Genomic DNA, 56,286 nt, shown 5'->3' with positions numbered 1-56,286 from the left:
AGCACGGCCTTCGCGGTCTCGACGACGTGCTCGACGGTGAAGCCGAAGTACTTGAACAGCACGCCGGCCGGCGCCGATTCGCCGAACGTGTCGATCCCGACGACGCCGCCTTCGAGGCCGACGTACTTGTGCCAGAAGCTCGTCACGCCCGCTTCGATCGCGACGCGGCGCACGCCGTGCGGCAGCACGCGTTCGCGGTATTCGGCGTCCTGGCGGTCGAACACGTTGGTCGACGGCATCGACACGACGCGCGCCGCGATGCCCTGCTGCGCGAGCGGCTCGACGGCCTTCATCGCGAGCTCGACTTCCGAACCCGTCGCGATCAGGATGATCTTGCGCGCGACGATTTCTTCGTCCCAGTCCTTCAGGACATAGCCGCCCTTCTCGATGTTGGCGATCTGCGCGTCGGTACGCGGGTTGAACGCGAGGTTCTGGCGGCTGAAGATCAGGCTCGACGGACGATCCGCGGCAACCGCGTGCGTCCAGGCAACGGCCGTCTCGACCGTGTCGGCCGGACGCCACACGTCGTGGTTCGGGATCAGGCGCAGGCTCGACACGTGCTCGATCGACTGGTGCGTCGGGCCGTCTTCGCCAAGGCCGATCGAATCGTGCGTGAACACGAAGATCGACGGCACCTTCATCAGCGCGGCCACGCGCAGCGCGTTGCGGCTGTAGTCGGAGAACGTCAGGAACGTGCCGCCGAACGGCTTGTGGCCGCCGTGCAGCGCGAGGCCGTTGATCGCGGCGCTCATGCCGAATTCGCGCACGCCGTAGTTGATGTGGTTGCCCAGCACGACGCCCGCGCCTTCCGGATTCGCGCGGACCGCCTTCGAGGCCTTCCAGTTGGTCAGGTTCGAGCCGGTCAGGTCGGCCGAGCCGCCGAGCAGCTCGGGCAGCGCGGCGGCCAGCCCTTCGATCGCCTGCTGCGACGCCTTGCGGGTCGCGACCGTCTCGGCGCGTTCGTTCGCGCCGGCGATGATCGCCGCAGCCTTCCGGGCCCAGTCGGCCGGCAGCTGGTTGGCCATCCGGCGCTCGAATTCGGCGGCTTCTGCCGGGAACTTCGCGCGATATTGCGCGAACGTCGCGTCCCAGTCGCTCTCGGCACGCTTGCCGGATTCCTTCGCGTCCCATGCCGCATAGACTTCCTGCGGAATCACGAACGGCTCCCACTTCCAGCCGAGCGCTTCGCGCGTCTTCGCGATTTCTTCCGCGCCGAGCGCCGCGCCGTGCACGTCGTGGCCGCCGGCCTTGGTCGCCGCGCCCTTGCCGATCACCGTCTTGCAGCAGATCAGCGTCGGCTTGTCCGACAGCTTCGCGTTCGCGATGGCCGCGTCGACCGCGTCGACGTCATGGCCGTTCACGTTCGGGATCACGTTCCAGCCGTACGCTTCGAAGCGCTTCGGCGTGTCGTCGTGGAACCAGTTCACGACGTCGCCGTCGATCGAGATGCCGTTGTCGTCGTACAGCGCGATCAGCTTGTTCAGCTTCAGCGTGCCCGCGAGCGAGCAGGCTTCGTGCGAGATGCCTTCCATCAGGCAGCCGTCGCCGAGGAACACGTACGTGTGGTGATCGACGATCTTCGCGCCGTCGCGGTTGAACTCGTCGGCCATCAGCGCTTCGCCGAGCGCCATGCCGACCGCGTTCGCGAGGCCCTGGCCGAGCGGGCCGGTGGTCGTCTCGACACCCGGCGTGATCCCGTATTCCGGGTGGCCCGGCGTCTTCGAGTGCAGCTGGCGAAAGTTCTTCAGCTCTTCGATCGGCAGGTCGTAGCCGGTCAGGTGCAGCAGCGAGTACAGCAGCATCGAGCCATGGCCGTTCGACAGCACGAAGCGGTCGCGGTCTGCCCAGTGCGGGTTCGTCGGGTTGTGCTTCAGATGGCGCGACCAAAGCGCGACGCCGATTTCGGCCATGCCCATCGGCATGCCGGGGTGGCCGGAGTTCGCTTGCTGGACGGCGTCCATCGCGAGCGCACGGATCGCGTTGGCCATCAAGGTGGTGGAGGCGGGAGACGAAGTCGTCATGTCGAGTCCGGAGAACGAGTCGAGGAAACGGGGGCACGGCGGCATCCGGAAGCTCGAGCGTCAATCGTTCCCGGCGCGCGGTGCGGCGCCTGACGGACGCGAAGCGGACGGAGCCTACGGACGGGGCTGCAAAGCGCGTCATTTTAACAGATGGGCCGACATTTCCCTTGTCGACGCGCGGTGTTCCGGCACGGTTTTCCGCCAAACCGCGCGCCTCCTATAATTCAGACGTCAGAACCGACTGCCCCTAGCGGCCCGCCCGTGAGCACCACGCTACTCTTCCACCCTACGCCCGACGTCACCTACGGCTTCCCGAATGCTCGGCGGCTCGCGCGCGTCGCGTCCCCGCACCAGCAGATCGAAGTCTGGGAAACCGCGCAGCTCGGCCGCCTGTTTACGCTCGACGGCCGGCCGATGACGTCGGTCGGCGACGAGTACGTCTATCACGAGTGCATGACGCACCCGGCCGCGCTTGCGCATCCGTCGCCGAAGAAGGCGCTCGTGCTCGGCGGCGGCGACGGCGGCGCGGCGCGCCAGTTGCTCAAGCACGCGTGCATCGAGCGGATCGTGATCGCCGAACTCGACGACGAGGTGGTCGGGATGGCACGTCGTTATCTCGACGACGTACACCAGGGCGCGCTCGACGACCCGCGCGTCGAGGTCGTGATCGGCGACGCCGCGCATTTCGTCGAGTCGACCGTCGAGCATTTCGATCTCGTCGTGTTCGACCTCACGCCGCCCGATTCGCCGGCGGCCGGCCTCTATACGCGTGCGTTCTACGCGCGGCTCAAGCGGATCCTCACGCCGTGCGGCGCGATCTCGATGCATCTCGGCTCGCCGGTGTTCCACGCGGCGCGCATCGCCGCGCTGCTCGACGACCTGCGCGCGAGCTTCGCGGTCGTCGATCCGTTGTCCGCGCACGTGCCGCTATACGGTTCGCAGTGGCTGATGGCGATCGCGAGCGACACGCTCGATGCGGCCGCGCTGTTCGCGCACGACATCGACGAACGGCTCGCCGCGCGCCACGTCCAGGGCTTGCGCTACTACGACGCGCGGCTGCATGCGTCCCTCTTTGCCCTGCCGCACGCGCTGCGCGATACACTGGGTGCTCGCCGCTGAGCGTCCGGGCGGCCGCATCGCTCCGTTTTTCCTTCGAGGCTTCGCATGGTTCGCCGTGCGAAACGCGGGACCGGAACGACCCGGATGCGCGCCAGCACGCTGACAGACCGCGAAGCACGCGATCAGGGCAGGCGCCGAAGCGCCAACACTGTTCGACAGGAGATTTTCATGACCGATCCACGTCCGGCCGACGTGCCTTGGTTGACGCCGTATCTGGCCGTGCGCAACGCGCGCGCGGCCATCGATTTCTTCAAGGCCGCCTTCGGCTTCGAACTGCGCGACATGCACGACGAGGACGGCGCGATCATGCACGTCGAGATGGCCTACCGCGGCCAGTTGATCGTGATGTTCGCGCCCGAAGGCGCATTCGGCTCGATCGCGCTCACGCCGAAAAGCGCGCACGCCACCGCGCCGCAGTCGTTCTATCTGTATGTCGACGATGTCGACGCAACCTGGCAGCGCGCGCTCGACGCGGGCGCGAAATCGCTGAGCGCGCCGCAGGACCAGTTCTGGGGCGACCGGTTCGCGCAGATCGAGGATCTCGACGGCTACCGCTGGGCGCTCGCGCGCCATCTCGACGCATGAACGAAACCACCACACGCATGAACGAAGCCACCACCACCGCGGCCGTGCCGCGCTTTTTCGTCGACGCGGCACTGCGCGCCGACGCCACGCTCACGCTGCCGGCCGACGTCGCGCGCCACGCACAGGTGCTGCGCCTGCAGCCCGGCGACGTGCTCGCGCTGTTCGACGGCACGGGCGGCCAGTACCGCGCACGGCTCGTCGAGATCGACAAGCGCGGCGCGCTCGCGCAGATCGACGCGTTCGAGCCGGCCGAGGCCGAGCCGCCGTACCGCGTGACGCTCGCACAAGGGATCGCCGGCGGCGACAAGATGGACTGGGTGATCGAAAAGGCCGTCGAGCTCGGCGTCGCGGCGGTCGTGCCGCTGTCGACCGCGCGCGGCGTCGTGAAGCTCGCCGGCGAACGCGCGGACAAGCGCGTCGCACACTGGCGCGGCGTCGTGCGCGCGTCGTGCGAACAGTGCGGGCGCAACCGCGTGCCCGACGTCGCGCCGGTAATCGGCTTCAACGCATGGCTCGATGCGCTGCCGGCCGCGCCGGCCGATGGGGAACTGCGGCTGCTGCTGTCGCCGCGCGCGAGCATCCCGTTCGCATCGCTGCCCGACGCGCCGCCCGCGGCGGCCGTCACGCTGCTGATCGGGCCCGAAGGCGGGTTGTCGCCCGACGAGGAAAACGCAGCGCGCGCGCGCGGGTTCACCGCACTGTCGCTTGGGCCCCGCGTGCTGCGCACCGAGACAGCCGGCGCGGCCGTGCTCGCGGCGCTGGCGGCGCGCTGGGGCGGATGGTGACGAGATGGGCGTGCCGCCGTGAGGTGGCACGACACTTCCCGGCCCACCCGTCACCCTGCCGCGGCGCGATATCCGGCCGGCGTCACGGCAGGAATGCGGCGCGTTTCCACGCTGCGGCTTATCGCGGCTTGTCGCTCGACGATCCGTGCGGCATCGAATCGGACAATGCATCGAGAACCGGACTCAGCACGTCTTGCGGGCTTCCGGTCGCCCAGCCTCCGTCCAGGCTGTAGAGGTCGATCTTGCCCGCCACCGGGCGCGTCACCGGTGCCGCGTCCAGGACCTGCGCCATGCCGGAGAAGATCGCCTTGAATGCAGCAATCCGTGCCGCGTCGTTCTTCAGGCGACCGTTGCCAAGCTTCGCCTGCAGCGCCTTCCCGCCAGGCCCGGCATCCGGGACGCGACACGCGAACTCGACCGTCGCGACCGTCTGGCCCTCGATGGCCGAGTTCGGTTGCCGCGACGACCCGGTCGCCTTGCATTCCGAGCGGTTGAGCGCGCGCTGATACGCGGCGGCCATGCTCTCGACCGACGGACGCAATGCTGCACTCACCTTCGGCGGCATCGGCGCCAGCATCCCGTCGGCCATGTCCTTGCGCATCGACTCGCCAAGCGTCGACAGGACGCCGACGTTGAGCGCGTCTTTCCCGTCATAACTCGGGCGTACCGCGTCGTTGAACTCGCGGGCCTTCGAAGCGTCGCCGTTGACGAACGCGCCGATATAAAGGTCGACGGTCCGTTCGGGCGTAAGCGGCGCGGCATGCACGGCGCCCGCCGCAACCAGCAGGGACAGCACGGCGGCACGCGCAAACGGGATACGCGCGCCGGCGCGTGCGGAACGGGAAATATTCATGGGAAGACAGCCCTCTCTCGACGATTTGTTTTTCGCACCCGACGCGACGGCTGCCGCAACCAGGCCGATCGAGATTGTCTCGAAAAAAGGTGTCCGATGAAAGGCCGCTGGCAGGGAGCGACGTGCCGCCGGCCCATACGCATCGTGCATGCGCAAAAAAGCCCGCTCGAAGCGGGCTTTTCGCCGGGCCGGCCGCTTCGCGCTTACGCGAACGAGTAGAACACGCGGAACGCGACCTTGCGCTCGGCCCAGAACTCGGCGGCCTCGCGGAACACGTCGAGCAGCGTCTCGCGCCCTTCCTTGTCGAATTTCTGCGCGATCGGCAGCCCTTCGAGGACGATCACGAAACCAGGCTGCGCGCCGGCCTTCGCGACGAGGTCGGTCAGGCAGTCGTACAGCGCGTCGTAGTTCTTCCCGAAATGCTTCGGGAACAGGAACGACGTCGCGATCGTTTCCATCACTTCCTGCTTCGACTGCGCGGCGCCGCAATACGCGTACAGGAAGTGCTGGCCGAGCCGACCTGCTTCGTCGGCGAGATCCTGCACGCGGAACGCGCGGATCGACTGCACGAGATTGGGTCGCACGGTCGTGAAAAGGCTCATAGGCTCCTCGTTCGATGAAAGCCCGGGCTCGGCTTCCTGTTGCTCCGGCGCGCCGACGGCCTGTGCCGCCGCGTTCAGTTGAATCACGCGCTGAAACAGGTTGCCGTCGCCGGCCGCGAACAGTTCCGCCGCCGCCGTGTCGTGCGCGTAGATGGAGTCGCTCATGCCATTCGTCCCGAAGTCATTCAACAATACGTTTAAAACTGTTGTAGTGGTCGCCCGTGTAATAACAGTTGTCGATCCGGCGCAATGGCCCGCCACAGACGATCCGGCGCGCGCCGCGATTGCGGGCACGCGGCGTCGGCACCGTGTACTCATGGTAGTAGCCGCGCTTCGCCTTCGGCAGGATCCGCTCGCGGTTGCCGAACACGACGCCGTCTTTCTCGTACGGATAGGGGCCGCCGGCGCCGATCAGTCCCAGCGTGGTCACGGCCTCGCGCGGAAGACGGGCGGTCGGGATCGTATCGAGCCCGCTGGCGGCCACGTCGGCCGAAACGGCCTCCCGTGCGTAAGCGGCGGAAACCAGACTGCCCGTCGGCGTGCCGACGATACCCATCGCGAACATCGCGAAGACGGACGCGAGCGCGCCGTTGCGGAGCCACTTGCGTGCCATGAACCAGGGTTCCCGCTGTTAAATCAAGTAGTTGACGACCAACAAAGGCGTTAGCGTAGCGTTATTGGCCGCGCGAATCAATGTCCGTTTGGGAATCGAAAGCCCGACAACCCGCGGATTTGCGTATTTCTTACCGAATTCACTCTACATTTATCTTACATAGGATAAAATACGTCCGGCATCTCTCGTCTGGCAAGACCTGCCTCCTTGCCACGCTCGCTACCCGGAGTGGAGAGAGATGCTGCTGTTGCTTGAGGGAAGCGCGTTTGCGCCCTGCCCGGCGGCGTGCCCATTGCGGGCACGCCTCTTTTTGCTTTTGTTTACAATTTCGCCCGACGCGCCACACCGGTTCGACCGGCCTGGCGCGTTCGTTTTTGCTCAGCGCGTGGCGTTCACGTCGGCGACCAGCAGTGCCGCCATGTTGACGATGCGGCGAACGGTCGCCGATTCGGTCAGCACATGCACCGGCTGGGCAGCGCCCAGCAGGATCGGCCCGATCGCGATGTTGTTGCCGGCAGCCGTCTTCAGCAGGTTGTAAGCGATGTTCGCGGCGTCGATGTTCGGCAGGATCAGCAGGTTCGCGTCGCCTTCCAGCGTCGATTCCGGCAGGATTTCCTTGCGCAGCGCGGCGTCGAGCGCGACGTCGCCGTGCATCTCGCCGTCGACCTTCAGCTCCGGTGCGGTTTCGTGCAGGATCGCGAGCGTATCGCGCATCTTCTGCGCCGAAGGTGCGTTGCTCGTGCCGAAATTGGAGTGCGACAGCAGCGCGACCTTCGGCTCGATGCCGAAGCGGCGCACTTCTTCCGCGGCCATGATCGTGATCTCGGCCAGTTGCTCCGGGGTCGGATCAACGTTCACGTGCGTGTCGACCAGGAAGATCTGGCGGCCCGGCAGCACGAGGCCGTTCATCGCCGCATAGACGCTGCAGCCGGGGCGCTTGCCGATCACCTGATCGATGAAGTGCAGGTGGCGGTGCGTGGTGCTGATCGTGCCGCAGATCATCCCGTCCGCCTCGCCGCGCTTCACCAGCATCGCGCCGATCAGCGTCGTGCGGCGGCGCATCTCGACGCGCGCGAGCTGCTCGCTGATGCCCTTGCGCGCCATCAGCTTGTGGTACGACTGCCAGAAGTCGCGGTAGCGCTCGTCGTGCTCGGTGTTGACGACCGTGAAGTCGACGCCCGGGTTCAGGCGCAGGCCGTAGCGCTGGATACGGTGCTCGATCACCGACGGACGGCCGATCAGGATCGGTTTCGCGAGTTTTTCGTCGACGATGATCTGAACGGCGCGCAACACGCGCTCTTCTTCGCCTTCCGCGAACACCACGCGCTTCTTCTCTTCAGGCGCCGCGCGCGCGATCTGGAAGATCGGCTTCATCGTCGTGCCGCTGTGATACACGAACTGCTGCAGATGGACGCGGTACGCCTCCATGTCCTCGATCGGGCGCGTCGCGACGCCGCCATCCATCGCGGCCTGCGCGACGGCCGGTGCGATCTTCACGATCAGGCGCGGATCGAACGGCTTCGGAATCAGGTATTCGGGCCCGAACGACAGGTCCTGGATGCCGTACGCGGTCGCGACGATGTCGCTCTGCTCGTGCTGCGCGAGCTCGGCGATCGCGTTGACTGCCGCGATTTCCATTTCTCGCGTGATCGTCGTCGCGCCGACGTCGAGCGCGCCGCGGAAGATGAACGGGAAGCACAGGACGTTGTTGACCTGGTTCGGGTAGTCGGTGCGGCCGGTCGCGAGAATCGCGTCGGGGCGCACTTCGAGCGCGAGCTCCGGCAGGATTTCAGGCGTCGGGTTCGCGAGCGCGAGGATCAGCGGGCGCTCGGCCATGCCCTTCACCATCTCCTGCTTCAGCACGCCCGCGGCCGACAGGCCGAGGAAGATGTCCGCGCCGTCGATCACTTCGGCCAGCGTCCGTGCTTCGGTTTCGCGTGCGAAACGCTCCTTGTCCGGGTCCATCAGCTCGGTGCGGCCCTTGTAGACCACGCCGGCCAGGTCGGTCACCGTGATGTTCTCGAGCGGCAGGCCGATGTCGACCAGCAGGTCGAGACACGCGAGCGCGGCCGCGCCCGCGCCGGACGCGACGAGCTTCACCTTCTTGATGTCCTTGCCGACGACCTTCAGGCCGTTCGTGACGGCCGCGGCCACGACGATCGCGGTGCCGTGCTGGTCGTCGTGGAACACCGGGATCTTCATCCGCTTGCGCGCTTCGCGCTCGACGATGAAGCAGTCCGGCGCCTTGATATCTTCCAGGTTGATCCCGCCGAAGGTCGGCTCCAGCGCGGCGATCACGTCGACGAGCTTGTGCGGGTCCGACTCGTTCAGCTCGATGTCGAACACGTCGATGCCGGCGAACTTCTTGAACAGCACGGCCTTGCCTTCCATCACCGGCTTCGACGCGAGCGGGCCGATGTTGCCGAGACCGAGCACCGCCGTGCCGTTCGTGACGACGCCGACCAGGTTGCTGCGCGCGGTGAAACGCGCGGCGTTGAGCGGGTTCTCGACGATCTCCTCGCACGCATACGCCACGCCCGGCGAATACGCGAGCGCGAGGTCGCGCTGGTTGATCATCTGCTTGGTCGGGGCGATCGCGATCTTCCCCGGAGTCGGGAATTCGTGATAATCGAGCGCGGCTTCGCGGAGCTTGGCTTTGGAAGAAGCTTGGGTGGACATGTGTCTCGTGACGTGCGGATTAGAATAACTGTTCGACGGCATTGTAGCGCCAATCGAAGGCCGCCAGACCGGCGATTCGGGTGCAACAGCCGCGACAAAAATGTACCGAACGGTGCAGGAACGCCGCCGTTCGCCTCGTACAATGCCGTTCCCTGAACCGTATCGGATCCACCCGCCGTGCCAGCCGCCCTCTCCGAGTTTTCGCTGATCGATCGCTTCTTCGCGCGCCGCGCGGCACAGGGCGCACGCGCGTCGACGCTCGGCATCGGCGACGATTGCGCGCTGATCGCGCCTCGATCCGGGAAATTGCTGGCCATTTCGACGGACATGCTGGTCGAAGGCCGCCACTTCTTCCCCGACGTCGCCCCCGACGCGCTCGGCCACAAGACGCTCGCGGTCAACCTGTCCGACCTCGCGGCGATGGGCGCCGAGCCGCGCGCATTCACGCTCGCGTGCGCGCTGCCGCGTGCCGACGCGGCGTGGCTCGAGGCGTTCAGCAACGGGCTGTTCGCGCTCGCCGAGCGGTTCGGCTGCGAGCTGATCGGCGGCGACACGACGAGCGGGCCGCTGAACCTGTGCGTGACCGTATTCGGCGAAGTTGCGCCCGACGCGGCGCTGCGGCGCGATGCCGCGCGCGACGGCGACGACGTCTGGGTATCCGGCACGCTCGGCGACGCGCGCGCCGGCCTCGGCGTCGCACGCGGCGAATGGGCGGCCGGCGCGAACGAGGCCGCCGCGTTCCGGCGCGCGCTCGAGCGCCCCGAGCCGCGCATCGCGCTCGGCCTCGCGCTCGCGGGCGTCGCGCACGCGGCGCTCGACATCTCGGACGGCCTCGCCGGCGACCTGCAGCACATCCTGACGCGCTCGAACGTGCGCGCCGAGATCGACGCCGATGCGGTGCCGCGCTCGGCCGCGCTCGCGACGCTGCCGCCCGACGTGCAGCGCCGCTGCACGCTGGCGGGCGGCGACGACTACGAGCTGTGCTTCACGGCCCCGGCCGCGGCCCGCGCGGCGGTCGAAGCGGCCGGCGCGACGGCCGGCGTGCCGGTCACGCGAATCGGTACAATACGCGCGTTGTCCGCGCCGTCGGAGCGGCCCGCGATCGCGTGGCGCGACGCCGCCGGCGCGCCCCTGGCTCTCACGTTGCACGGCTTCGACCACTTCCATGCAGACTGACCCGATGCCCGAGCACGCCGCGGCCGAACCCGGCGCCGCACCGAACCAGCACGCGCCGAAGCGCGCGAGCGCGCGCTTCATGCTGTCGCACCCGGCGCACCTCGTGTCGTTCGGCTTCGGCAGCGGGCTCGCGCCGATCATGCCCGGCACGTTCGGTTCGCTGTTCGGCTGGCTCACGTTCGTCGTGCTGAGCCGCTACCTGACGGTGCCCGAATGGTGGGCGCTGATCGCGGCCGGCTTCGTGGCGGGCACGTGGATCACCGGTTTCACCGCGAGGAAGATGGGCACGTCCGATCCTGGCGCCGTCGTCTGGGACGAGATCGTCGCGATCTGGCTCGTGATGCTGTTCGTCACGCCCGCGACCTTCGTCGGCCAGTTGTGGGCGTTCGTCGCGTTCCGCTTCTTCGACATGCTCAAGCCGCCGCCGATCCGCTATTTCGACCGCCGCCTGAAAGGCGGGCTCGGCATCATGGCCGACGACCTGGTCGCCGCGTTCATGACGCTGCTCGTGATCGCCCTGTGGCGCTCCGTCGTCGGCTGACCGATTTCCCGACTCCCGTTTCCCGACGCATGCCAACCGATTCCGTCGTCCACCAGCTTGCGATCCGCGCAGGCAACAAGCTGCGTGACGAGCACCTGACGCTCGCCACCGCCGAATCCTGCACCGGCGGCATGATCGCCGCGGCGATCACCGACATCTCCGGCAGCAGCCAGTGGTTCGAGCGCGGCTTCGTCACGTATTCGAACCAGGCCAAGATCGACATGATCGGCGTGCCGCCCGACCTGATCGACAAGCACGGCGCCGTCAGCGAGCCCGTCGCGCGCGCGATGGCCGAAGGCGCGCTGCGCAACAGCCGCGCGCAGGTCGCGCTGTCCGTCACGGGCATCGCGGGCCCGGCGGGCGGCAGCGAGAAAAAGCCGGTCGGCACCGTGTCGTTCGGCTGGAGCAACCGGCTCCATACCGACGTCGAGACGCTCGTGTTCAAGGGCGACCGCGAACAGATCCGCACGCAGGCGGCCGTGCATGCGCTGCGCGGGCTCTTGAAGCTGCTCGACGAGCGCGAAGGCTGACCCCGGGCAGGCAGAAGAAACGGGAAAGTTGCGCGGGAACGCGGCACGGACCCGCCTGCGCGGGCCGGCCGGAAAGTCGGCCGCCCGAACGGGCGGCCGGAGCGTTTCAGCGATGCGCGTTGATCGTATCGCGGGTCTTCTGCGCGGCGAGCGCCGCGGCTTCGGCGAAATCCTCGCCGTTGCTCGCGTACAGGATCGCGCGCGACGAGTTGATCATCATGCCCGTACCGTCGGCCGTGCGGCCGGCGTTGACGGTCGCCTGCACGTCGCCGCCCTGCGCGCCGATGCCGGGGATCAGCAGCGGCATGTCGCCGACGATCCCGCGCACGATCTCGATTTCCTTCGGGAACGTCGCGCCGACCACGAGGCCGAGCTGGCCGTTCTTCGCGTTCCACTTGTTCGCCGCGAGATCCGCGACGACCTGGTACAGCGGCCGCCCCGGATGGCCGGCCCCGCCCGTTTCCAGGAACTGCAGGTCCGAGCCGCCCGGGTTCGACGTACGGCACAGCACGATCACGCCCTTGCCTTCGTGCTCGAAGTACGGCTCGACCGAGTCGTAGCCCATGTACGGGTTCACCGTGACCGCGTCCGCGCGATAGCGCTCGAACGCTTCGCGCGCGTACTGCTCGGCCGTGCTGCCGATGTCGCCGCGCTTCGCGTCGAGGATCACAGGCAGGCCCGGATGCTGAAGGTGGATGTGCGCGATCAGCCGTTCGAGCTGGTCTTCCGCGCGATGCGCGGCGAAGTAGGCGATCTGCGGCTTGAACGCGCTCGCGTACTGCGCGGTCGCGTCGACGATCTGCCGGCAGAATTCGAAGATCGCGTCGGGCTGGCCGTCGAACTGCACGGGAAAGCGCGACGGCTCGGGATCGAGGCCGACACACAGCAGCGAATTCGTACGCTGCCACGCGGCGCGCAGCGATTCGATGAAAGTAAGCGGGGAAGACATGGCAGGTACTCGCGGCAAACCGTTGGTAGACCGCGTATTTTACCCGCGTCGCCGGCGTCCCTCGCGTGTTGCCGCATTGCCGCGCGCATCGGCGCGCTCGACGGTGAACGCGAAACGCCTCGTGAGCCGCTCGCCCGGCGCGAGCAGCGTCATCCCGTGCGCGGCCGCGCCGCCCGGCAGGTTCACCGCATTGATCGGATGATCGACCGGCTCGAAGCAGAAGAAATCCTCGCCGGGCGGCGTATAGAGCACGTACGCGTCGGCGTCGGCCGCGACGGTCAGCGACAGCCCGCGGCGCGGCCAGTGCACCGTCGCGTGGCCGCCCCAGCCGGTGAACGCGTGATTGACGAGCGCGGCCGGCAGCGGATACGCGACGCCGAACTGCCAGGCCGGCGGCACGCTCACGTGCCGCACCGGCAGGAAATCGGCGCCCGACAGCCACAGCCCGCCGGCCGCCGCGGCCAGTTCGGTCACCGCGTCGCGCACCAGGAACGGATGCACGCCGAGCCCGAACGGCAGCCGGGCGCGCCCCGCGTTCTCGATCGTCAGCGCGATCGACAGCGTCGTGTCGTCGAGTTCGAACGACTGGATCGCGCGGAACGCATAAGGCGCGCCGCTCGCACGATCGAGCGACAACTGCAGCGTCGTGTCGGTCGCATCGTCCACCTGCCACGGCGCGAGCCAGCCGTCGCCGTGGATCGGCAGCAGCTCGTCGCGGCGGTTGCGCGGCACCGCGACGCTGCGCCCGTCGCATTCGAAGCGCGCGCCGCCGATCCGGTTCGAGTAAGGCAGCAGCGGATAACACGCGAGCTCGTTCGGGTCCGTCGCCGTCTCCGGATGCTCGCAGCGGCGGAACACCGGCACCAGCGCACCGTTGTCGCCGCGCCAGTCGAAGCGTGCGATGCCGCCGCCCAGGTGCGGCAGCACGTCGAGCCGCAGCGACGCATTCGACAGCGAGACAGCCGCCGCATGCGCGGCGCCCACGCCCTGCGCGAATACGGCCGTCTGCGGGCCCGGGCTGACCGGCTGCGCGGCGGCGGCCAGGCGGGCGCGGCGCGACTGGCTCGTGGACGACGATGCGCGCGAGGACGTGGCGGTCATGATGAGCTCCTTTCCTTCGTCGAAGAAACGATGCAGGTCGGTATGAACGGTCAGGCCCAGCCGCCGTCGACGATCACGTCCTGCGCGGTGATCATCCGGCTGTCGTCGGCCGCGAGGAACAGCGCCATCCGCGCGAGATCGGCCGGCAGCAGTTCGGCATCGAGGCACTGGCCGGCCTTGATCGCCGCACGGCCCGCGTCGTCGAGCCACAGCCGGCGCTGCTTGTCGGTCAGCACCCAGCCGGGCACCAGCGAATTCACGCGGATGCCGAACGGGCCGAGGTCGCGCGCGAGGCCGCGCGTCAGGCCCTGCACGGCCGCCTTCGCCATCACGTAGACGGGATAACCGCCGTTTTTCAGCATCCAGCTGATCGAGCCGAGATTGACGATCGCGCCGCCGCCCTGCTGCTTCATGTCGTCGATCACCGCCTGCGCGGCGAAGAACTGGTGGCGCAGGTTCACCGCGATGCCCGCGTCGAACGATTCGGGCGTCACGTCGCCGATCGAATGGCGCGTGTCGTTCGCCGCGTTGTTCACGAGCACCGCGATCGCGCCGATGCGCGCGCGGATCGCGTCGATCGCATGGCGCAGCGCATCGATGTCGGTCAGGTCGCACTGGATGAACAGCGGCGCATGACGTGCGTGCGCGAGGCTTTCCGCCAGCGCGGCGCCGGCGGCCGCATCGAGGTCGACGAACGCGACGCGCGCGCCCTGCTGCACGAAGTGCTCGACGAACGACGCGCCGATGCCGGTCGCGCCGCCCGTGATCAGCACCGCGCGATCCTCGAGGCTCGGGTAGCGTGCATAGCGCGCATGGCTCGCGGCGTGCGGGTCGTGCGCGGAAGTGTCGATGGTCATGCGGGTTCGTCTCCGTGAAATCAGGTCAGTCGCGTACGCCGCGGTTCTTCAGCTGGTCGAGCAGCACGGCCGCGAGCAGGATCGCGCCGCGCACCAGGTACTGGTAGAACGCGTCGATGTTCAGCAGGTTCATCACGTTCTCGACGGTGCCCATGATCAGCACGCCGATCACGACGCCCGAGATCGTCGCACGGCCGCCCATCAGCGACACGCCGCCGAGCACGCACGCGGAGATCACGTTCAGCTCGAAGCCCTGCGCGGCGTTCGGCTGGCCCGACGTGATGCGCGACGCGAGGATCACGCCCGCGAGCGCGGTCACCGCGCCCTGGATCAGGAAGATGTACACGCGCGTGCGTTCGACGTTGATCCCCGCGAGCCGCGACGCCTCGGGGTTGCCGCCGATCGCGAGCGTGTTGCGGCCGTACACGGTCTGGTTCAGCAGCACGCCGAACGCGATGAAGCACAGCAGCGTGACCCAGATCGGCAGCGATACGCCGAACAGCGTGAGCCCGCCGAGCGCGATGAACGTATCCGACGACACGCCGACCGCCTGCCCCTTCGACACGATGAAGCCGAGCCCGCGCACGATCTCCATCGTCGCGAGCGTCGTGATCAGCGCGTTGATGCGCAGGTACGCGATCACCGCGCCGTTCACGAAGCCGATCGCGGCGCCGGCCGCGACCGCCGCGACGATCGCGACGAACGTGTTGTCGGTCGCGTTCAGCACCATCGCGCACAGCACGCCCGAGAACGCGACGGTCGAGCCGATCGACAGGTCGAAGTCGCGCGACGCGAGACAGAACATCATCGTGCACGCGACCATGCCGATCTGCGAGATCGACAGCGCGAGGCCGAGCATGTTGTCGATCGAGAAGAAGTGATCGACCGTCAGCGACATCGTGATGAACATCACCGCGAAGATCGCGATGAGGCTGTACTCGGTGAGGTGCTGCCACCACTTCTGCCGGTCGCTTTGCTGTGGAACCAGCGCGTCGGCCGACTGCTTCACGGCTGCGCCGGCGAGGTTTTCCCTGACTTGCATGATTGTGTCTCCTGCTCCTGCATCGCGCGGCCCACGCCGCGCCTGGTCGATTCGAATGTCGTGCGCCGCGTCAGGCCGCCTGGGCGGCGCTCGTCTGCGGCAGCGCGAGGTTCAGCACCGCGTGCTCGTTCGCCTGTTCGCGCGGCAGCTCGCCCGCGATCCGGCCTTCGCGCATCACGACGATGCGATCGGACACGCCGAGCACTTCCGGCAGCTCCGACGACACCATCACGATCGCGCAGCCGCGCTCGGCGAGCCGGTAGATCACGTCGTAGATCTCGTGCTTCGCGCCGACGTCGATCCCGCGCGTCGGCTCGTCGAGGATCACGACCTTCAGGTCGGGCTCCGCGAGCCAGCGCGACAGGATCGCCTTCTGCTGGTTGCCGCCGGACAGGAAGCGGATCTTCTGCCGCCGGTTCGGCGTCTTGATCTTCAGCCGCTGGATGAAGCGGTCGGCCGTTTCGCTTTCGGTCTTGCGGTCGATGAACAGCCCCGCGCGCAGCGAATGGCGGCGGCAGCTGATGTTGATGTTCTCCGCGACCGACGCGATCGCGATGATCCCTTCTTCCTTGCGGTCCTCGGGGCACAGCACGATGCCGTGGCGAATCGCGTCGCCGGTGCGCTTCACGTCGATGCGCGCGCCGTCGAGCGTCAGCACGCCCGCGCGCCGGCGGTCCGCGCCGTACACGAGCCGCATCAGTTCGCTGCGGCCCGCTCCGACCAGCCCGAAGAAACCGACGATCTCGCCCGCGCGCACCGAGAAGCTCGCGGGTTCGCGCAGCGCCGGGCCGTCGACGCCTTCGGCGGAAAACCGCACGTCGCCGAGCGCGCGCGGCGCGTAATGGTAGATGTCCGAAATCTCGCGCCCGACCATCTCGGCGACGAGCCGCTCGCGCGGCACGTCGGCGAGCGCATCGTGCGACGCGATCTTGCGCCCGTCGCGGAAGATCGTGCACGCATCGCACAGCCGGTAGATCTCGTCCATCCGGTGCGAGATGTAGATCAGCGCGCGGCCCTGCGCGCGCAGGTCGTCGACGAGCTTGAACAGCACCTCGGTCTCGCGATGCGACAGCGAGCTCGTCGGCTCGTCGAGCGCGATCACGCGCGCATTGCGCATCAGCGCCTTGCAGATCTCGACCATCTGCCGCTGAGCGATCGACAGCCGCCCGAGCTTCGCGTCGGGATCGAGATCGACGCCCATCGCGGCGAGCCGCTCGCGCACGTAGCGCTTCGCCTCGCGCTTTTTCACCCAGCCGAACGCGTTCGGCAGGCGGCCGAGCAGCAGGTTTTCCGCGACCGTCAGGTCGGGTACGTACTGCAGCTCCTGGTGAATCACCGCGATGCCGGCCGCGATCGACGCCGCCGCACTCGCGAACTGCATGGGCTGGCCGTCGACCAGCACGCTGCCCGCATCGGGCTGGTATTCGCCGCCGAGAATCTTCAGCAGCGTCGACTTGCCCGCGCCGTTCTCGCCCATCAGGCCATGCACCTCGCCCGCATGCACGTCGAACGAGATGCCGTCGAGTGCGCGCACGCCGGGAAATACCTTGCCGATATTGTCAAAACGCAGTGCCGCTGACACGTCGTCTCCCCACTTCCTGTTCCATCGACCGCCGGCCGCCGCATTGCCGCGGCAGCCGGCGGGCCGCTTACTTCGACGCGAGCCCCATCTCCTCGCGCACCTTCGACACGTTGTCGCGCGTCGCGAGCATCCCCGTCGTCAGCGTCAGCGCCGGCGGTGCCTTGCCCTGCGTGATCCACGTGTACATCAGGTCCGAGGTTTCCTCGCCGTGGCGCTTCGGGCTGATGATCACGGTGCCGTAGAAGCCCGTCGGCTGCGGCTTCTTGAACTCGTTCAGCGCCGAATCGGAACCGCCGATGCCGATGCCGATCATGTTGTCCGCCTTGAAGCCGCGCCCTTCGGCCGCGCGCACCGCGCCAAGCACGGCCTCGTCGTTCAGGCCGTACGCGACCCAGTGCTTGAACTGCGGGTTCTTCGTCAGCGCGATGTTCGCCGCGTTGAATGCGTTCTCGGTGTCGGTCTTCGCCTGCGGAGCCGCGATCACGTTCGCCTTCGGAAAGCCGGCGGCCACCAGCGCGTCGGTCGCGCCGCTCGTGCGGTCGTGCGCGGTCGGCAGCTGCTCGTAGGTGATGTCGATCGCGCCGACCTCCTTCACGTTCCAGCCGCGCTTCTTGATCTCGGCCGCGATGCCGTCGCCGACCTGCTTGCCGATGTTGTACGCGGAGATCCCCATGTGCGGCACCGCTTCGATCGGCTTGCCCGCGCCGTCGACGAGGCGGTCGTCGACCGTCATCATCTTCAGGTTGTGCGACTTCGCCTTCGCGACGATGCCCGGCCCGAGCTTCACGTCGGGCGTGCAGATGATGAAGCCCTGCACCTTCTGCGCCGACAGGTTGTCGATCGCGCTCATCACCTTCTCGCCCGACGGCGCGCCGATCTTCACGAGCGTGAAGCCCTTGTCCTTCGCGGCCATCTCGGCGAACTTCCACTCGTCCTGGAACCACGGCTCTTCCGGCTGCTTCACCAGAAAGCCGATCTTGACCGGGTCGGCCGCGTGCGCAACCGGGCTACCCATCACCACCGCGGCTGCCGCGGCCAGCGTTACGAACGTTCTGCGTTTCATCTCCAGTGTCTCCTTGTTTTCATCGAACAGGATGTAGCCGCTTGTTGGTTTCGACGCAGCGTGCGCGCGGCCGTCGCACGTGCGGTCTTTCGAATCGTTGCGTCAGTCGTGGTACAGCGCCGCACGCCCGCCGTCGACGGTGATGCACGCGGCATTGATGAACGGCGCCTCGTCGGACGCCAGGAACACGGCCGTCATCGCGACCTCGTCGGGCCGGCCGATCCGCTTCATCGGCTGCAGCGCGAGCGTCTCGGCGCGCGCGGCGGCCGGATCGGGCTGCGCGTCCCACCAGTCGCGCGTGAGCTGCGTCTCGATGTAGCCCGGCGCGATCGCGTTCACGCGCACGTTGCGCGCCGCGTATTCGATGCCGAGCGCGCGCGTGAGCCCCAGCACGCCGTGTTTCGCGACCGGGTACGGAAAGCAGCCCGGGATGATCCGGAACGCATGCGTCGACGCGATGTTCACGATGCTGCCGCGGCCGCGCTCGACCATGCCTTCCAGCGCCGCGCGGCAGCCGTGCCACACGCCGTCGAGATCGACCGCGAAGCAACGGCGCCAGTCGTCGTCGGTCATCGTCAGCGGATCGGCGAACACGTTGATGCCCGCGTTGTTCACCAGCACGTCGAGCGGGCCGAATGCCGCTTCGGTCTGCGCGAGCGCATCGCGCACCGCCTCCTGCCGTGCGACGTCCGCCTGCAGCGGCAGCACGCGCGCGCCGTCGAATTCGCGTGCAATCGCGGCGGCCGTGTGCTGCGCCTGCGGGAAGTCGAGATCGACGAGCGCGACGGCGGCGCCCTCGCGAACGAACGCGCGGGCGATCGCGGCGCCGATGCCCCGGCCCGCGCCCGTCACCATCGCGACCTTGCCCGCGAGGCGGCCCATCATGCCGCTCCGCCGCGCGCGACGCGCAGGCCGGCCTGGAACGCGCGTGCGTTCGCCGCCGTCGTGTCGGCCGACTGGCCGGGCCGGTAAAGCGCCGAGCCGAGCCCGAAGCCGTTCGCGCCGGCGCTGAGGAACGGCTCCATGTTGTCGGGCGAAATTCCGCCGACCGGAATCAGCGGCACCGCGCGGTCGATCACCGCGCGCCATGCCTTCACGACCGTCACGCCGAGCTGCTCGGCCGGGAACATCTTCAACACGTCGGCGCCGTTCGCGAGCGCCGCGAACGCTTCGGTCGGCGTCGCGACGCCCGGTGCGCTCGCGAGGCCGCGCTCGCGTGCACGCCGTATCACGGCCGCGTCGCTGTGCGGCATCACGATCAGCGCGCCGCCCGCGTCCTGCACGCGGTCGACATACTCGGCACGCAGCACGGTGCCCGCGCCGACGATCGCATCGCCGGGCAACGCGCGCCGCAGCTTTGCGATGCTGTCGAACGGATCCGGCGAGTTGAGCGGTACCTCGACGATCCGGAAACCGGCTTCGTACAGCGCATGCCCGTGATCGGCCGCGTCGGCGGGCGTGATCCCGCGCAGGATCGCGATCAGCGGGCACGCATCGAACGCGCGCATCAATGCGGCGTGAGGTGCGTACGACGCGGGCAACGTAAGGTCGGACGGCATGACTGGGTTCCTCTGCAATCGGTTCATTGGTCGGCCAGGACAGGCTCGCCGTCCGCGCGCACGAGCCCGGCGCGCGACGCGATCCGCCACAGGCCGCGCTCGGTCGCATGCGCGACGACCCGCGCGTGCGTGTGGCCGAATACGTGGAGCGCATCGATGTAGCGCGCACACAAGCCGTCGGCGCCGATCAGCAGCAGCGGCTGGTCCGCGAGCGCGATGCCGCGCTCCGCGAGCATCGCGTCGAGCGCATTGAGTTCATGGCCGATCAGCAGGCCGGACAGGTAGTCGCCCTGCGCGTCGGGCGCGAGCCGGTCGGTCAGGCCGAGCGTGCGCGTGCTGAAAATCGTCGCGAGCAATCCCGTGCGCTGCGCGCCGCGCGCGACCGACACGCCGTGCACGAACGCCGCGCGATCGGGCAACGCGCCCGCGCGCATCGTGCGGCCGAGAATCGTGTGGTCGCGCAGCGCCGCGAACAGCTCGCCCGTCATGAAGGTCTGGAAGCGCTCGATCAGCCCGTCCTTGACCCACGCCCATTTGGCATGCGTACCCGGCAAACCGATCAGTACCCCTGAACGATCTGCATCAAGCGTGGGATCGCTCGCGAGCGCGCCGAATATCTGCGTTTCTTCGCCGCGCATCACGTCGGGCAATTCGCCCGTCGCGATCACGCCCGGCACGATCGATACCGTCGCGCCGCGCGACGTCGTCACCGTGATGAGGCCCGCGACGAGCGCGTCGGCGCCGGCCGGCACCGCGACGTACGGCGCCTCGCGCCAGCCCTGTGCGCTGCCGACCATCCCGGCGGCGAGCACCGGCAGGCCGGGCGTGCGGTCGAGCCAGTCGCCGCATGCTTCCTCGAACACCGCGTCGAACGCGCGCGCGCCGCCGCCCGGCACGTGCATGACGCCCGCCGCACGGCTGCGCGTGTCGATGAGCGCGCCGTGCGCGTCGTACAGATACGCGCGCAGCGACGTCGTGCCCCAGTCGAGCGCGATCAGCGACGGGGGGGCGGAGCGTGCATCCGGATCGGTCCGGGTCGAAGTCGTCATCGTTTGATCCTGCGGGTACCCTGCGGCGGGCTCCAGCCCAGTTCCGCGGAAATGGCTCGCGCTTCGCGCTGCACGAGCGGAATCAGTTCGTCCATCCGGTCGTGCGGCATGTACGGAATCGTGCTCGCGACCGACACGGCCGCGACGATCGCGCCCGATGCGTCGCGGATCGGCGCGGCCACGCAGCGGATCGACGCCTCGTTCTCCTCGAGGTCGAACGTATAACCGCCGGCCGCGTAATGGGCCATGCGCTGCAGGAACGCGCTCGTCCCCGGCCGGTTGTCGGGCTTGAAATTGACGCCGGCCAGCGCGCGCCGCGCGGCCTCGAACAGCGAGCGCCACAGGTCGGGATCGAGGTCGAGCATCATCGCCTTGCCGATGCCCGTCGATGCGAGCGGCATCCGGTGGCCGACGCGCGAGCGCATCTCGAGGCCGCGCGTACCGGGAATCTTGTCGATGTACAGCACGTCGTCGCCGTCGCGCACGCCGAGGTGAATCGTGTCGAGCGTCGCTTCCGCGAGCGCTTCGAGATGCGGACGCGCCACTGCGGTGAGCGGCATCTGCTCGAGCGCGATCGTACCGAGCTCGATCAGCTTCGGGCCGAGCAGGTAGCCGCCCTGCACCTGGCGCAGGTAGCGCGCCTGCACGAGGCTGCTGACGAGGCGGTGCGTCGTGCTGCGTGTCGTACCGAGCGCGGCGCCGATCGCGCGCATGTCGCGCGCGCCGTTCGCGATCGCCTCGAGGATCGCGAGACCGCGCAGCAGCGTCTGCGTGCCGGCCTGCTGTGCGGCGAGATCGAGCGGCGTGCTGGTCACGCCGATGCTGTCGGTCAGCGACCCATCGTCCGGCGTCGCGCGCCGGGCATCGAGGGCAAGGGATACGGGCATCTTGGTCATGGGGCGGGCTTCTTCAACGGAATCGGTGAAGCCGCTCGCGCGGCGCCGGAACTGCGTCCGGTGCTGCGGCGTGGCGGCGGTCGATGCACCGAATAAGGCGCCCGGCGAACTTCATGGAATGTGTCTCCGTGTGCGTCGGGCGCCGCGCGATGCGTGGGTCCGAAGCTGTCGATGTGCTTCGGATTGTAGGAGCGCACGCACTCGTCTCCAATATTTGAATGCGTTGTCCAGATAATGAGAATTCAGACGAGGTACGCTGCACGCGCGACGCGACGGCCGCGCCATGTGCTCGGGGGCGGAACCCGCCGCTCAGCAGGTTCCGCCCCCGTTTGTTCACAACGCGCCGCGCTTACTGCTGGCTCGTGCTGCGTGCCTGCATGTAGCGCTGCACGTCGGCGAACGACACGCGGCCGCTGCCGCCCGAATCGATCTGCCGGAAGTGGTTCGCGACATAACCGAGGCCGGCCGCGCGCGCCTGCGCCTCGGTGATCGAACCCGTGCTCTGCGTGTCGGCCGTGTCGAACTGCCGCGCGAGCTTGCGCACCACCTGCGCATGCAGCGCGGCGCCCGTCGTCTGCGTGCCGGCGGTCGGCTTGCGCGCGGCCGGCGGCACGTACGGATCGCCGAGTTGCGCCTGGCGCGCGCGCGCCGGTGCTGCGGCGTCGCTCGCCTGTGCGAACGCGGATACGGATGCTGCAGCGGCGGCGCAAACGAGCGCGGCGGCAACGACGATGAAACGATTCTTCATATCAGGCTCCAGTCTGGAATGAGGTCGTCGACGGCTGGCGAGGCGCCGTCGGGGGCGCCTCGCCTGCCCGGCGCAGCATCAGTGCGCGGCCGCGTTGTAGAAGGTCACGAGGTCGGCTTTCTCCTGCGGACGCGACGTATCGTCGAGATAGACCATGTGTCCGCCCTGATAGTCCTTGATCGTCAGGTTCGGTTGCGTCCCGAGCCGCGCGAGGTCGAGCTCGGTCTGGTAGAACGGCGTCGCAATGTCGTGATACCCGTTCAGCGACAGCACCTTCAACGACGGATTCAACGTCAGCGCCGCGGCCAGATCGGGGATCGTGTCGGGCATCGCGAGGCCGTCGTGCGTCCAGTCCCACGTGTTGATCGCATTGCTGCTCAACGAGTAGGCCGACTGCGCGGTGTACTTCAGCTCGTTCGGCAGATAGCTGCCGATCGTGTCGGTGAACGGCTTCGTGATGAACGAGCTCGACGGATCGCCGTCCGCCGCGAGCGGGCTCGACACCGGCACGTTCACGCGCGCGTCGTAGCGGCCGATCAGCGTGCCCGGGATCAGCGACAGCTGGAAGCTGTTGTCGAAGAAGGTCGGGATCACGTTGAAGTTCGCGTTCCACAGCGCCTGCTTCACGCCGGTCGAGCTCGCCATCGTCGTGACGAGACTCGGCGGCGGCGGCGTATGGCTCGCCAGGTACGCGTTCACCGCGGGCACGTAGCTGCCGGCCGTCAGCTGGCGCATCTGGTCCGCATACTGCGGCAGGTTCGACGGATTCGGATTGTCGAGCTGGTAATACGCGCCGACGGTGCCGTAGGACGGCACGAAGCCCGCGCAGCTCACCGGGCTCGAGCCGTTGTTCGAGTTGCCGACATAGTCGCTCGCCATGTCGCAGTTCGTGTTGTAGTTCAGGATCGACGACTGCAGCACGAGGCCGGTGAGCTTCACGCCGGCCGTCTCGAGCAGGTTCGCGAGCACGTCGGTGCGCGGCGTGCCGTACGACTCGCCGAACAGGTATTTCGGCGAATCGTTGCGCTGGTTCACGGCCAGGTAGCGTGTCACGAAATCGCGGAACGCGCCGCCGTCCTGGTCGACGCCCCAGAACGTCTGGTTCGTGTTCGGCGCGATCGCTTCGGAAAAGCCGGTGCCGATCGCATCGACGAACACGAGGTCGGTCGTGTCGAGCAGGCTTTCCTGGTTGTCGACGAACGGGAACGTCGACGCGTTCGCGTTCGGGTCGCCGGTCTGGACCCGCCGCGGGCCGAACGAGCCGAGGTGCAGCCACACCGATGCCGAGCCGGGGCCGCCGTTGTACAGGAACGTGACGGGCCGCTTCGCCGCGCTCTGGTTGTCGGCCGTGTAGGCGACATAGAAGAACGACGCTTCGGGCGCGCCCGTCTGCGGATTGCGCGCGACGAGGTGGCCGGCCGTGGCCGTGTAGCGGATCGTCTTGCCGTTCAGCGTGATCTGGTGATGTGTGACGGCGGCCTTTTCAACCGCGGCGGATGCGTCGAGCGACGCGTTCGCGCTCGACGAATAACTGTTCGGATCGTTGTACGCCCTGTCCACCTGACTGGCGGGATCGGCTGAGCTGTCGGCGCTCGCAGCAGCGGACGATGTCACGTCGTCGTTGCAGGCCGTCAGAATCAGCGAAGAAAAAACCACCCCCAACAACAGCTTCGCTTTGCTCGCTGGCATCGTTGCTTTCCTTCTCTCGGATGTTTTTTGTGTCGAGCAGCCGGATAAGCCGCCCCCCGCCTCGATTGCGGCCGATAAGCCGAGGCGCTGGCCAATATACGCGAGCACATCGGCTTTGAAAAATTTGGAAATATTTGGCCGGCGACCGGTGCGGCGCACACCTTTCAGGAATGCTTCGATTCACGAAACGTTGCATTTCACGCTGCTTTCAACGCCTTTCGCGTTTACCCGGGAATGCTAAAAAACTGCGGAATTCGTGCCATATCGGCAAACAAAATCGCGCGATCACCGGCATTGCTCAGCAAAGCGAAATAGATGAATTCGTCTAAAGGATGCGGCCCGAAATGCGCGCGACACGAATGCGCTGCAGTGCACAAGCGGCGCATCGGCGGCGAAACGGGCAATACGACGGCGCGAGCGCGCCGTTCACTCCGATTGCGGAAGCTCGGCCGCGCCCATCCGGCGGGCGATGATCGCCGCGCGCTGGGCCTGGTAGGCCGAGCCGCGATGCGCGTCGAACCAGCGCGGCTTCGGCAGCATCACCGCGAGACGCGCCGACTGCCACGCACCGAGCCGGCTCGCGGGAATCCTGTAGTAATAGCGCGCGGCCGCTTCGGCGCCGTACACGCCTCGGCCCCATTCGACGGAATTCAGGTAGATCTCGAAGATCCGTTCCTTGTCGAGCACCGTTTCGAGCATCCACGTGATGATGAGCTCCTGCCCCTTGCGGATATAGCTCTTCTCGCGCGACAGGAACAGGTTGCGCGCGAGCTGCTGCGTGATCGTCGAACCGCCCGCGACAATGCGGCCGCGCGCCTTGTTCTTCTCCCACGCCTGCAAGATCGCGTCGACGTCGTAGCCGTTGTTGGTCGCGAAGGTGGAGTCTTCGGATGCGATCAGCGCGCGCTTCAGGTTGCGCGAGATCTGGTCGTACGGCACCCACTGGTGCTGGATCCGCGCAGGCGGCGTGTCGCGCGACAGCCACCATGCGTCGGTGCGCATGAATGCGGTCGAGCCGGGGTTCACGAACGACCACAGCGCGATCTGCGCGAGGTAGAACAACTGCGTCGCGAGCCACGCGCCCGCGAACACCGCCCCCGCATAGACGACCCAGCGGGCCGGGCTCACCGTCCGCGTGCGCTGCGTGCCGCTTACCGCCACCACGTGCCGCGCTCCGTTCAGCTCGCCGCGAGCGCCTGGCGCAGCGCGGCAAGCACCGGTGCACCGTCCGGCCGCACGCCGCGCCAGATGAAGAACGATTCGGCCGCCTGCTCGACGAGCATCCCGAGCCCGTCGGCAGTGCGTGCGCCGAGCGATGCCGCATGCTGCATGAACACGGTCGGCTGCGCGCCGTACATCATGTCGTACGCCAGCGTGCCCGCGCCGAATGCGGCCGCGTCGCACTCCGGCAGCGCGGCGTCGAGGCTGCCGGCCGTCGCATTGACGATCACGTCGTACGGCTCCGCGCGCACCACGCCGGGGCCGCCGCCCGCGAGCGTGCAGCCCGCATCGTGCGCGGCCTGCATGAACTGGCCGACGAGCGCCTCGGCCTTGCTTGCGGTGCGGTTCACGATCGTGATCGACAGCGGCGCGCGCTCGAGCAGCGGCAGCACGACGCCGCGCGCGGCGCCGCCCGCGCCGAGCAGCAGGATGCGTGCGCCCGCGAGCGACACGCCGAGATTCGTTTCGATGTCGCGCACGAGGCCGACGCCATCGGTGTTGTCGCCGTAGATGCTTCCGTCGGCATCGATGCGCAGCGTGTTCACCGCGCCCGCTGCCGCCGCGCGCGGCGACAGCGTGTCGGCAAGCGCATGCGCTTCGAGCTTGAACGGCACCGTCACGTTCGCACCGCGACCGCCTTCGGCGACGAACGCGCGCACGGCCGCTTCGAAGCCGTCGACCGGCGCGAGCCGGTGCGCGTACTCGATCGCCTCGCCGGTCTGCGCAGCGAACTGCGCGTGGATGAACGGCGACTTGCTGTGCGCCACCGGGTTGCCGAACACTACGTAGCGGTCAGCCCCGCTCGTCGACGCAACCGCGTTCATGATGCGCGCCCCTCTTCGCTGTCGTTGCCGCTCGCGGCTTCGCCGCCCTCACCTGCCGCCGCGCCGTCCGCTTCGGCCAGCGCTTCCGCCTCGGTTTCGGCCGAAGCGTCTTCCGCATCGATCAGCGTGTCGTCGCCGCCTTCGGCGTCATCCTCTTCCTCGGCCGCATCGCCGCTGGTCACGGTCGGCGCGTCGAGCACGTTCAGCAGCCGCACCGATGCCTCGATCGTCAGCTCGTCGAGCGACATCACGTCGAGCAGCACGCGCGTGCCGCGCGCGTGCACGCCGAGCCCCGGCACGTGCAGCAGCAGCGGAATTTCCTCGAGGCGCACGAGATCGCCCTTCACGACGCTCGCGACGACCTGCTTCTTCTGCTCCTGCGCGAGCCAGCGCAGGCACCAGAAATATTCCATCCGGCGCTGGTAGTCGGCATACGCGGTGTAGGTGTCGTCGAAGCCCTGCACGACCGCGTACAGGTCGGCGTCCTTCGGCTTGAACGGCGCGGCGAGCTTGGCGGTGACGCCATGCTGCACGCATGCGAGCAATTGCCACTGGTTCACGAGGTCGACGTAGCGGCGCAGCGGCGACGTGCTCCATGCGTACTGCGGCACGCCGAGGCCTTCGTGCGGCGCGGCCGTCGTCTGCATCCGCGTGCGCTTCGGGCCCGGCGCGCCGAAGCCGCGCTGCGAGCGGTAGATGCCGGGCACCGTGTGGTCGTGCAGGAACGCGCCCCAGGTCGAGTTCGCGAGGATCGCGAGCTCCGACACGATCAGGTCGAGCGGCGAACCGCGGCGGCGTGGCGTGATCGACACGTGCTCGCCGTCGACGTAGAAATTGTAGTCGGTGTTGCGCTGCACTTCGCGCTTCAGGCCGTAGCCCGCGCGCGCGAGCTGCCGCTTTTCGAACAGCGCCTGCGCGAGCGGCCACAGCACGGCGATGTCGTCCTTGTGCGGGTAGTCGCCGGTGCCGGCCGCGAGCGTCTCTTCGTTGACGAGCTCGTCCAGCGTGTTGTGACGCAGGTTGTTCTTCACGAACACGAGTTCGGCGCGCGTCTCGTTCGCGACGATGTCCTGCGTTTCGCGGTTGACGATGATGTACAGCGACAGCGCCGGGCGGTAATCGCCCTCCTTCAGCGTGAACACGTCGACGACATCGTCCGGCAGCATCGTGATCTTGTCGCCCGGCATGTAGACGGTCGACAGGCGCGTGCGCGCGATCGCGTCGACCGCGTCGCCGCGCACGATGCCGAGCGCCGGCGCCGCGATGTGCACGCCGATCCGCACGCGGCCGTCGGACAGGTGTTCGACCGAGAACGCGTCGTCGATTTCGGTCGTCGTGATGTCGTCGATCGAGAACGCCTCGACGTTCGCGCGCGGCAGGTCGTCCGGCAGCGCGCCGACCGCGACAGGCGGAAAGCCCGTGCCGTGCGGGAAGAATTCCGCGAGGAAACGCGCCTCGTGCAGCGCACGCGGCGACGCGATGCCGCCGCAGTCGAGCATCAGCCGCGCCGGCGACACGCCGCGCGCGCCGGCCGCCGCTTCCATCGCCTTGTATTCGATCGCGTTCTTGTCCGGCCGCGTCAGCAGCCCGAGCACCTTGCCCGCGAACGCTTCCGGCAGCTTGCCGGCCTTCAGTTCCTCTTCATACTGCACCTGGACCAGCGCCTGCTGGCGCTTGCGCTCGAGCGACGCGAGCGCCATCTTGAGCTGCTCTTCCGGCGCGCGCTGGTACTGGCCGCGCCCCTTGCGGCGGAAGTAGACGGGCGAGCCGTGCAGCCGCAGCACCAGCGCCGCGCGCTCGACCGGGCCGTACGCCGCGCCGAAGTACTCCTCGGCCAGCGACGTATACGCGAACTCGTCGGCCGGCGCGCATTCCCACAGGAAATCCAGATCGATCTGCTGCGCGGCCGTATCGGCCTCCTGCATCAGTTCGCCCGCGGCCGGCTTGTCGAATTCGATCAGCACGTCTTTCGCGCGCACCTTCGCACGCCGCCCGCCGGGCAACTCGACCTGAAATGCGTCGCCCTGGCGCGACAGCACGCTGCCCGCCTTGAAACTGCCCGATTCCTCGAAGAAAACGTTCACTCAATACTCTCGTTCAGACTGCCGGGCGCCGCGTCGGCGGCGCCGCATGATGATGGGGATTCGATCGGCACGTGGCCGGTTTATCGCGCTTTTCCGTCGCAAAACGCGAGAACGTCGTCGACATAGTCGGCAAATTCGCTGATGCCGTGATCGCTGCCTTCGATCACGTGCGTTTTCGCGCCGGGGTAATGGGCCAGCATCTCGCGGTAGTCGAGCACTTCGTCGCCGGTCGCCGCGAACAGATAGTAGCGTTCGGCACGCGTGATCGCCGGCACGCGCAGCGCATCGAGCTCGTGTAGGTGATGGCGCTCGACGACGATTGTGCCGCCGCCGTGCCACAGCGGCTGTTCGCCCAGATGCTGCTCGAGATCGCGCTGCGGCACGATGGCCGGATTCAGCAGCACGGCCTTCCAGCCGTGCTTTTCGGCCAGCCACGTGGCGTAGTAGCCGCCGAGCGAGCTGCCGATGACGGTCACGTCGCGCGCACCGGCAACCTCGGCTTCCGCGACGGCGATCGCGTCGAGCGGCGACACGGACAGCGACGGGCAACGCCACTCGGCCGTACGGCCGAGTTCGGCCATGCGCGCGGCGAGCAGCCTCGACTTCTGCGATTCCGGCGACGACCGGAAGCCGTGCAGATACAGGATCACGTGCGGCTCCCGAGCGCATCGAGCAGCTTCTGGTGCACGCCGCCGAAGCCGCCGTTGCTCATCACGAGCACGTGGTCGCCCGGGCGCGCGGCCTCGGTGACGGCCTTCACCAGCAGGTGCAGATCGTCGAACGCGCGCGCCTTGTCGCCGAGCGGCGCGAGCGCCTCGCCGAGATTCCAGCCGAGCGCGTCGCGCCCGGTCGGCGCGCCGTAGCCGAACACGAGATCGGCATCGGCCAGGCTCGCGGGCAATTGCGCCTTCATCACGCCCAGCTTCATCGTGTTCGAGCGCGGCTCGAGTACCGCGAGGATGCGGGCATTCCGGCTACCGATGCGCGCACGAAGGCCGGCGATCGTGGTTTCGATTGCGGTCGGATGGTGCGCGAAGTCGTCGTAGACGGTCACGCCGTCCACGCTGCCGCGCACTTCCATGCGGCGCTTGACGTTGCGGAACGCTGCGAGGGAGGCTGCGGCCTGCGCGGGCGGCACGCCGACGTGGCGCGCGGCGGCGATCGCCGCGAGCGCGTTCATCCGGTTGTGATCGCCCTGCACCTGCCACGCGACTTCGCCGACGCGCTCCGCGTGCGAATACACGGCAAAGCGCTCGTCGACCGGCACGCCGTCCTCGGCCGGCAGCGCCTGCCAGCCGCCGTCGACGCCGAACCGCTCGACCTCGCTCCAGCAGCCGCGCGCCAGCACGCGCTCGAGCGCGTCCGAGCGGCCGTTCGTGACGATCCGGCCGACACCGGGCACGGTGCGCACGAGGTGATGGAATTGCGTTTCGATCGCGGCGAGATCCGGGAAGATGTCGGCGTGATCGAATTCAAGGTTGTTCAGCACCGCGGTGCGCGGCCGGTAGTGGACGAACTTCGAGCGCTTGTCGAAGAACGCCGTATCGTATTCGTCGGCCTCGATCACGAAGAAGCTCGAATCGGTGAGCCGCGCCGACACCCCGAAGTTCAGCGGCACGCCGCCGATCAGGAAACCCGGGTTCAGGCCCGCGTCTTCCAGCAGCCACGCGAGCATCGACGACGTGGTCGTCTTGCCGTGCGTGCCCGCGACCGCGAGCACCCATTTGCCGGCCAGTACGTGCTCGCCGAGCCACTGCGGACCCGACACGTACGGCAGGCCGCGATCGAGGATCGCCTCCATCAGCGGATTGCCGCGCGTGACGACGTTGCCGATCACGAACAGGTCCGGTTTCAGGTCGATCTGTTCGGCGCCGTAGCCCTCGATCAGCGTGATGCCCTGCGCCTCGAGCTGCGTGCTCATCGGCGGATAGACGCCCGCGTCGCAACCCGTCACCGTGTGGCCCGCCTCGCGCGCGAGTACGGCGAGACCGCCCATGAAGGTGCCGCAGATGCCAAGAATGTGGATGTGCATAGATGAATGCTTTCGCGCCGCCGGGCGCCGTCGATTCGGAAAAGATGCGTCTGCGGCGCGCCGGACAGGCCGTGCGACCGGCGCTCGTCGCCGCGACACAAAGAGCAGTATTGTAACTGACGGCCTGCCGTGCCCGGCGGCCCGAACGATGCGCGCGAACGCCTCCGGCGCGCCGGGCGGCAGGCCGCCGCACCCGTGATCGGGCGCCGCGGCGATCTAGTATGATTGCCGGATCATGTCTCGCAAACCTCTTGTCGACCCGCGGCGCGTCCGCGAGGAAATCGCCCAGTCAGCCGCCCGCCTGATCGCGGAGGACGGGCTGGACTATGCCGGCGCGAAACGCAAGGCCGCGCGCCAGTTGCTCGGCGATTCGCGCGTTGCCGGCGAATGGCTGCCGGATAACGACCAGATCGAGGAAGAACTGCGCGAGTACCTCGCACTGTTCCAGAGCGACACGCAGCCGGACGAACTGCGCCTGCTGCGCGAGATCGCGCTCGACTGGATGCGCCGGCTCGCCGAATTCCGTCCGTATGTGACGGGCGCGGTGCTGAACGGCACCGCAAACGCACATTCGGACATCCATCTGCAGGCATTCACCGACAACCCGAAGGACGTCGCGATCTGCCTGCTGAACCAGAACATCCAGTACGACGTATCCGAAACACGGCACTTCGCGGGCCGCGGCGACGTCGAGACGCTGAGCTTCCTGTGGCGCCCGCGGCGCGACGTGGACGCGATCGGCATCCACCTCGCGCTCTATGCGAGCGACGACCTGCGCGGCGCGGTCAAGGCCGACTCGCGCGGCCGGGTCGCGCGCGCGGATGCCGCCGCACTGCGCACGCTCGTCGAAGCAGGCAAAGCCCCTTCCGAACCTGAATGATTCAACGATGATGATGAAACGCATGTTGGCGCTCGCGGTGGTCGCCGCCGCCGCCGTCGCCGGCGGGATTACCGCCGGCCATTGGTTCCGCGGCAATGCCGACGACGGCGCCGCCGTCGCCTCGCCCGCCGCAGCGGGCAGCCCGGTCGACCAATTGTGGGCAGCAGCGCTGACGGGTGTCGACGGCAAGCCGGCCACGTTGTCCGCCTTCAAGGGCCAGAAGGTCGTTGTCAATTTCTGGGCGTCATGGTGCGGCCCGTGCGTCGAAGAGATGCCCGAGCTCGTCGCGCTATCGCATCAGTACAAGCAGAAAGACATCCGTTTCATCGGGATCGGCGTCGATTCCGAGCAGAACGTGAAGAACTTTCTGCAGAAGGTAAAGGTCGACTATCCGGTTTTCGTCAGCGGTTATGCGGGTGCGGATCTGGCCCGTAATTTCGGAAATACCGCCGGCGCGTTGCCGTTTACGGTCGTCATCGACGAAACCGGCAAGATTCGCGAGACAAAATTAGGACAAATCCAGCCGTCCGAGCTGAAAAAGACGCTCGACGCGCTGTAACCTGCCCGAACACCGGCCCGCACGTTCGCGGCAATTTGCCCGTCGATCGCCGCAATTTCGCGTGAATTCGCCGATACTTTGCATCCGCACCGGTAATTCTTGCAGGTCCGACGAACTCGGCCGTTCGGCAAAACTAGACAAATTTCTCTAAATAGCGCTAAAGTTCGCGCAATTCCGCAGAAATAGAAGCGACCATGACACGATTGCTGGTGCTGCACGGCCCCAACCTGAACCTTCTCGGCACCCGGGAACCGGAGGTGTACGGCCGCGTCACGCTGGCACAGATCGATCAGGCGCTTGCCGCGCGTGCCCGGGAAGCCGGCGCCGAACTGTCGTCGTTCCAGAGCAACCATGAAGGCGCGCTGGTCGACCGCATCCAGGCCGCGCGGGAGGAACAGACCGATTTCATCCTGATCAATCCGGCCGCGTATACGCACACGAGCGTCGCGATCCGGGACGCGATCGCCGGCGTTGGCATCCCGTTCGTCGAGGTTCACTTGTCGAACGTGCATCGCCGCGAAGCGTTCAGGCACCACTCCTACTTTTCCGACCAGGCCGAAGGCGTGATCTGCGGGCTCGGCTGGAAAGGTTATCTGTACGCGCTCGAGTACGCGCTGGACAAGCTGCAAGGCACGTCGCGCGGCTGAATTCGCGATCTAGATTCAGCGCCGGCTCCTAACCGGCGCTTTCACGTATTGAAAGGGGAATTCCCGATGGATCTTCGTAAGCTGAAAACTCTGATCGACCTCGTCTCCGAATCCGGCATCTCCGAGCTGGAAGTGACGGAAGGCGAAGGCAAGGTGCGCATCGTCAAGAACGCACCGCCGGTCTACGTACAGCCGACGGCTGGGTATGCCCCGCAAATCAGCGCGCCCGCTCCGTCGGCCGCGCTGCCGACCGACGGTGCCGCTGCACCGGCAGCCGGCGCCGCAGCCGCGCCGGCCGTCCCGCAGGGCCACGTCGTGACGTCGCCGATGGTCGGCACGTTCTATCGCGCGCCGTCGCCGGGCGCGGACCCGTTCGTCCAGGTCGGCGACACGGTCAAGGAAGGCCAGACGATCTGCATCATCGAAGCGATGAAGCTGCTCAACGAGATCGAGTCGGACAAGGCCGGCGTGATCAAGGAAATCCTCGTCGAGAACGGCCAGGCCGTCGAATACGGCCAGCCGCTTTTCGTGATCGGCTAAGCCCGCCGCGCGGCCTTCCGGCCGCGCGCCGCCGATGCTCGCCAGGCGCCGTTCGCGCGCCCCTCGAAGAGACGAATACTCGCTATGTTTGAAAAAATCCTCATTGCCAATCGCGGTGAAATCGCGCTGCGCATCCAGCGCGCGTGCCGCGAGCTCGGCGTCAAGACGGTGGTCGTCTACTCGGAAGCCGACAAGGAAGCCAAGTACGTGCGCCTCGCGGACGAAGCCGTCTGTATCGGCCCGGCCCCGTCGAACCTGAGCTACCTGAACATGCCGGCGCTGATCAGCGCCGCGGAAGTCACCGACGCCGAGGCGATCCACCCCGGCTACGGCTTCCTGTCGGAGAACGCCGATTTCGCGGAACGCGTCGAGCAATCGGGCTTCACGTTCATCGGCCCGCGCCCGGAAACGATCCGGATGATGGGCGACAAGGTCACCGCCAAGCAGACGATGATCAAGACCGGCGTGCCGTGCGTGCCGGGCTCGGAAGGTGCGTTGCCGGATGATCCGAAGGAGATCGTCAAGATTGCGCGCGCGATCGGCTATCCGGTCATCATCAAGGCGGCGGGCGGCGGTGGCGGGCGCGGGATGCGCGTCGTGCACACCGAGGCCGCGCTCGTCAACGCGGTCAACATGACCCGCGAGGAAGCCGGCCGTGCGTTCGGCAACCCGCAGGTGTACATGGAGAAGTTCCTCGAGAACCCGCGCCACATCGAGATCCAGGTGCTATCCGATGCGTTCAAGAACGCGATCTGGCTCGGCGAGCGCGACTGCTCGATGCAGCGCCGCCACCAGAAGGTGATCGAGGAAGCGCCGGCGCCCGGCATTCCGCGCCGCCTGATCGACCGCATCGGCGACCGCTGCGCGGACGCGTGCAAGAAGATGGGCTACCTCGGCGCGGGCACCTTCGAATTCCTGTACGAAAACGGCGAGTTCTACTTCATCGAGATGAACACGCGCGTGCAGGTCGAGCACCCGGTGTCGGAACTGATCACGGGCGTCGACATCGTGCAGGAGCAGATCCGCATCGCGGCCGGCGAGAAGCTCGCGCTGCGCCAGCGCGACATCCAGTTCCGCGGACATGCGATCGAATGCCGGATCAACGCAGAAGATCCGTTCAAGTTCACGCCGTCGCCGGGCCGGATCACGTCGTGGCATACGCCGGGCGGCCCCGGCGTGCGCGTCGATTCGCACGCCTACAATGGCTATTTCGTGCCGCCGAACTATGATTCGATGATCGGCAAGCTGATCACCTACGGCGCGACCCGCGAGCAGGCGATCAGCCGGATGCGCATCGCGCTGTCGGAAATGGTCGTCGAAGGCATCCAGACCAACATCCCGCTGCACCGCGAGCTGATGATCGACTCGAAGTTCGTCGAAGGCGGCACCAGCATCCACTATCTCGAAAACCGGCTCGCGCAGAAGCAGCAGGTCGCACCGGAAGAAGCGTAAGCATGAGCTATCGCGAACTCGTCGTCGAACTGGCCCGTGAGCACGCGGAGGCGCTGTCCGACGCGCTGCTCGACCTCGGCGCGCTGTCGGTGTCCGTCGAGGACGCCGACGCCGACACGCCCGACGAGCAGCCGCTTTTCGGCGAGCCCGGCCTCGTGCCCGATCGCACCGCGTGGCAGCACTCGCGCGTGGTCGCGCTGCTGTCGCCCGACCACGAGCCGGCCGTGCTGCTCGCGGCGGCCGCGAACGAGATCGGCCTCGCCGAGGCACCGAAATTCGACGTCCGCGAAGTCGAGGAACAGGACTGGGTGCGGCTCACGCAATCGCAGTTCGAGCCGATCCCGATCGGCGAGCGGATCTGGGTCGTGCCGTCGTGGCACGACGCGCCCGATCCCGACGCGCTCGTACTCGAACTCGATCCCGGCCTCGCGTTCGGCACCGGCAGCCACCCGACCACGCGCCTTTGCATGGAATGGCTCGAACAGTCGGTGAAGCCCGGCCAGTCGGTGCTCGACTACGGCTGCGGCTCCGGCATTCTCGCGATCCTCGCGAAGAAATGCGGGGCGAACCCCGTCATCGGCATCGACATCGATCCGCAGGCGGTCGAATCGGCACGGCAGAACAGCGAGCGCAACCGCGCGGAAGTCACGTACGGGCTGCCCGATGCGTGCCCGGACGGCGAATTCGACATCGTCGTCGCGAACATCCTGTCGAACCCGCTGAAGCTGATGGCGTCGATGCTCGCGTCGAAGGTCAAACCGGGCGGGCGCATCGCGCTGTCGGGCGTGCTCGCGCGCCAGGCGGACGAAGTCGCGGCCGTCTACGCGCGCTACATCGACATCTCGGTCTGGCGCGAACACGAAGGTTGGGTATGCCTCGCCGGAACCCGGCGGGAAAGCCATTAGAATAGCGCTGTCCTTCACTCTGGCCAGCAGGCCGCCCGGCTCGACATGCTTCTTGCGACGCGCTGCCCTCATTGCGAAACCGTCTTCCGCCTGCAGCAGGAACAGCTCTCGCTGCATGAAGGGCTCGTGCGCTGCGGGCATTGCCACGAAGTCTTCAACGCGTCGGAATCGCTCGTTCCCGAGCACGCGCGGCAGCCCGAACCGGCATTGACCGAAACGGCTGCCGCGCCGGACGCGGACGACGGCAACGCGCGCCATCAGGCCCCTCCTGCACGGCTTTTCACCGCCGACGCGCCGGCCGGGTCGCCGTCCGACACCGATTACAAGCCGGAAGGCTGGGACATGTGGGCGCCGTGGCTCGACGGCGGCGTCGATCCGTCGCTGCAGCACAACGTGCAGACCGTGCGCACCGCGCCGCTGGTGCCGCTCGCGCTCCCGGCCACCGATGCCGGCATCGTTCACCTGTCGGGTACGCCCGCGCCGTTCCCGTCCCCCGCCGAACTGGACGCATCCGCTGCCGCCGCGCAACCGGTCGAACCGCATTCGAAGCAGACGGAGCAGGAAACCGAAGCATCGCCCGCCCCCGTCGAGCACGACCCGCGTGAGCCCCGCTTCGTCGCCCACCTCCCGTCGGAAGCAGAAACCGCTGCCGACGACACCGAACCCGCGGGCAACGCGCACTTCGCAGTACCGGACGACGAGCGCGCTCCGCGCGAACCGCGTTTTGCATTCGCTCCGGCGCCGGCCGTAACCGCGCCCGAAATCGCACTCGAAACCGGATCCGAACCTGACGCCGTCACCCGGCACGACAAAACGCCTGTCGCGCCCGCCAACACGCCCGCCGCGCCATTCCCGGCCGCGCTGACCGACGACGATCGCCCGCACTTCGCCGTCACGCGCGAGACGCGCGCGCCGCAGCGGCGCGGGTTGCTCGGCGGCTTTTTCGGCGGCCTGGTCGCCGCGGTACTGGCCTTCCTGCTCGTCGCGCAACTCGCATGGTGGCAGCGCGAGACGCTGATGATCTACTGGCCCGTCACGCAGGGCTGGTTCCGGCAGGCCTGCGCGCCGCTCGGCTGCACGGTCGCGCCGCCGCGCGCGATCGACGGCCTGCGACTCGACGCGACCGACCTGCGCCAGCTCGACGGCCCGCGCGTGCTCGAACTGAAGGTGCCGCTGACGAACCGCTACCGCGTCGCCCTCGCGTACCCGTCGCTCGAACTGACGCTGCTCGACGACACCAATCACGTGACCGTTCGCCGCGTGCTCGCGCCGCGCGACTACGTGCGCCCGGGTACGCCGATCGACGCCGGGCTGCCGCCCGGCAAGACGCAGACGATGATCGTCCGCGTCGAAACGAACGGCACGCCCGCCTCGAATTTCCGCGTCCAGGTCTTCTATCCGTGACGCGCCGCGGCGCGCGCCTGCGCGCCCGTCTCAACCCGCGCGCCCGAGCGGCGCGCTATTTCGGAGCACGAACATGAGCAAAGTTACGCTGGGTGGCAACCCGATCGATCTCGCCGGCACGTTCCCGGCCGTCGGCGCCCAAGCCGCCGATTTCAAGCTGGTCGGCAAGGACCTCGCCGACCTGTCGCTCGCCAGCTTCGCCGGCAAGCGCAAGGTGCTGAACATCGTGCCGAGCCTCGACACACCGACCTGCGCGACGTCGACCCGCAAGTTCAACGAAGCCGCGTCGTCGCTCGACAACACGGTCGTGGTCGTCGTGTCCGCCGACCTGCCGTTCGCCGCCACGCGCTTCTGCACGACCGAAGGCCTCGCGAACGTCGTGACGGCTTCGACGTTCCGCACCGGCCGCGCATTCGCGAATGCGTACGGCGTCGACGTGACGAGCGGCCCGCTGAACGGCCTGACCGCACGTGCCGTCGTCGTGCTCGACGCGCAGGACAAGGTGATCCACGCGGAACTCGTCGGCGAGATCAAGGACGAGCCGAACTACGACGCCGCGCTCGCCGCACTGAAGTAACCCGCTGCCGCCCGGCCCTGCCGCGCGAGGCCCGACGAGGCCGTTCACGCGCCGGCCGGGCGGCCGCTTCCCTTTGCTCTCTACAGGAACGCACGCCTTGACTACGCTGATTTGCGGCTCGCTCGCCTACGACAACATCATGACCTTCGAAGGTCGGTTCCGCGAGCACATCCTGCCCGACCAGGTTCACCTTCTGAACGTGAGCTTCCTCGTGCCGACGATGCGACGCGAATTCGGCGGTTGCGCGGGGAACATCGCTTACGCGCTGCACATGCTCGGCGGCGATGCACGCATCATGGCGACGATCGGCGCGAACGACGCGGACCGCTATCTCGAACGCCTCGACAGCCTCGGCCTGTCGAAGGCCAGCGTGCGCGTGGTGCCCGAAACGCACACCGCGCAGGCCATGATCACGACCGATCTCGAAAACAACCAGATCACCGCATTCCACCCTGGCGCGATGATGCAGTCGCACCTGAATCGCGCGGACGAAGTGGCGGGCGTGAAGCTCGGCATCGTCGCGCCGGACGGCTTCGACGGGATGGTCCAGCACGCCGAGCAATTCGCGAAGGCCGGCGTCCCGTTCATCTTCGATCCGGGCCAGGGTCTGCCGCTGTTCGACGGTGCGACGCTGCGACGCATCATTGAACTCGCGACGTTCGTGGCGGTCAACGACTACGAAGGCAAGCTCGTCAGCGACAAGACGGGCTGGTCCGAACAGGAAATCGCCAGCCGGGTTCAGGCGTTGATCATCACGCGCGGCGAGCACGGCTCCACCATTCTTCACAAAAACGGCGAAGAACAGATTCCCGTCGTGGGTGCCGAGCGTGTCGTCGATCCGACCGGCTGCGGCGATGCCTTCCGGGGCGGCCTGCTGTACGGCATCGAGAATGACCTCGACTGGGCAACCACGGGCCGCCTCGCAAGCCTGATGGGCTCGATCAAGATCGCCCACCAGGGGCCCCAGACTTACGTACTGACGCGCGCCGAAATCGACGCGCGCTTCGAGGCTGCATTCGGTTACAGTCTCAATTGAATATTGTGGGAGAGCAAAGATGTTGACGAAAAAAAACCTCACGCTCGCGGCCATGCTGACGGCCACGCTGACCCTCGCCGGCTGCTTCACGGCCCCCGGTTCGGCGGATGTCTATAGCGTCGGCCAGGCGCAGCGCGAACAGACGGTCCGCATGGGCACGGTCGAAAGCGTCCGTGCGGTACGCATCCAGTCCGACGGCGGCGGCAGCGCGATCGGCACGCTCGGCGGCGGCGCACTCGGCGCGGTCGCAGGCAGCGCAATCGGCGGCGGCAAGGGATCGATCCTGACGGCGATCGCCGGCGGTCTCGTCGGTGCGGTCGCGGGCAACGCGGTCGGCGAAAACCTCAGCACGGCGAACGGTGTCGAAATCACCGTGCGCCTCGACAACGGCGACCTGCGCTCGATCACGCAGGCAGCAAGCGGCGAAGCGTTCCGCGCCGGCGAGCGTGTGCGACTGCTGTCGAGCGGCGGCGTCACGCGCGTCACGCACTAACCAGGTACCTCAGCACGCGGCGCAAGCCGCGGTCGAACGCATGTGCGAAGCTGCACATGCGTTTTTTTTTCGTCCGTATTCGCCGCGGCCCGCACATGGGCGAATACGGACGAAAAAAATCCCGCCACCTGAGCCAGGTGGCGGGACTGATTGAGTAGCGCTACTCAACCCACGGACACCACGTGAGTGCCCGGGTGGTACAGGTCAGCCGCGATTACGGACGGCTGCCGGTCGGGAACGGCCATGCCGCTGCCGGGTTGAGCGCGGTCTTCACGCCCGATGCCGGCGCAACCGATGCGGTCGACGCGGTCGTTGCCGGCGCAGCCTTCTTCACGACGGCCTTCTTCGGAGCAGCAGCCTTCTTCGCCGGAGCGGCGGCCTTCTTCGCAGGGGCAGCCTTCTTGGCGGGCGCAGCCTTCTTCGCAGCGGCCTTCTTCGCAGGCGCAGCCTTCTTGGCAGCAGCCTTCTTCGCCGGTGCTGCCTTCTTCGCAGCAGCCTTCTTGGCCGGTGCTGCCTTCTTCGCAGCAACCTTCTTCACTGCGACTTTCTTGGCTGCAACCTTCTTCGCAGCGGCCTTCTTCGCCGGTGCTGCCTTCTTAGCAGCAACCTTCTTCACTGCGACTTTCTTAGCTGCGACCTTCTTGGCTGCAACCTTCTTCGTTGCGACCTTCTTTGCCGCGACCTTCTTCGCAGCGGCCTTCTTCGCCGGTGCTGCCTTCTTCGCGGCAACCTTCTTCACCGCGACCTTCTTCGCAGCAACCTTCTTCACTGCAGCGGCCTTCTTCGCCGGAGCAGCGGCCTTCTTCGCGACGGTCTTCTTGGCAGCAACTTTCTTAGCAGCCGGTTTCTTCTTGGCGGTAGCCATGTTGTTCTCCTTCAGGTTCAGATGAGAGTCAGTTCAAACTACACCCTTCGTCAAAACCCGCTTCCCGCGGACGCTGTTCAGGACGTGCGCTTCGAAGCGGGCTATTCATCGGCGTACGCAGATACCGCGCGCTTACGCTAATGAATACGGTATGGCGCGCGTGACCACCCGGCCTCGCGCGCCAAATCAAGTCGGTAGCCGGCGCACCTCGCGCCGCTACCCCTAATCGCTTGATCAAGCGGACCGCCACACGGCCGTCCGCTTTATCCGGAGGGAAGTTTGCCCATCCCACTGAAGGGTTCGCAAAGTGCCGGTCGTATCGTTGGGCCGTTAAGGCACCGGGCATGCTTTGCATCAGGCGTTCTTGCTCCTAAACCTTGGGCCGGGGCCGAGAGGCCGCCGGCTGCTCCATCATGTAACGGGTTCGCTGCTGCGGGTCATTCCCAGGACAGCGCGCCCCCCGTCTGATACTCGATCACACGCGTCTCGAAGAAGTTGCGCTCCTTCTTCAGGTCGATCATCTCGCTCATCCACGGGAACGGGTTTTCCTCGTTCGGGTACAGCGGATCGAGGCCGATCTGCTGGCAACGGCGGTTGCTGATGAAGCGCAGATAGCTCTTGAACATCGACGCGTTCAAACCCAGCACGCCGCGTGGCATCGTGTCCTCGGCGTAGCGGTATTCGAGTTCGACAGCCTGCTTGAACAGCTCGCGAATCTCGGCGCGGAATTCCGTGGTCCAGAGATGCGGGTTCTCGAGCTTGATCTGGTTGATCAGGTCGATGCCGAAGTTGCAGTGCATCGACTCGTCGCGCAGGATGTACTGATATTGCTCTGCAGCACCCGTCATCTTGTTCTGGCGGCCGAGTGCGAGGATCTGCGTAAACCCGACATAGAAGAACAGGCCTTCCATGATGCAGGCGAACACGATCAGCGACTTCAGCAACTTCTGATCCGCTTCGAGCGTGCCGGTCTTGAAGGCCGGGTCCGTCAGCGTGTGGATGAACGGGATCAGGAATTCGTCCTTCGCGCGGATCGACGCGACCTCGTGGTACGCGTTGAAGATCTCGCCTTCGTCGAGACCGAGCGATTCGACAATATATTGGTACGCGTGCGTGTGGATTGCCTCTTCGAACGCCTGGCGCAGCAGGAACTGCCGGCACTCGGGCGCCGTGATGTGGCGGTACGTGCCGAGCACGATGTTGTTCGCCGCGAGCGAATCGGCCGTCACGAAGAAGCCGAGGTTGCGCTTCACGATGCGGCGCTCGTCCTCGGTCAGACCGTTCGGGTCCTTCCACAGAGCGATGTCGCGGGACATGTTGATTTCCTGCGGCATCCAGTGGTTCGCGCAACCGGCCAGATACTTTTCCCACGCCCACTTGTACTTGAACGGCACCAGCTGATTGACGTCAGTCTGGCCGTTGATGATGCGCTTGTCGGCGACATTGACCCGCGCTTCCGAACCGCCGGCGGGAACAGCCGATGCTTGCGGCGGCACCGCGAGATCGCCTTCGAAAATGTCGCGGACCTGATGGGCGGCAGGCGACGCAGCCTGCATTCCGACAGCCACTCCTGCGGGGGCGCGCATCGCATTGTGCTGCGCTCCGCTCGCGGGAGTTACGGCAGTCTTCTCGTCATCCCAGTTGAGCATAAATTCTCACCATCAATTTAGAACGGTTTGTACCATCTTTTCCTGAGCGATAAAAGGGTTCGCTCACGAAAAATCCTTTTTTCGATTCGCGTTGCGACCTCGATACAACACTTTGAGCAACGCATCGTCGTTCATGCAGAGCGCGACGTGTGTCGCGCGTGTATCGCGAGGTGCGCTCGACGCATCGAACGCTGATCGAAACGCGACGTCGTCGGGGATGTTTCGATCGCTTGTCACTGCCTGCAACGCAGGTGCCGCGTTACAGATTCCTTATCATTTTTTTAGTTGAGAGCGGCGCACACTTCAACCTCGATCGGTCATCGTGCGCGCCGCCCGGCACATCTTCAGGTCAAGCGCGCTGCGTTATTGGCACGCTTCGCATTCGTCGAAGCCCGGATCGCCCGGACGCATCGTGCACACCGGACCGTCGGCCTCGACCGGCGCGAGTGCCGGCGCTGCGCTGATCGCGCCCGACGACGCATCGCCGCCCGCCGCACCGAAGCCGCCTGCCGCGCCTTGCGCGCCGCCGCCGCTCGAACCGCCACCCGTCGGCACCGCGTTCAGCGCGCCGTGTGCGACCGTCGATTTCTCGACGTGCGTCGCCGCCATCGTGCGGAGGTAGTAGGTGGTCTTCAGGCCGCGCAGCCATGCGAGCTTGTAGACCTCGTCGAGCTTCTTGCCCGACGCGCCGCCCATGTAGATGTTCAGCGACTGCGCCTGGTCGATCCACTTCTGGCGACGCGATGCGGCTTCGACCAGCCACGTCGGGTCGACTTCGAACGCGGTCGCGTAGATCGCGCGCAGGTCGGCCGGGATGCGGTCGATGCGCGACAGCATGCCGTCGAAGTACTTCAGGTCGGCGACCATCACTTCGTCCCACAGACCGCGTTCCTTCAGGTCGCGAACGAGGTACTCGTTCACCACCGTGAATTCGCCCGACAGGTTCGACTTCACGTACAGGTTCTGGAAGGTCGGCTCGATGCATGCCGACACGCCGATGATGTTCGAGATCGTCGCCGTCGGCGCGATCGCGACGCAGTTCGAGTTGCGCATGCCGTGCGCGGCGATCCGCGAACGCAGCGTCGTCCAGTCGAGCGACTCGGACGTGTCGACCTCGACGTAGCCGCCACGCGCTTCGGCCAGCAGCTTCAGCGTGTCCTGCGGGAGGATGCCGCGATCCCACAGCGAGCCGCGGTAGCTCGAGTAGCGGCCGCGTTCCTCGGCCAGTTCGGTCGACGCGTGGTACGCGTAGTAGCAGACGGCTTCCATCGAACGGTCGGCGAACTCGACCGCCGCTTCCGACGCGTACGGCGTGCGCAGCAGGTGCAGGCAGTCCTGGAAGCCCATGATGCCCATGCCGACCGGGCGGTGCTTCAGGTTCGAGTTACGCGCCTTCGGCACCGCGTAGTAGTTGATGTCGATCACGTTGTCGAGCATGCGCATCGCGACGCTGATCGTGCGCTTCAGCTTGTCGTGGTCGAGCGCGTAGCTGCCGTCGGCCTGCTTCACCAGGTGGGCGACGAGGTTCACCGAGCCGAGGTTGCACACCGCGATTTCGGTGTCGCTCGTGTTCAGCGTGATTTCCGTGCACAGGTTCGACGAGTGGACGACGCCGACGTGCTGCTGCGGCGAGCGCACGTTGCACGGATCCTTGAACGTGATCCACGGGTGGCCCGTCTCGAACAGCATGCCGAGCATCTTGCGCCAGAGCTGCGCCGCCGGGATCTTCTTGAACAGCTTGATCTCGCCGCGCGCGACCTTCTCTTCGTAAGCCGTGTAAGCCTTCTCGAAATCGGCGCCGAACTTGTCGTGCAGGTCCGGGCAGGTCGACGGCGAGAACAGCGTCCAGTCGGCGCCTTCCATCACGCGCTTCATGAACAGGTCGGGAATCCAGTTCGCCGTGTTCATGTCGTGCGTACGGCGGCGATCGTCGCCCGTGTTCTTGCGCAGCTCGAGGAACTCCTCGATGTCGAGGTGCCAGGATTCGAGGTACGCGCAGACCGCGCCCTTGCGCTTGCCGCCCTGGTTGACCGCGACGGCCGTGTCGTTCACGACCTTCAGGAACGGGACCACGCCTTGCGACTTGCCGTTCGTGCCCTTGATATGCGAGCCGAGTGCGCGCACGCGCGTCCAGTCGTTGCCGAGACCGCCGGCGAACTTCGACAGCAGCGCGTTTTCCTTCAGCGCTTCGTAGATGCCGTCGAGATCGTCCGCGACCGTCGTCAGGTAGCACGACGACAGCTGCGAGCGGTGGGTGCCCGAGTTGAACAGCGTCGGCGTCGAGCTCATGAAGTCGAAGCTCGACAGCACGTTGTAGAACTCGATCGCGCGCGTTTCGCGGTCGATCTCGTTCAGCGACAGGCCCATCGCGACGCGCATGAAGAAAGCCTGCGGCATTTCGATGCGGGTGCCTTCGACGTGCAGGAAGTAGCGGTCGTACAGCGTCTGCAGGCCGAGGTAGCCGAACTGCAGGTCGCGGTTCGCGTCGAGCGCTTCACCGAGGCGCTTCAGGTCGAACTGCAGCAGCTTGTCGTCGAGCAGGCCGGCGTCGACGCCGCGCTTCAGGAACTGCGGGAAATATTCCGCGTAGCGGGCCGACATCTCGGCCTGCACCACTTCCTCGCCGAGGATCTCGCGACGGATCGTGTGCAGCAGGATGCGGGCGGTGACCTGGCTGTATGCCGGGTCCTTCTCGATCATCGTGCGCGCAGCGAGGATCGCCGAGTCGTAGACCTGGCTCATCGGCACGCCGTCGTACAGGTTCTTCACCGTCTCCGCGACGATCGGCTCAGGGTTAACCGCAGCGCCAAGGCCATCGCACGACGACACGATCAGCGCGCGAAGCGCGTTCAGGTCGAGCGGACGCGAGACGCCGTTGTCGACGACGTTGATGCCGGTGCTCGACTCGCCGCCTGCCGCAGCTGCTTCCTCGCCCGCATGCTGGCGCTCGAGGTGACGCTTCTCGCGATACAGCACGTACGCACGCGCGACGTTGTGCTCGCCGCCGCGCATCAGCGCGAGTTCGACCTGATCCTGGATGTCTTCGATATGGAACGTACCGCCGTTCGGGCGGCTGCGCACGAGCGCGCGCACGACGTTGTGCGTCAGTTGTTCGACCTGCTCGCGCACGCGCGCCGATGCCGCGCCCTGCCCGCCGTTGACGGCCAGGAAAGCCTTGGTCACCGCGATCGCGATCTTCGAAGGCTCGAACGACACCACGCTGCCGTTGCGGCGGATCACCTTGTAGTCGGCGAACGTGGCCTGCGGCGCGAGCGCTTGCGCGCCCTGTTCGGTCCCGCCGAGCGGACGGCTCGAGGCGCTCTCGTACTGGGACGTCGCGTTGTCGGTGGTTTGCATGTGCAAAGCTCCTGGTGTTGGATGGTGCGGAGAGAACCGCGGATTAAAACGAACGCTGCGCAATGCGGTGCGCGAGCGGTAAGAGGCGAGCGATGCGCCGGGGAGGCCGGTTCGGTCGATGCGCGACAACCGAGCCGGTCGTGTGCTTCGTCATGTGTACCCTACCCCGTCGAAGTTCGCTGCGCTGATCGCGACGCCCGGACCGCCCGGCCTGACGCGCCGCCCTGAGAACCCTGTCCGCCGGCGTTGCCCGCCGGCCGGTGCCGCTCGGGTTTCCCCTGCGACACACACTATATCTAGTGCAGAACTGCTCAACTGGCACCAAGTATAGTGGACATTCGGACGACGTCCAAACGGATAATTTGCGATAGAGGTCTTGACATCGCGCACGCGCCGACACGACAAGGCATTGGTCGGAGAAAAAACTTTCTCCGGTCAAAAAACCCCGCGATCAGTGCTGACGGAAAGGAAAGTATTCGGCGGAAAACCCGGCATCGCTCGCGAAGCGTTGCCAATCGAAATGCGGGCCCGGGTCGGTCTTGCGGCCCGGCGCGACGTCCGAGTGCCCCGCGAACGCGTCGACCGGATAACGCGCGGCGAGCGTGCGAGAGAGCGCGGCGAGCATCGCGTACTGCGCGCCGTCGAACGGCACGTCGTCCGCACCTTCGAGCTCGATGCCGATCGAGAAATCGTTGCAGCGCGCCCGACCGAAGAACTCGGACGAGCCCGCGTGCCACGCGCGCTCGTCGCACGACACGAACTGCACGAGCTCGCCGCTGCGGCGGATCAGGAAGTGCGCGGACACGCGCACCCCGCGCAGGTGGCTCTGGTAATAGGGGTGCGCATCGCAGTCGAGGCGGTTCAGGAACAGCGCCTCGATCGCGTCGCCGCCGAATTCGCCGGGCGGCAGGCTGATGTTGTGAACGACCACGAGCGTCGGCACCGCACCCGCGGGCCGCGCCTCGAAGTTCGGCGACGGCGCATGGCGCGCTTCGCGCACCCAGCCGTTCGCGTCGACCGACAACGGCGGCGCATCGCTCATCGTGCGTCGTGACCGCGCGTGCGCGCGGCGTGGCGCTGTGCGTGCTCGGCGCTGCAGAAGTATTCGCCGCCCGCGACGACTGCTTCGCCCTTCGGTGCATGCACGCCGCATTCGGCGCAGCGCACCATCGGCTCGGGCAGCGACCGCGTGTCGCCGTTCGGGCGCGCAGCGCCGGCACCCGGCGCGCCGCCGTCACCCGCGCCGCGGCCGGTGCGTGCCTGCGCGTGCTCCTGGGCCTGGCGCACTTTGCGCGCGAGCCACGAGCCAGCGAAGAAGAGAAGAATCAGGAGAAGAATCTGTCGCATCGGAAACCTGCGGTCAAACCACGGAACGGTGCAGCAGCACCTCGAAAACGAACCGGCTGCCGACATACGCGAGCAGCAGCGCGGCGAACGACACGAGCACCCAGCGCGCGGCGCCGCGCCCGCGCCAGCCCGACGTCTTGCGGGCGACCAGCAGGCCGCCGAACATCAGCCACGACAGGATCGCAAACACGGTCTTGTGGTCGAGCCGCAGCGCGCGCGCGTCGACCTGCTCGCTGAACAGGATGCCCGACGCGAGCGTCGCCGTGAGCAGCACGAAGCCGGCGCCGATCAGGCGGAACAGCAGCTTCTCGAGCGTGAGCAGCGGCGGCAGCGTTTCGAGCCAGCTCGCGATCCAGCCCGTCGAGCCGTCGCGCCCGCCGTTGCGCAGCGACTGCAGGCGCCGCTCGACCATCAGCATCAGGATCGCGTGCAGCGCCGCGATCGCGAACAGGCCGTACGCGATGTTCGCGATCAGGAAGTGCAGCTTGAACAGCGGCGCTGCGGCATAAGGCAGCACCCGCACGCCGCCGAACACCAGCGGCAGCAGCGACGCGCCGCACGCGAGCGGCAGCACCAGCAGGCGCAGGCTGTCGAGCGGGAAGAAAAAGCTCTCGATCCAGTAGATGCCGGCGCCGAGCCAGAACATCGCGGACAGCGCGAACGCGAAGCCGAACACCATCGCGTCGTTCGGAAAAATCGTCATGTGGAGCAGCACGCCGTGCGCGACGAGCGCGGCGAACAGCAGCGCGCGGCCGGCCCCGCTCATCCCGGACGCGGCGGACGCTGGAACCGGCACGGCCGGCACGCTCGCGACGAGCGGCGTTGCACCCTGGCGGTGCGTGCGCCAGCCTGCGACGGCGAGGCCGCCGTACAGGAATGCGGTGAGGGCATACAGTACAATATCCATGTTCGAAGTTTACACTAGGCCCCCTTCCCGCGACGGCTCCCTTTGTTCGGTTCCGTCGCGCCTTCGGGCCCCACTGTCCACCGCTCCCCATGCTCGACAATCTCACTCAACGGATGGCGCGCGTCGTCAAGACGCTGCGCGGCGAGGCCCGGCTCACCGAGGCGAACACGCAGGAGATGCTCCGCGAGGTGCGTCTCGCGCTGCTGGAGGCCGACGTCTCGCTGCCGGTCGTCCGCGAATTCATCGCCAAGGTCAAGGAAAAGGCGCTCGGCGAAGAAGTGATCAGCAGCCTGTCGCCGGGTCAGGCGCTCGTCGGCGTGGTCCAGAAGGAACTGACCGCCGTGATCGGCGGCGACTATGAAGGCAAGGCCGCCGAGCTGAATCTCGCGGTCACGCCGCCTGCCGTGATTCTGATGGCCGGCCTGCAGGGCGCGGGCAAGACCACGACCGTCGGCAAGCTCGCGAAGCTGTTGCGCGAGAAGTACAAGAAGAAGGTGTTGACCGTGTCGTGCGACGTGTATCGCCCGGCCGCCATCATGCAGTTGAAAACGGTGAGCGAACAGGTCGGCGCCGACTTCTTCCCGTCGACGCCGGACCAGAAGCCCGTCGACATCGCGCTTGCGGCCGTCGACTGGGCGAAGCGCCACTACCATGACGTGCTGATCGTCGACACGGCCGGCCGCCTCGGCATCGACGAGGCGATGATGCAGGAAATCGCCGCGCTGCACGGCACGCTGAAGCCGGCCGAAACGCTGTTCGTCGTCGACGCGATGCTCGGCCAGGACGCGGTCAACACCGCGAAGGCGTTCAACGACACGCTGCCGCTCACCGGCGTCGTGCTGACCAAGCTCGACGGCGATTCGCGCGGCGGCGCCGCGCTGTCGGTGCGCCACATCACGGGCAAGCCGATCAAGTTCGTCGGTGTCGCCGAAAAGCTCGACGGCCTCGAGGTGTTCCACCCCGACCGGATGGCGAACCGGATCCTCGGCATGGGCGACATCCTCGCGCTCGTCGAGGAAGCGCAGCGCGGCGTCGACGTGCAGGCCGCGCAGAAGCTCGCCGACAAGGTCAAGAAAGGCGGCGACTTCGACCTGAACGATTTCCGCGCGCAGATCTCGCAGATGAAGAACATGGGCGGCCTGTCGTCGCTGATGGACAAGCTGCCCGCGCAGTTCCAGCAGGCGGCCGCCGGCGCCGACATGGGCCAGGCCGAGAAGTCGATCCGCCGGATGGAAGGCATCATCAGCTCGATGACGCCCGCCGAGCGCGCGAAACCCGAAATCATCAAGGCGACGCGCAAGCGCCGCATTGCAGCCGGCGCGGGCGTGCCGGTGCAGGAAGTCAACCGGATGCTGAACCAGTACGACCAGATGCGTACGATGATGAAGAAGCTGAAGGGCGGCAACATGCAGAAGATGATGCGTGGCCTGAAGGGCATGATGCCCGGCATGCGCTGATTTCGCCCGTCGGCCGGCGCGCGGGTTTTTGCTGTAGCGCGCGCCGTCCGTTCTGCTTCATCCTTATTTGTATACCGACTGCCCGCCAGAACACATGAACCGCGAAGAAGCCCTCCACATTTTCGACCACTCCGAAGAGATCGTCTCGGCCGACGCCGTCAACGCGTCGATCGCCCGGATGGCCGACGCGATCCGCGCCGAGATCGGCGATGCGTTCCCGCTCGTTCTCTCGGTGATGGGCGGCGCCGCGGTGTTTACCGGGATGCTGCTGCCGCATCTCGATTTCCCGCTCGAATTCGACTACATTCACCTGACCCGCTACCGCAACACGACGCAGGGCAGCCCGGAGATGCACTGGCGCGTCGCGCCGCGCGAGTCGGTGAAGGACCGGATCGTGCTCGTGCTCGACGACATCCTCGACGAAGGCGAGACGATGGCCGCGATCCGCGACCGCATCCTCGACATGGGCGCGCAGCGTTTCATGTCGGCCGTGCTGTGCGAGAAGACGCTCGCGAAGGCCAAACCGCTGCACCCCGACTTCTGCGGCTTCTCGGTGCCGGACCGCTACGTGTTCGGCTGCGGGATGGATGCGAAGGGCTACTGGCGCAACCTGCCGACGATCCGCGCGCTGACCGCGAACGTCTGATCTCCGCCCCGCCCGCCATATAAATAGAAAGCGGCGCTCCGGTTTCCCGGAGCGCCGCTTTTTTCGTGCGCGCGCCGCCTACAGCTGGTGCACGAACGCGCGGATGCCGGCCAGCAGCATCTCGACCGAAATCGCGACGAGCACGAGGCCCATCAACCGCTCGAACGCCGCGACCGTCCGCTCACCGAGCCACTGCTGGATCCGTTCGGCCAATACCAGCGTGATCGCACAGACGAGCATCGTGACCGTCAGCGCGCCGACCCACTCGAACATCTTGCCCGGCGCCTGCGATGTCAGCAGCATCACCGTCGCAAGCGCCGACGGCCCGGCGAGTGCAGGAATCGCGAGCGGCACGATGAACGGTTCGCCGCCCGCGCGCGGATCGCTGCCGAGCGCGCCGTCCGGATGCGGGAAGATCATCCGCAGTGCGATCAGGAACAGCACGATCCCGCCGCCGAGCCGCAACGACAGGTCGGTGAGGTTCATCATCCGCAGGAAGCGGTCACCGACCACCATGAAGAACAGCAGGATCACGAACGCGATCCCCACTTCACGCAGGATCAGCTTCACGCGCCGCTCGCGCGGCACATCCCGCATCGCCGTAATGAACAGCGGGATGTTGCCGAGCGGATCGGTGATCAGCACGAGGAGCACGGTGGCCGACAGGAACGTGTATTCCATCGTATCCCCCGGTCGCCGTGCTTAGTGCGCGAGCGCGGCGCGGATCTTCTCCGCGACCGTCGCCGCGGCCGCGTCGGCCGGCAGCAGCGTCGCTTCGGCGTCGCGGCGGCCCTGGTACTCGATCTTGCCTTCCTTCAGGCCGCGCTCGCCGATCACGAGGCGATGCGGCACGCCGATCAGTTCCCAGTCGGCGAACATCACGCCCGGGCGCTCGCCGCGATCGTCGAGGATCACGTCGATGCCGGCCGCGGCGAGTTCCGCGTACAGCTTGTCGGCGGTCTCGCGCACCATTTCGCTGCGGTCATAGCCCATCGGGCACAGCACGACCTCGAACGGCGCGATCGACTCGGGCCAGATGATGCCGCGATCGTCGAAGTTCTGTTCGATCGCCGCGCCGAGAATGCGCGTGACGCCGACGCCGTAGCAGCCCATCAGCATCGGCTGCGGCTTGCCCGACTCGTCGAGGAACGTCGCACCCATCGCTTCCGAGTACTTGGTGCCGAGCTGAAACACGTGGCCGACCTCGATGCCGCGGCAGATGTCGATCACGCCGTTGCCGTCCGGCGACGGGTCGCCCTTCTGCACGTCGCGCACGTCGGCGACGTCCGGCTCCGGCAGGTCGCGGCCCCAGTTCACGCCCGCGATGTGATAGTCGACCTCGTTCGCGCCGACGACGAAGTCGCTCATGTTCGCGACCGTGCGGTCCGCGATCACCTTGACGGGCTTCTTCGTGCCGACCGGGCCGAGGTAGCCCGGCGGCGTGCCGAACCACTCGACGATTTCCTGCTCGGTCGCGAAGCGGTGGTTCTTCAGGCCCGGCAGCTTCGACACCTTGATCTCGTTCAGGTCGTGATCGCCGCGCAGCATCACGAGCCAGATGGTCGGCTCGGCGCCTTCGTTGTCGGTCGCGAGCACGATCGACTTGATCGTGCGCTCGAGCGGGATGGCCAGCAGTTCGGCGACGGCTTCGCACTTCGCCTTGCCCGGCGTCGCGACCTTTTCCATCGCTTCTGCCGGCGCGGCGCGCTCGGCAATCAGCGGCAGCGCTTCGGCCGCCTCGATGTTCGCCGCGAACTCGGACGTCGGGCAGTAGGCGATCGCGTCCTCGCCGGTGTCGGCGATCACGTGGAACTCGTGCGAGAAGTTGCCGCCGATCGAGCCGCTGTCGGCCGCGACCGCACGGAATTCGAGGCCGAGGCGCGTGAAGATACGCACATACGCGTCGTACATCTTGCGATACGACTCGTTCAGGCCCGCCGCATCCTTGTCGAACGAATACGCGTCCTTCATGATGAATTCGCGGCCGCGCATCACGCCGAAGCGCGGACGGATCTCGTCGCGGAACTTCGTCTGGATCTGGTAGAAATTCACCGGCATCTGCCGGTAGCTCTTGATCTGGTTGCGCGCGATGTCGGTGACGACTTCCTCGTGCGTCGGCCCGATCACGAAATCGTTGTCCTTGCGGTCCTTGAAGCGCAGCAGCTCGGGGCCGTACTGTTCCCAGCGGCCCGATTCCTGCCACAGCTCGGCCGGCTGCACGGCCGGCATCAGCAGCTCGATGGCGCCCGCCCGGTTCATTTCCTCGCGCACGATCGCCTCGACCTTGCGAATCGAGCGCAGGCCGACCGGCAGGTAGTTATAGATGCCGCCGGCGACGCGACGGATCATGCCGGCGCGTACCATCAGCTTGTGGCTGACGATCTCTGCGTCGGCGGGTGCTTCTTTCAGGGTGCCGATAAAGAAACGGGAAGCTTTCATGCGGACGGTTCCAAAAACGGCGCCCCCAGGCGGGGCGCCCGAAAAAGTTTCAAGGTGAAAAAGCTGCGCGCGACGAACGACGATGGCGCAGATGACGTAGCAGACTATTCAGGGACAATTCAGCCTGCGCGCCCCGCGCGGATTCGCTCCGTCACGGTGCGCAGCGCCCGTTATCTGTTTATAATCAAAGCAATTTTAAAGGATTCGAAGGTGGTTGTATGCTGGATCGTGAAGGCTTTCGCCCGAACGTCGGCATCATCCTCTTGAACGCGCGCAACGAGGTGTTTTGGGGCAAGCGGCTCCGCGAGCATTCCTGGCAGTTTCCTCAAGGTGGGATCAAGTACGGCGAGACCCCCATGCAGGCGATGTACCGGGAACTGCACGAGGAAACGGGCCTGCATCCGGAACACGTCAAGATAATCGGCCGCACCCGCGACTGGTTGCGTTACGAGGTGCCTGACAAGTTCATCAAACGCGAAGTACGCGGTCATTACCGCGGCCAGAAGCAGATCTGGTTCCTGCTGCGGATGGTCGGACGCGATTGCGACATTTGCTTGCGCGCGACCGATCACCCGGAGTTCGATGCGTGGCGCTGGAACGAGTACTGGGTGCCGCTCGATGCGGTGATCGAGTTCAAGCGGGATGTCTATCAGTTGGCGCTGACGGAACTGTCGCGCTTCCTGCGCCGCCCGGCGCAGCGAGCCGAAAAGCCGCGCGGGCCGCGTCTGTCGCGCTATCCGCGCGTCATCGACGCACAGGCCCAGCAGACGCTGACGATTGTCGACACATCGGTAGTCTGTTCGGAGATCGAAGTGGAAGCGAGCACGCTCGACGAGATGCCGCCCCACGTGATCGTCGGCAAGTGACGAGTCGGACTGCATGACCGGGCGCGACCTTGGTGTCGCGCCCTTTTTTTACGAGGAATGCATATTGAAAGCGATTGCTCTCGCGCTCGCATCGATTGCCGCGGCGGCCGCGCTGGCCGGTTGCGCGAATTCGAAGACGCCGACCAACAAGGATGACAGCGAGTTCGTGTATCTGCTGGATCGCCAGGGTACCTGGAAGGAAAACGCGGTCGACACGCTGCCGCCGCTGCCGCAGACGGGTGACCTGCTGCCGTTCAACGTATCGCAGAACACGCCGCTCAAGTTCTTCGTCGATGCGAAGTCGCTCGCGGTCGGCACCGATGGCGTCGTGCGCTACGCCGTCGTCGTCACGAGCCCGGCCGGTGCGCGCAATGTAAATTACGAAGGCATCCGCTGCGACACCTACGAATGGCGACAGTACGCCGGCCTGAATTCGGAACACGACGGCTGGGACCGCACGGTCGAGAACGACTGGCGGCGCATCGAGAACGGCGAACTGAATGCGTACCACTCGTCGCTCTATCAGGACTACTTCTGCGCGAACAAGATGCCGCAGGGCTCGACCCAGCAGATCCTGGAGAACATCCGGTTTCACCGCACCGCGATGAGCCAGCTGCGCTGACGGTACGCGCCACAGGCCGCCTGCCCCGTCCCGCACCATGCAAAAAGCCCGCGTCACGCGGGCTTTTTGTTTGACTGCCGGATCCGGCTCGGACGGTCACACCAGCACGAGGTTGTCGCGATGGATCAGTTCGGGCTCCAGCATGTAGCCGAGCACGCTCTCGATCTCGCCGCTCGGCTTGCGCTGAATCAGCTTCGTTTCCGAGCTGCTGTAGTTCGTGAGCCCGCGCGCCACTTCACGCCCGTCGGGGCCGACACACGCGATCACCTCGCCGCGCGCGAACGCGCCCTGCACGTCGGTCACGCCGATCGGCAGCAGGCTCTTGCCACCGGCTGTCAATTTCTCGACCGCGCCCGCATCGATCACGACATGGCCGCGCACCTGCAGGTGATCGGCCATCCATTGCTTGCGTGCCGCCATCCGCGCCGTACGTGCGATCAGTTGCGTGCCGATCGCCTCGCCGGCCGCCAGGCGCACGAGCACGTCGGACTCCCGGCCGCTCGCGATCACAGTGTTCGCGCCGCTGTGCGCCGCACGCTTCGCCGCGAGGATCTTCGTCAGCATCCCGCCGCGGCCGAGGCTCGAGCCAGCACCGCCCGCCATCGCCTCGAGTTCCGGCGCGCCCGCATTGGCCTCGGCGACGAGCGTCGCGTTCGGATCCTTGCGCGGATCGGCGGTGAACAGCCCCGACTGGTCAGTCAGAATGATCAGCGCATCGCCTTCGATCAGGTTCGCGACGAGCGCACCGAGCGTGTCGTTGTCGCCGAACTTGATTTCGTCGGTAACGACCGTGTCGTTCTCGTTGATGATCGGCACGACGCCGAGACGCAGCAGCGTGAGCAGCGTCGAACGCGCATTCAGGTAACGCTCGCGATCCGCCAGGTCGGCGTGCGTGAGCAGGATCTGCGCGGTGCGGATGTCGTGTTCGGTGAAACGGCTCTCATAGACCTGCGCGAGCCCCATCTGGCCGACTGCGGCGGCGGCCTGCAGCTCGTCGATTTCCCGCGGCCGCTTGCTCCAGCCGAGCCGCTGCATCCCTTCGGCAATCGCGCCCGAACTGACGAGCACGACTTCCTTGCCCTGAGCGCGCAGCGCGGCGATCTGGGCGGCCCAGCGGCCGATTGCATCATGATCGAGCCCCTTGCCGTCGTTGGTCACGAGGCTGGAGCCCACCTTCACCACCAATCGCTTCGAATCCGCGATGATCGAACGCATCCTGCACTGTCTCCTGTATCTGATGCCTGCCCGGCCGGGCGCGATTGAACGCCGACGCCGGGCGGCACGCCCGGCGCGTTCCGGAACCGCTCAGGCGTCGTCGCCCGGCGTTGCACCGCCGTTCGGAGGCGGCGCGTCGCGGAAACGCACGTCCGCCGCGAGATCTTCCGCCTCCGCCGCGCGATGCGCATCCGAATGCTCGGACAGGTAATCGTAGATCGCGTAGCACAGCGCCTCGCAGCCCTGCCCCGTCAGCGCCGAAATCTCGAACACGGGGCCGTCCCAGCCGAAGCGGTCGAGGAAATCCGCGACGCGCGCCTCGCGCTCGTCTTCCGGCACCATGTCGAGCTTGTTGAGCACGAGCCAGCGCGGCTTCTCGTAGAGCGCCTCGTCGTACTTGCGCAGCTCGCCGACGATCGCGGTCGCTTCCGCGACCGGATCGACGCTTTCGTCGAACGGGGCGAGATCGACCAGATGCAGCAGCACGCCGGTGCGCTGCAGGTGACGCAGGAACTGATGCCCGAGGCCCGCGCCTTCGGCTGCACCCTCGATCAGCCCCGGGATGTCTGCGATCACGAAGCTCTTGCTCGGGCCGACGCGCACCACGCCGAGATTCGGCGCGAGCGTCGTGAACGGGTAGTCGGCGATCTTCGGCCTCGCGTTCGACACCGACGAGATGAACGTCGACTTGCCCGCGTTCGGCATGCCGAGCAGGCCGACATCGGCGAGCACCTTCAGCTCGAGCTTCAGCATGCGCCGCTCGCCGGGCTTGCCGTCCGTCTTCTGGCGCGGCGCGCGGTTCGTGCTCGACTTGAAATGCAGGTTGCCGAGGCCGCCGGCGCCGCCCTGTGCGAGCATCACCTGCTGGTCGTGCTCGGTCAGGTCGGCGATCAGCTCGCCGGTATCCATGTCGCTGATGATCGTGCCGACCGGCATGCGCAGCGTGACGTCGTCGCCGCCCTTGCCGTAGCAATCCGAGCCGCGACCGTTTTCGCCGTTGCGCGCCAGGTGCTTCTTCGCGTAACGGTAGTCGATCAGCGTGTTGATGTTGCGGTCGGCGATCGCGTAGACGCTACCGCCCCGGCCGCCGTCGCCGCCGTCCGGCCCGCCGAACGGGACGAATTTCTCGCGGCGCATCGACGCGCTGCCATCGCCTCCGTCGCCGGCGATGACTTCGATTCGTGCTTCGTCAATGAACTTCATTCGTCACTCCGCCCAGTATTTCCGCTATTGTGCCGCGCGCCGGCGTGCTTGAACAATCTGCCGTTCGGCCGATCGTACGCCGGTTGCGCGACGGTCGCCGGAACGCACATGCGTCCGGCGGCCAAATAAAAAAGGCCCCGCGAAGACTGCGGGGCCTTTCGGCTCGAAGCCCGTAGGTGCCTGAACTTAGGCAGCCGCCGGAACAACGATGACCAGATGCTTCTTGTCCGCGCCCTTCGTCGCGAACTTCACGTGACCGTCGACCAGCGCGAACAGGGTGTGATCCTTGCCCATGCCGACGTTCTCGCCTGCGTGCATGCGCGTGCCGCGCTGACGCACGATGATGCCGCCGGCGTTGATTGCCTGGCCGCCGTACACTTTCACGCCGAGACGTTTCGACTCGGAGTCGCGGCCGTTCCGGGAAGAGCCGCCTGCCTTTTTGTGTGCCATCTGATTGCTCCTTTACCGAGGCGCTTACGCGTTGATCGCGTCGATGCGCAGCTCAGTGTAGTTCTGGCGGTGGCCGCCATGCTTTTGGTAGTGCTTCCGGCGACGCATCTTGAAGATGGTGACCTTGGCATGACGACCGTGCGACACAACGGTGGCCTTGACGGAAGCCCCACTGACCAGCGGCGTACCGAACTTAATCGATTCGCCTTCGCCCACTGCGAGAACCTGGTCGAGCGTGATTTCAGCGTCAATGTCAGCCGGTATCTGTTCTACTTTGAGTTTTTCGCCAACGGCAACCTTGTACTGCTTGCCGCCGGTTTTTATGACCGCGTACATTGAGAACCTCACTCTGGATCCAATTTTTCCGCACACCACGCGCGGAAAACACGTGATTATACATGGGGTTAGCACCCAAGTCAAAACCGATCGACGATTGCCGTACGCCGGCCTCGGCCGGACGGCCAAAATCGCTGCGGCGGCGCGTCCGACAGACCGGGAAATCTCGGATTCGACTTATAATCCGCGGCATCACCCAATTCCATCATCATGTCGTCGTCCACCGCCTCCCCC

The 56,286-nt window shown here is 66.8% G+C and carries 55 protein-coding genes (1 of these 55 only partly in view); 20 read left to right on the top strand and 35 right to left on the bottom strand.

Annotated features, from left to right (window positions below; all coding sequences use genetic code 11):
* Window positions 1–2,066: the 5' portion of a transketolase gene (tkt, locus tag GD429_RS19240; RefSeq protein WP_152859006.1), read on the bottom strand. The gene continues 7 nt to the left of window position 1, outside the view; only the first 2,066 of its 2,073 coding nucleotides appear in the window; its start codon is at window positions 2,064–2,066; its stop codon lies beyond the left edge, outside the window.
* Window positions 2,067–2,282: 216 nt separating this feature from the next.
* On the opposite strand from tkt, the gene speE reads away from it, so the two are divergent.
* From speE to GD429_RS19225, 3 genes are all read left to right on the top strand, one after another.
* On the top strand, window positions 2,283–3,140 hold the full coding sequence (gene speE, locus GD429_RS19235; RefSeq protein WP_321574720.1) for a polyamine aminopropyltransferase: 858 nt from the start codon (window positions 2,283–2,285) through the stop codon (window positions 3,138–3,140).
* A gap of 168 nt (window positions 3,141–3,308) precedes the next feature.
* Entirely contained in the window at window positions 3,309–3,725 is a 417-nt protein-coding gene (locus tag GD429_RS19230; RefSeq protein ID WP_152859001.1) for a VOC family protein, read from the top strand.
* Between the two features lie 17 nt (window positions 3,726–3,742).
* Entirely contained in the window at window positions 3,743–4,510 is a 768-nt protein-coding gene (locus tag GD429_RS19225; RefSeq protein WP_152858999.1) for a 16S rRNA (uracil(1498)-N(3))-methyltransferase, read from the top strand.
* A gap of 118 nt (window positions 4,511–4,628) precedes the next feature.
* Here GD429_RS19225 and GD429_RS19220 read toward each other — a convergent pair whose 3' ends face one another.
* The 4 genes from GD429_RS19220 to GD429_RS19205 form a co-directional block, all read right to left on the bottom strand.
* Window positions 4,629–5,513 carry a hypothetical protein gene (locus GD429_RS19220; protein WP_227791685.1) on the bottom strand — a complete coding sequence of 295 codons (885 nt, stop codon included), beginning with the start codon at window positions 5,511–5,513 and terminating at the stop codon, window positions 4,629–4,631.
* A 53-nt stretch (window positions 5,514–5,566) separates the two neighbouring features.
* The gene (locus tag GD429_RS19215) at window positions 5,567–6,130 is read right to left on the bottom strand and encodes a barstar family protein (protein WP_152858997.1); all 564 of its coding nucleotides are present in this window, start codon (window positions 6,128–6,130) and stop codon (window positions 5,567–5,569) included.
* Window positions 6,131–6,146: 16 nt separating this feature from the next.
* A complete protein-coding gene (locus GD429_RS19210) occupies window positions 6,147–6,578 on the bottom strand; it encodes a ribonuclease domain-containing protein (RefSeq protein ID WP_034182701.1) in 432 nt (143 codons plus the stop codon).
* A 378-nt stretch (window positions 6,579–6,956) separates the two neighbouring features.
* Window positions 6,957–9,299: an NADP-dependent malic enzyme gene (locus GD429_RS19205; protein ID WP_321574719.1), complete on the bottom strand. Its 2,343-nt coding sequence runs from the start codon at window positions 9,297–9,299 to the stop codon at window positions 6,957–6,959.
* A gap of 135 nt (window positions 9,300–9,434) precedes the next feature.
* On the opposite strand from GD429_RS19205, the gene thiL reads away from it, so the two are divergent.
* The 3 genes from thiL to GD429_RS19190 are packed head-to-tail and all read left to right on the top strand — an operon-like array spanning window position 9,435 to window position 11,504.
* Window positions 9,435–10,433 (top strand): thiamine-phosphate kinase, encoded by a 999-nt coding sequence (gene thiL / locus GD429_RS19200; protein ID WP_111015331.1) that lies wholly within the window; start codon window positions 9,435–9,437, stop codon window positions 10,431–10,433.
* Window positions 10,423–10,974 (top strand): phosphatidylglycerophosphatase A, encoded by a 552-nt coding sequence (locus GD429_RS19195; protein WP_152858993.1) that lies wholly within the window; start codon window positions 10,423–10,425, stop codon window positions 10,972–10,974. The genes thiL and GD429_RS19195 overlap by 11 nt, the downstream gene beginning before the upstream one ends.
* A gap of 29 nt (window positions 10,975–11,003) precedes the next feature.
* A complete protein-coding gene (locus GD429_RS19190; protein WP_034182697.1) occupies window positions 11,004–11,504 on the top strand; it encodes a CinA family protein in 501 nt (166 codons plus the stop codon).
* Window positions 11,505–11,610: 106 nt separating this feature from the next.
* On the opposite strand, the gene pyrF is transcribed toward GD429_RS19190, so the two are convergent.
* From pyrF to mpl, 17 genes are all read right to left on the bottom strand, one after another.
* Window positions 11,611–12,453 carry an orotidine-5'-phosphate decarboxylase gene (gene pyrF / locus GD429_RS19185; RefSeq protein ID WP_152858991.1) on the bottom strand — a complete coding sequence of 281 codons (843 nt, stop codon included), beginning with the start codon at window positions 12,451–12,453 and terminating at the stop codon, window positions 11,611–11,613.
* Window positions 12,454–12,492: 39 nt separating this feature from the next.
* The gene (locus tag GD429_RS19180; RefSeq protein WP_152858989.1) at window positions 12,493–13,554 is read right to left on the bottom strand and encodes an aldose 1-epimerase; all 1,062 of its coding nucleotides are present in this window, start codon (window positions 13,552–13,554) and stop codon (window positions 12,493–12,495) included.
* Window positions 13,555–13,604: 50 nt separating this feature from the next.
* On the bottom strand, window positions 13,605–14,411 hold the full coding sequence (locus GD429_RS19175; protein WP_152858987.1) for an SDR family NAD(P)-dependent oxidoreductase: 807 nt from the start codon (window positions 14,409–14,411) through the stop codon (window positions 13,605–13,607).
* Between the two features lie 25 nt (window positions 14,412–14,436).
* Complete coding sequence (gene araH, locus GD429_RS19170; RefSeq protein ID WP_152858985.1) at window positions 14,437–15,453, bottom strand: L-arabinose ABC transporter permease AraH; 1,017 nt, start codon at window positions 15,451–15,453, stop codon at window positions 14,437–14,439.
* Between the two features lie 70 nt (window positions 15,454–15,523).
* On the bottom strand, window positions 15,524–17,035 hold the full coding sequence (gene araG, locus GD429_RS19165) for an L-arabinose ABC transporter ATP-binding protein AraG (protein WP_321574716.1): 1,512 nt from the start codon (window positions 17,033–17,035) through the stop codon (window positions 15,524–15,526).
* Between the two features lie 67 nt (window positions 17,036–17,102).
* On the bottom strand, window positions 17,103–18,098 hold the full coding sequence (locus tag GD429_RS19160) for an arabinose ABC transporter substrate-binding protein (protein ID WP_152858983.1): 996 nt from the start codon (window positions 18,096–18,098) through the stop codon (window positions 17,103–17,105).
* A gap of 102 nt (window positions 18,099–18,200) precedes the next feature.
* Window positions 18,201–18,980: an SDR family oxidoreductase gene (locus GD429_RS19155; protein ID WP_152859113.1), complete on the bottom strand. Its 780-nt coding sequence runs from the start codon at window positions 18,978–18,980 to the stop codon at window positions 18,201–18,203.
* The gene (locus GD429_RS19150) at window positions 18,980–19,657 is read right to left on the bottom strand and encodes a 2-dehydro-3-deoxy-6-phosphogalactonate aldolase (protein WP_152858981.1); all 678 of its coding nucleotides are present in this window, start codon (window positions 19,655–19,657) and stop codon (window positions 18,980–18,982) included. The genes GD429_RS19155 and GD429_RS19150 overlap by 1 nt, the downstream gene beginning before the upstream one ends.
* A 23-nt stretch (window positions 19,658–19,680) precedes the next feature.
* Window positions 19,681–20,706 carry a 2-dehydro-3-deoxygalactonokinase gene (locus GD429_RS19145; protein ID WP_152858979.1) on the bottom strand — a complete coding sequence of 342 codons (1,026 nt, stop codon included), beginning with the start codon at window positions 20,704–20,706 and terminating at the stop codon, window positions 19,681–19,683.
* Entirely contained in the window at window positions 20,703–21,602 is a 900-nt protein-coding gene (locus GD429_RS19140) for an IclR family transcriptional regulator (protein ID WP_152858977.1), read from the bottom strand. The genes GD429_RS19145 and GD429_RS19140 overlap by 4 nt, the downstream gene beginning before the upstream one ends.
* 349 nt (window positions 21,603–21,951) lie before the next feature.
* Window positions 21,952–22,350 carry an EF-hand domain-containing protein gene (locus tag GD429_RS19130; RefSeq protein ID WP_152858975.1) on the bottom strand — a complete coding sequence of 133 codons (399 nt, stop codon included), beginning with the start codon at window positions 22,348–22,350 and terminating at the stop codon, window positions 21,952–21,954.
* A 78-nt stretch (window positions 22,351–22,428) separates the two neighbouring features.
* Window positions 22,429–24,039 (bottom strand): S10 family peptidase, encoded by a 1,611-nt coding sequence (locus tag GD429_RS19125; RefSeq protein WP_152858973.1) that lies wholly within the window; start codon window positions 24,037–24,039, stop codon window positions 22,429–22,431.
* Between the two features lie 426 nt (window positions 24,040–24,465).
* The gene (mtgA, locus tag GD429_RS19120; RefSeq protein ID WP_258282493.1) at window positions 24,466–25,203 is read right to left on the bottom strand and encodes a monofunctional biosynthetic peptidoglycan transglycosylase; all 738 of its coding nucleotides are present in this window, start codon (window positions 25,201–25,203) and stop codon (window positions 24,466–24,468) included.
* A gap of 14 nt (window positions 25,204–25,217) precedes the next feature.
* A complete protein-coding gene (gene aroE / locus GD429_RS19115) occupies window positions 25,218–26,084 on the bottom strand; it encodes a shikimate dehydrogenase (RefSeq protein ID WP_152858971.1) in 867 nt (288 codons plus the stop codon).
* The gene (locus GD429_RS19110; RefSeq protein WP_321574714.1) at window positions 26,081–28,168 is read right to left on the bottom strand and encodes an RNB domain-containing ribonuclease; all 2,088 of its coding nucleotides are present in this window, start codon (window positions 28,166–28,168) and stop codon (window positions 26,081–26,083) included. The genes aroE and GD429_RS19110 overlap by 4 nt, the downstream gene beginning before the upstream one ends.
* Before the next feature lie 80 nt (window positions 28,169–28,248).
* Window positions 28,249–28,818 (bottom strand): YqiA/YcfP family alpha/beta fold hydrolase, encoded by a 570-nt coding sequence (locus GD429_RS19105; protein WP_258282496.1) that lies wholly within the window; start codon window positions 28,816–28,818, stop codon window positions 28,249–28,251.
* Window positions 28,815–30,311 (bottom strand): UDP-N-acetylmuramate:L-alanyl-gamma-D-glutamyl-meso-diaminopimelate ligase, encoded by a 1,497-nt coding sequence (gene mpl, locus GD429_RS19100; RefSeq protein WP_374955218.1) that lies wholly within the window; start codon window positions 30,309–30,311, stop codon window positions 28,815–28,817. Before mpl ends, GD429_RS19105 begins: the two co-directional genes overlap by 4 nt.
* Before the next feature lie 124 nt (window positions 30,312–30,435).
* On the opposite strand from mpl, the gene GD429_RS19095 reads away from it, so the two are divergent.
* The 10 genes from GD429_RS19095 to GD429_RS19050 all read left to right on the top strand — a co-directional run bounded on the left by GD429_RS19095 (window position 30,436) and on the right by GD429_RS19050 (window position 38,693).
* Window positions 30,436–31,080, top strand: coding sequence for a UDP-N-acetylmuramate--alanine ligase (locus tag GD429_RS19095; RefSeq protein WP_152858969.1), 645 nt, complete (start codon window positions 30,436–30,438; stop codon window positions 31,078–31,080).
* Between the two features lie 7 nt (window positions 31,081–31,087).
* Entirely contained in the window at window positions 31,088–31,639 is a 552-nt protein-coding gene (locus GD429_RS19090) for a TlpA family protein disulfide reductase (protein WP_152858967.1), read from the top strand.
* 194 nt (window positions 31,640–31,833) lie between these two features.
* Complete coding sequence (aroQ, locus tag GD429_RS19085; RefSeq protein ID WP_011350880.1) at window positions 31,834–32,286, top strand: type II 3-dehydroquinate dehydratase; 453 nt, start codon at window positions 31,834–31,836, stop codon at window positions 32,284–32,286.
* Window positions 32,287–32,352: 66 nt separating this feature from the next.
* Window positions 32,353–32,826, top strand: a complete 474-nt coding sequence (gene accB / locus GD429_RS19080) for an acetyl-CoA carboxylase biotin carboxyl carrier protein (RefSeq protein ID WP_034182677.1) — start codon at window positions 32,353–32,355, stop codon at window positions 32,824–32,826.
* Between the two features lie 84 nt (window positions 32,827–32,910).
* Window positions 32,911–34,278, top strand: a complete 1,368-nt coding sequence (gene accC / locus GD429_RS19075; protein ID WP_034182676.1) for an acetyl-CoA carboxylase biotin carboxylase subunit — start codon at window positions 32,911–32,913, stop codon at window positions 34,276–34,278.
* 2 nt (window positions 34,279–34,280) lie between these two features.
* The gene (gene prmA, locus GD429_RS19070) at window positions 34,281–35,183 is read left to right on the top strand and encodes a 50S ribosomal protein L11 methyltransferase (protein WP_152858965.1); all 903 of its coding nucleotides are present in this window, start codon (window positions 34,281–34,283) and stop codon (window positions 35,181–35,183) included.
* Window positions 35,184–35,228: 45 nt separating this feature from the next.
* On the top strand, window positions 35,229–36,587 hold the full coding sequence (locus GD429_RS19065) for a DUF3426 domain-containing protein (protein WP_152858963.1): 1,359 nt from the start codon (window positions 35,229–35,231) through the stop codon (window positions 36,585–36,587).
* Window positions 36,588–36,660: 73 nt separating this feature from the next.
* Window positions 36,661–37,164 carry a thiol peroxidase gene (gene tpx, locus GD429_RS19060; protein ID WP_034182673.1) on the top strand — a complete coding sequence of 168 codons (504 nt, stop codon included), beginning with the start codon at window positions 36,661–36,663 and terminating at the stop codon, window positions 37,162–37,164.
* Window positions 37,165–37,261: 97 nt separating this feature from the next.
* Window positions 37,262–38,200: a carbohydrate kinase family protein gene (locus GD429_RS19055; protein WP_152858961.1), complete on the top strand. Its 939-nt coding sequence runs from the start codon at window positions 37,262–37,264 to the stop codon at window positions 38,198–38,200.
* Window positions 38,201–38,219: 19 nt separating this feature from the next.
* Window positions 38,220–38,693 carry a glycine zipper 2TM domain-containing protein gene (locus GD429_RS19050; RefSeq protein ID WP_034182671.1) on the top strand — a complete coding sequence of 158 codons (474 nt, stop codon included), beginning with the start codon at window positions 38,220–38,222 and terminating at the stop codon, window positions 38,691–38,693.
* Between the two features lie 214 nt (window positions 38,694–38,907).
* On the opposite strand, the gene GD429_RS19045 is transcribed toward GD429_RS19050, so the two are convergent.
* The 7 genes from GD429_RS19045 to GD429_RS19005 all read right to left on the bottom strand — a co-directional run bounded on the left by GD429_RS19045 (window position 38,908) and on the right by GD429_RS19005 (window position 46,818).
* Window positions 38,908–39,558, bottom strand: a complete 651-nt coding sequence (locus tag GD429_RS19045; protein WP_069746258.1) for a histone H1-like DNA-binding protein — start codon at window positions 39,556–39,558, stop codon at window positions 38,908–38,910.
* A 28-nt stretch (window positions 39,559–39,586) separates the two neighbouring features.
* Window positions 39,587–39,913 (bottom strand): hypothetical protein, encoded by a 327-nt coding sequence (locus tag GD429_RS19040; RefSeq protein ID WP_152858959.1) that lies wholly within the window; start codon window positions 39,911–39,913, stop codon window positions 39,587–39,589.
* Between the two features lie 82 nt (window positions 39,914–39,995).
* A complete protein-coding gene (locus GD429_RS19035; RefSeq protein WP_152858957.1) occupies window positions 39,996–41,207 on the bottom strand; it encodes a ribonucleotide-diphosphate reductase subunit beta in 1,212 nt (403 codons plus the stop codon).
* Window positions 41,208–41,570: 363 nt separating this feature from the next.
* The gene (locus GD429_RS19025; RefSeq protein WP_152858955.1) at window positions 41,571–44,564 is read right to left on the bottom strand and encodes a ribonucleoside-diphosphate reductase subunit alpha; all 2,994 of its coding nucleotides are present in this window, start codon (window positions 44,562–44,564) and stop codon (window positions 41,571–41,573) included.
* A gap of 451 nt (window positions 44,565–45,015) precedes the next feature.
* Window positions 45,016–45,606, bottom strand: a complete 591-nt coding sequence (ampD, locus tag GD429_RS19015; protein WP_152858951.1) for a 1,6-anhydro-N-acetylmuramyl-L-alanine amidase AmpD — start codon at window positions 45,604–45,606, stop codon at window positions 45,016–45,018.
* A complete protein-coding gene (locus GD429_RS19010; protein WP_152858949.1) occupies window positions 45,603–45,911 on the bottom strand; it encodes a PP0621 family protein in 309 nt (102 codons plus the stop codon). The genes ampD and GD429_RS19010 overlap by 4 nt, the downstream gene beginning before the upstream one ends.
* Window positions 45,912–45,924: 13 nt before the next feature.
* The gene (locus GD429_RS19005; protein ID WP_152858947.1) at window positions 45,925–46,818 is read right to left on the bottom strand and encodes an inner membrane protein YpjD; all 894 of its coding nucleotides are present in this window, start codon (window positions 46,816–46,818) and stop codon (window positions 45,925–45,927) included.
* A gap of 89 nt (window positions 46,819–46,907) precedes the next feature.
* On the opposite strand from GD429_RS19005, the gene ffh reads away from it, so the two are divergent.
* Window positions 46,908–48,275 carry a signal recognition particle protein gene (ffh, locus tag GD429_RS19000; protein ID WP_152858945.1) on the top strand — a complete coding sequence of 456 codons (1,368 nt, stop codon included), beginning with the start codon at window positions 46,908–46,910 and terminating at the stop codon, window positions 48,273–48,275.
* Between the two features lie 94 nt (window positions 48,276–48,369).
* Window positions 48,370–48,921 carry a hypoxanthine-guanine phosphoribosyltransferase gene (locus GD429_RS18995; RefSeq protein ID WP_034182663.1) on the top strand — a complete coding sequence of 184 codons (552 nt, stop codon included), beginning with the start codon at window positions 48,370–48,372 and terminating at the stop codon, window positions 48,919–48,921.
* A 78-nt stretch (window positions 48,922–48,999) separates the two neighbouring features.
* On the opposite strand, the gene GD429_RS18990 is transcribed toward GD429_RS18995, so the two are convergent.
* Together GD429_RS18990 and GD429_RS18985 are read right to left on the bottom strand one after the other, a co-directional pair.
* A complete protein-coding gene (locus GD429_RS18990; protein ID WP_152858943.1) occupies window positions 49,000–49,602 on the bottom strand; it encodes a MarC family protein in 603 nt (200 codons plus the stop codon).
* A 21-nt stretch (window positions 49,603–49,623) separates the two neighbouring features.
* The gene (locus GD429_RS18985) at window positions 49,624–51,360 is read right to left on the bottom strand and encodes a proline--tRNA ligase (RefSeq protein WP_152858941.1); all 1,737 of its coding nucleotides are present in this window, start codon (window positions 51,358–51,360) and stop codon (window positions 49,624–49,626) included.
* 218 nt (window positions 51,361–51,578) lie between these two features.
* Between GD429_RS18985 and GD429_RS18975 the strand changes: the two genes are divergently transcribed.
* On the top strand, window positions 51,579–52,226 hold the full coding sequence (locus tag GD429_RS18975) for an RNA pyrophosphohydrolase (RefSeq protein WP_152858939.1): 648 nt from the start codon (window positions 51,579–51,581) through the stop codon (window positions 52,224–52,226).
* Between the two features lie 13 nt (window positions 52,227–52,239).
* Window positions 52,240–52,848: a CNP1-like family protein gene (locus GD429_RS18970; protein WP_152858937.1), complete on the top strand. Its 609-nt coding sequence runs from the start codon at window positions 52,240–52,242 to the stop codon at window positions 52,846–52,848.
* A gap of 96 nt (window positions 52,849–52,944) precedes the next feature.
* Here GD429_RS18970 and proB read toward each other — a convergent pair whose 3' ends face one another.
* From proB to rplU, 4 genes are all read right to left on the bottom strand, one after another.
* On the bottom strand, window positions 52,945–54,063 hold the full coding sequence (gene proB / locus GD429_RS18965; protein WP_152858935.1) for a glutamate 5-kinase: 1,119 nt from the start codon (window positions 54,061–54,063) through the stop codon (window positions 52,945–52,947).
* Window positions 54,064–54,153: 90 nt separating this feature from the next.
* A complete protein-coding gene (obgE, locus tag GD429_RS18960) occupies window positions 54,154–55,266 on the bottom strand; it encodes a GTPase ObgE (RefSeq protein WP_152858933.1) in 1,113 nt (370 codons plus the stop codon).
* A gap of 186 nt (window positions 55,267–55,452) precedes the next feature.
* On the bottom strand, window positions 55,453–55,716 hold the full coding sequence (gene rpmA, locus GD429_RS18955; RefSeq protein ID WP_006476999.1) for a 50S ribosomal protein L27: 264 nt from the start codon (window positions 55,714–55,716) through the stop codon (window positions 55,453–55,455).
* Window positions 55,717–55,740: 24 nt separating this feature from the next.
* Window positions 55,741–56,052 (bottom strand): 50S ribosomal protein L21, encoded by a 312-nt coding sequence (gene rplU, locus GD429_RS18950; RefSeq protein WP_006025184.1) that lies wholly within the window; start codon window positions 56,050–56,052, stop codon window positions 55,741–55,743.
* Between the last annotated feature and the right edge of the window lie 234 nt (window positions 56,053–56,286).

It is taken from the genome of Burkholderia sp. BE17, from assembly GCF_009362305.1.
GTDB lineage: Bacteria > Pseudomonadota > Gammaproteobacteria > Burkholderiales > Burkholderiaceae > Burkholderia > Burkholderia pyrrocinia_C.
The sequence above is the reverse complement of the archived record's forward strand: the minus strand, read 5'-3'. Positions and strand labels throughout refer to the sequence as shown.

Excerpts from the sequence above, each read along its gene's own strand:
- GD429_RS19230 (WP_152859001.1), top strand. The coding sequence starts at position 3,309 with ATGACCGATCCACGTCCGGCCGACGTGCCTTGGTTGACGCCGTATCTG.
- GD429_RS19225 (WP_152858999.1), top strand. The coding sequence starts at position 3,743 with ATGAACGAAGCCACCACCACCGCGGCCGTGCCGCGCTTTTTCGTCGAC.
- GD429_RS19220 (WP_227791685.1), bottom strand. The coding sequence starts at position 5,513 with ATGCACGATGCGTATGGGCCGGCGGCACGTCGCTCCCTGCCAGCGGCC.
- GD429_RS19215 (WP_152858997.1), bottom strand. The coding sequence starts at position 6,130 with ATGAGCGACTCCATCTACGCGCACGACACGGCGGCGGCGGAACTGTTC.
- GD429_RS19210 (WP_034182701.1), bottom strand. The coding sequence starts at position 6,578 with ATGGCACGCAAGTGGCTCCGCAACGGCGCGCTCGCGTCCGTCTTCGCG.
- GD429_RS19205 (WP_321574719.1), bottom strand. The coding sequence starts at position 9,299 with ATGCCGTCGAACAGTTATTCTAATCCGCACGTCACGAGACACATGTCC.
- GD429_RS19195 (WP_152858993.1), top strand. The coding sequence starts at position 10,423 with ATGCAGACTGACCCGATGCCCGAGCACGCCGCGGCCGAACCCGGCGCC.
- GD429_RS19190 (WP_034182697.1), top strand. The coding sequence starts at position 11,004 with ATGCCAACCGATTCCGTCGTCCACCAGCTTGCGATCCGCGCAGGCAAC.
- pyrF (WP_152858991.1), bottom strand. The coding sequence starts at position 12,453 with ATGTCTTCCCCGCTTACTTTCATCGAATCGCTGCGCGCCGCGTGGCAG.
- GD429_RS19180 (WP_152858989.1), bottom strand. The coding sequence starts at position 13,554 with ATGACCGCCACGTCCTCGCGCGCATCGTCGTCCACGAGCCAGTCGCGC.
- GD429_RS19175 (WP_152858987.1), bottom strand. The coding sequence starts at position 14,411 with ATGACCATCGACACTTCCGCGCACGACCCGCACGCCGCGAGCCATGCG.
- araH (WP_152858985.1), bottom strand. The coding sequence starts at position 15,453 with ATGCAAGTCAGGGAAAACCTCGCCGGCGCAGCCGTGAAGCAGTCGGCC.
- GD429_RS19160 (WP_152858983.1), bottom strand. The coding sequence starts at position 18,098 with ATGAAACGCAGAACGTTCGTAACGCTGGCCGCGGCAGCCGCGGTGGTG.
- GD429_RS19155 (WP_152859113.1), bottom strand. The coding sequence starts at position 18,980 with ATGGGCCGCCTCGCGGGCAAGGTCGCGATGGTGACGGGCGCGGGCCGG.
- GD429_RS19150 (WP_152858981.1), bottom strand. The coding sequence starts at position 19,657 with ATGCCGTCCGACCTTACGTTGCCCGCGTCGTACGCACCTCACGCCGCA.
- GD429_RS19145 (WP_152858979.1), bottom strand. The coding sequence starts at position 20,706 with ATGACGACTTCGACCCGGACCGATCCGGATGCACGCTCCGCCCCCCCG.
- GD429_RS19140 (WP_152858977.1), bottom strand. The coding sequence starts at position 21,602 with ATGACCAAGATGCCCGTATCCCTTGCCCTCGATGCCCGGCGCGCGACG.
- GD429_RS19130 (WP_152858975.1), bottom strand. The coding sequence starts at position 22,350 with ATGAAGAATCGTTTCATCGTCGTTGCCGCCGCGCTCGTTTGCGCCGCC.
- GD429_RS19125 (WP_152858973.1), bottom strand. The coding sequence starts at position 24,039 with ATGCCAGCGAGCAAAGCGAAGCTGTTGTTGGGGGTGGTTTTTTCTTCG.
- aroE (WP_152858971.1), bottom strand. The coding sequence starts at position 26,084 with ATGAACGCGGTTGCGTCGACGAGCGGGGCTGACCGCTACGTAGTGTTC.
- GD429_RS19095 (WP_152858969.1), top strand. The coding sequence starts at position 30,436 with ATGTCTCGCAAACCTCTTGTCGACCCGCGGCGCGTCCGCGAGGAAATC.
- GD429_RS19090 (WP_152858967.1), top strand. The coding sequence starts at position 31,088 with ATGATGATGAAACGCATGTTGGCGCTCGCGGTGGTCGCCGCCGCCGCC.
- aroQ (WP_011350880.1), top strand. The coding sequence starts at position 31,834 with ATGACACGATTGCTGGTGCTGCACGGCCCCAACCTGAACCTTCTCGGC.
- accB (WP_034182677.1), top strand. The coding sequence starts at position 32,353 with ATGGATCTTCGTAAGCTGAAAACTCTGATCGACCTCGTCTCCGAATCC.
- accC (WP_034182676.1), top strand. The coding sequence starts at position 32,911 with ATGTTTGAAAAAATCCTCATTGCCAATCGCGGTGAAATCGCGCTGCGC.
- prmA (WP_152858965.1), top strand. The coding sequence starts at position 34,281 with ATGAGCTATCGCGAACTCGTCGTCGAACTGGCCCGTGAGCACGCGGAG.
- GD429_RS19065 (WP_152858963.1), top strand. The coding sequence starts at position 35,229 with ATGCTTCTTGCGACGCGCTGCCCTCATTGCGAAACCGTCTTCCGCCTG.
- tpx (WP_034182673.1), top strand. The coding sequence starts at position 36,661 with ATGAGCAAAGTTACGCTGGGTGGCAACCCGATCGATCTCGCCGGCACG.
- GD429_RS19050 (WP_034182671.1), top strand. The coding sequence starts at position 38,220 with ATGTTGACGAAAAAAAACCTCACGCTCGCGGCCATGCTGACGGCCACG.
- GD429_RS19045 (WP_069746258.1), bottom strand. The coding sequence starts at position 39,558 with ATGGCTACCGCCAAGAAGAAACCGGCTGCTAAGAAAGTTGCTGCCAAG.
- GD429_RS19040 (WP_152858959.1), bottom strand. The coding sequence starts at position 39,913 with ATGCAAAGCATGCCCGGTGCCTTAACGGCCCAACGATACGACCGGCAC.
- GD429_RS19035 (WP_152858957.1), bottom strand. The coding sequence starts at position 41,207 with ATGCTCAACTGGGATGACGAGAAGACTGCCGTAACTCCCGCGAGCGGA.
- GD429_RS19025 (WP_152858955.1), bottom strand. The coding sequence starts at position 44,564 with ATGCAAACCACCGACAACGCGACGTCCCAGTACGAGAGCGCCTCGAGC.
- ampD (WP_152858951.1), bottom strand. The coding sequence starts at position 45,606 with ATGAGCGATGCGCCGCCGTTGTCGGTCGACGCGAACGGCTGGGTGCGC.
- GD429_RS19010 (WP_152858949.1), bottom strand. The coding sequence starts at position 45,911 with ATGCGACAGATTCTTCTCCTGATTCTTCTCTTCTTCGCTGGCTCGTGG.
- GD429_RS19005 (WP_152858947.1), bottom strand. The coding sequence starts at position 46,818 with ATGGATATTGTACTGTATGCCCTCACCGCATTCCTGTACGGCGGCCTC.
- ffh (WP_152858945.1), top strand. The coding sequence starts at position 46,908 with ATGCTCGACAATCTCACTCAACGGATGGCGCGCGTCGTCAAGACGCTG.
- GD429_RS18995 (WP_034182663.1), top strand. The coding sequence starts at position 48,370 with ATGAACCGCGAAGAAGCCCTCCACATTTTCGACCACTCCGAAGAGATC.
- GD429_RS18990 (WP_152858943.1), bottom strand. The coding sequence starts at position 49,602 with ATGGAATACACGTTCCTGTCGGCCACCGTGCTCCTCGTGCTGATCACC.
- GD429_RS18985 (WP_152858941.1), bottom strand. The coding sequence starts at position 51,360 with ATGAAAGCTTCCCGTTTCTTTATCGGCACCCTGAAAGAAGCACCCGCC.
- GD429_RS18975 (WP_152858939.1), top strand. The coding sequence starts at position 51,579 with ATGCTGGATCGTGAAGGCTTTCGCCCGAACGTCGGCATCATCCTCTTG.
- GD429_RS18970 (WP_152858937.1), top strand. The coding sequence starts at position 52,240 with ATGACCGGGCGCGACCTTGGTGTCGCGCCCTTTTTTTACGAGGAATGC.
- proB (WP_152858935.1), bottom strand. The coding sequence starts at position 54,063 with ATGCGTTCGATCATCGCGGATTCGAAGCGATTGGTGGTGAAGGTGGGC.
- obgE (WP_152858933.1), bottom strand. The coding sequence starts at position 55,266 with ATGAAGTTCATTGACGAAGCACGAATCGAAGTCATCGCCGGCGACGGA.
- rpmA (WP_006476999.1), bottom strand. The coding sequence starts at position 55,716 with ATGGCACACAAAAAGGCAGGCGGCTCTTCCCGGAACGGCCGCGACTCC.
- rplU (WP_006025184.1), bottom strand. The coding sequence starts at position 56,052 with ATGTACGCGGTCATAAAAACCGGCGGCAAGCAGTACAAGGTTGCCGTT.